Origin of the sequence: Klebsiella sp. GG_Kp146 (assembly GCF_040061975.1) — a bacterium.
Lineage (GTDB): Bacteria > Pseudomonadota > Gammaproteobacteria > Enterobacterales > Enterobacteriaceae > Klebsiella > Klebsiella quasipneumoniae.
Map to the genome: position 1 here is coordinate 1 of NZ_JBEAHA010000020.1, position 57,671 is coordinate 57,671.

46 protein-coding genes, 1 tRNA gene and 1 pseudogene are annotated in these 57,671 nt (G+C 51.0%); 24 read left to right on the plus strand and 24 right to left on the minus strand.

The features are described from left to right. Positions 1–163 precede the first annotated feature (163 nt). Complete coding sequence (locus ABLU95_RS19480) at positions 164–1,021, minus strand: MurR/RpiR family transcriptional regulator (protein ID WP_004206536.1); 858 nt, start codon at positions 1,019–1,021, stop codon at positions 164–166. Between the two features lie 151 nt (positions 1,022–1,172). Then, entirely contained in the window at positions 1,173–3,086 is a 1,914-nt protein-coding gene (gene iolC, locus ABLU95_RS19485; RefSeq protein WP_218810425.1) for a 5-dehydro-2-deoxygluconokinase, read from the minus strand. Positions 3,087–3,591: 505 nt separating this feature from the next. On the opposite strand from iolC, the gene iolD reads away from it, so the two are divergent. From iolD to iolE, 4 genes are read left to right on the plus strand one after another with little or no spacing between them, the layout of a single operon-like run. After that, entirely contained in the window at positions 3,592–5,532 is a 1,941-nt protein-coding gene (gene iolD, locus ABLU95_RS19490) for a 3D-(3,5/4)-trihydroxycyclohexane-1,2-dione acylhydrolase (decyclizing) (protein ID WP_023291779.1), read from the plus strand. Positions 5,533–5,578: 46 nt separating this feature from the next. After that, the gene (locus ABLU95_RS19495; RefSeq protein WP_004152192.1) at positions 5,579–6,592 is read left to right on the plus strand and encodes a Gfo/Idh/MocA family oxidoreductase; all 1,014 of its coding nucleotides are present in this window, start codon (positions 5,579–5,581) and stop codon (positions 6,590–6,592) included. A gap of 41 nt (positions 6,593–6,633) precedes the next feature. Then, positions 6,634–7,518 carry a sugar phosphate isomerase/epimerase gene (locus ABLU95_RS19500; RefSeq protein ID WP_004152193.1) on the plus strand — a complete coding sequence of 295 codons (885 nt, stop codon included), beginning with the start codon at positions 6,634–6,636 and terminating at the stop codon, positions 7,516–7,518. 23 nt (positions 7,519–7,541) lie between these two features. Further along, positions 7,542–8,441 (plus strand): myo-inosose-2 dehydratase, encoded by a 900-nt coding sequence (gene iolE / locus ABLU95_RS19505; RefSeq protein ID WP_002886970.1) that lies wholly within the window; start codon positions 7,542–7,544, stop codon positions 8,439–8,441. A 166-nt stretch (positions 8,442–8,607) separates the two neighbouring features. On the opposite strand, the gene ABLU95_RS19510 is transcribed toward iolE, so the two are convergent. From ABLU95_RS19510 to ABLU95_RS19545, 8 genes are all read right to left on the minus strand, one after another. Then, on the minus strand, positions 8,608–9,918 hold the full coding sequence (locus ABLU95_RS19510) for an ABC transporter substrate-binding protein (RefSeq protein WP_060592102.1): 1,311 nt from the start codon (positions 9,916–9,918) through the stop codon (positions 8,608–8,610). Then, positions 9,911–10,984: an ABC transporter ATP-binding protein gene (locus tag ABLU95_RS19515; protein ID WP_065882694.1), complete on the minus strand. Its 1,074-nt coding sequence runs from the start codon at positions 10,982–10,984 to the stop codon at positions 9,911–9,913. The genes ABLU95_RS19510 and ABLU95_RS19515 overlap by 8 nt, the downstream gene beginning before the upstream one ends. Positions 10,985–10,989: 5 nt before the next feature. Beyond that, the gene (locus ABLU95_RS19520; protein WP_064155463.1) at positions 10,990–11,814 is read right to left on the minus strand and encodes a phosphodiesterase; all 825 of its coding nucleotides are present in this window, start codon (positions 11,812–11,814) and stop codon (positions 10,990–10,992) included. A 10-nt stretch (positions 11,815–11,824) separates the two neighbouring features. After that, positions 11,825–12,712 (minus strand): carbohydrate ABC transporter permease, encoded by an 888-nt coding sequence (locus tag ABLU95_RS19525; RefSeq protein WP_348880228.1) that lies wholly within the window; start codon positions 12,710–12,712, stop codon positions 11,825–11,827. Then, positions 12,702–13,586: a sugar ABC transporter permease gene (locus tag ABLU95_RS19530; RefSeq protein WP_192870654.1), complete on the minus strand. Its 885-nt coding sequence runs from the start codon at positions 13,584–13,586 to the stop codon at positions 12,702–12,704. The genes ABLU95_RS19525 and ABLU95_RS19530 overlap by 11 nt, the downstream gene beginning before the upstream one ends. Before the next feature lie 130 nt (positions 13,587–13,716). Beyond that, entirely contained in the window at positions 13,717–14,736 is a 1,020-nt protein-coding gene (locus tag ABLU95_RS19535) for an NAD(P)-dependent alcohol dehydrogenase (protein ID WP_032454679.1), read from the minus strand. Between the two features lie 111 nt (positions 14,737–14,847). Continuing rightward, positions 14,848–16,317, minus strand: a complete 1,470-nt coding sequence (locus tag ABLU95_RS19540; protein ID WP_218810420.1) for a SulP family inorganic anion transporter — start codon at positions 16,315–16,317, stop codon at positions 14,848–14,850. Continuing rightward, on the minus strand, positions 16,314–16,988 hold the full coding sequence (locus tag ABLU95_RS19545; protein WP_044525229.1) for a carbonic anhydrase: 675 nt from the start codon (positions 16,986–16,988) through the stop codon (positions 16,314–16,316). Before ABLU95_RS19545 ends, ABLU95_RS19540 begins: the two co-directional genes overlap by 4 nt. A 594-nt stretch (positions 16,989–17,582) precedes the next feature. On the opposite strand from ABLU95_RS19545, the gene ABLU95_RS19550 reads away from it, so the two are divergent. The 8 genes from ABLU95_RS19550 to pglZ all read left to right on the plus strand — a co-directional run bounded on the left by ABLU95_RS19550 (position 17,583) and on the right by pglZ (position 31,443). Then, positions 17,583–17,667 (plus strand) — tRNA-Leu (locus ABLU95_RS19550). Between the two features lie 198 nt (positions 17,668–17,865). Continuing rightward, the gene (locus tag ABLU95_RS19555; RefSeq protein ID WP_348880230.1) at positions 17,866–19,125 is read left to right on the plus strand and encodes an integrase arm-type DNA-binding domain-containing protein; all 1,260 of its coding nucleotides are present in this window, start codon (positions 17,866–17,868) and stop codon (positions 19,123–19,125) included. A gap of 125 nt (positions 19,126–19,250) precedes the next feature. Next, on the plus strand, positions 19,251–20,012 hold the full coding sequence (locus ABLU95_RS19560; protein ID WP_317391281.1) for a hypothetical protein: 762 nt from the start codon (positions 19,251–19,253) through the stop codon (positions 20,010–20,012). 4 nt (positions 20,013–20,016) lie between these two features. Beyond that, positions 20,017–20,559 (plus strand): BREX protein BrxB domain-containing protein, encoded by a 543-nt coding sequence (locus tag ABLU95_RS19565; protein WP_045345931.1) that lies wholly within the window; start codon positions 20,017–20,019, stop codon positions 20,557–20,559. Between the two features lie 14 nt (positions 20,560–20,573). Beyond that, positions 20,574–24,047: a BREX system P-loop protein BrxC gene (brxC, locus tag ABLU95_RS19570; protein ID WP_348880232.1), complete on the plus strand. Its 3,474-nt coding sequence runs from the start codon at positions 20,574–20,576 to the stop codon at positions 24,045–24,047. A 95-nt stretch (positions 24,048–24,142) separates the two neighbouring features. Beyond that, positions 24,143–27,607: an N-6 DNA methylase gene (locus ABLU95_RS19575; protein ID WP_117259786.1), complete on the plus strand. Its 3,465-nt coding sequence runs from the start codon at positions 24,143–24,145 to the stop codon at positions 27,605–27,607. Next, positions 27,604–29,403, plus strand: a complete 1,800-nt coding sequence (locus ABLU95_RS19580; RefSeq protein ID WP_117259787.1) for a DUF262 domain-containing protein — start codon at positions 27,604–27,606, stop codon at positions 29,401–29,403. Before ABLU95_RS19575 ends, ABLU95_RS19580 begins: the two co-directional genes overlap by 4 nt. Positions 29,404–29,406: 3 nt before the next feature. Then, on the plus strand, positions 29,407–31,443 hold the full coding sequence (pglZ, locus tag ABLU95_RS19585; RefSeq protein WP_348880234.1) for a BREX-1 system phosphatase PglZ type B: 2,037 nt from the start codon (positions 29,407–29,409) through the stop codon (positions 31,441–31,443). A 67-nt stretch (positions 31,444–31,510) separates the two neighbouring features. On the opposite strand, the gene ABLU95_RS19590 is transcribed toward pglZ, so the two are convergent. From ABLU95_RS19590 to ABLU95_RS19625, 8 genes and pseudogenes are all read right to left on the minus strand, one after another. After that, the gene (locus ABLU95_RS19590; protein WP_207527847.1) at positions 31,511–33,325 is read right to left on the minus strand and encodes a DEAD/DEAH box helicase family protein; all 1,815 of its coding nucleotides are present in this window, start codon (positions 33,323–33,325) and stop codon (positions 31,511–31,513) included. A gap of 81 nt (positions 33,326–33,406) precedes the next feature. Continuing rightward, entirely contained in the window at positions 33,407–35,404 is a 1,998-nt protein-coding gene (locus tag ABLU95_RS19595) for a DEAD/DEAH box helicase family protein (RefSeq protein WP_064489887.1), read from the minus strand. 584 nt (positions 35,405–35,988) lie between these two features. Next, positions 35,989–36,252, minus strand: a complete 264-nt coding sequence (locus ABLU95_RS19600; RefSeq protein WP_348880236.1) for a hypothetical protein — start codon at positions 36,250–36,252, stop codon at positions 35,989–35,991. A gap of 69 nt (positions 36,253–36,321) precedes the next feature. After that, the gene (locus ABLU95_RS19605; protein WP_232675459.1) at positions 36,322–36,546 is read right to left on the minus strand and encodes a hypothetical protein; all 225 of its coding nucleotides are present in this window, start codon (positions 36,544–36,546) and stop codon (positions 36,322–36,324) included. A gap of 250 nt (positions 36,547–36,796) precedes the next feature. Then, complete coding sequence (locus ABLU95_RS19610; protein WP_242696939.1) at positions 36,797–36,919, minus strand: zinc-ribbon domain-containing protein; 123 nt, start codon at positions 36,917–36,919, stop codon at positions 36,797–36,799. Between the two features lie 104 nt (positions 36,920–37,023). Further along, positions 37,024–37,444 (minus strand): annotated as a pseudogene (locus ABLU95_RS19615) (putative zinc ribbon protein). Between the two features lie 192 nt (positions 37,445–37,636). Further along, on the minus strand, positions 37,637–37,846 hold the full coding sequence (locus ABLU95_RS19620; protein ID WP_045345989.1) for an AlpA family transcriptional regulator: 210 nt from the start codon (positions 37,844–37,846) through the stop codon (positions 37,637–37,639). A 107-nt stretch (positions 37,847–37,953) separates the two neighbouring features. Beyond that, positions 37,954–38,532: an inovirus-type Gp2 protein gene (locus tag ABLU95_RS19625; protein ID WP_348880239.1), complete on the minus strand. Its 579-nt coding sequence runs from the start codon at positions 38,530–38,532 to the stop codon at positions 37,954–37,956. A gap of 416 nt (positions 38,533–38,948) precedes the next feature. On the opposite strand from ABLU95_RS19625, the gene ABLU95_RS19630 reads away from it, so the two are divergent. After that, positions 38,949–39,866, plus strand: coding sequence for a hypothetical protein (locus tag ABLU95_RS19630; protein WP_348880241.1), 918 nt, complete (start codon positions 38,949–38,951; stop codon positions 39,864–39,866). A gap of 357 nt (positions 39,867–40,223) precedes the next feature. On the opposite strand, the gene ABLU95_RS19635 is transcribed toward ABLU95_RS19630, so the two are convergent. Beyond that, on the minus strand, positions 40,224–40,898 hold the full coding sequence (locus ABLU95_RS19635; protein ID WP_348880243.1) for an HNH endonuclease: 675 nt from the start codon (positions 40,896–40,898) through the stop codon (positions 40,224–40,226). Continuing rightward, positions 40,891–42,393, minus strand: coding sequence for an AAA family ATPase (locus tag ABLU95_RS19640; protein ID WP_348880244.1), 1,503 nt, complete (start codon positions 42,391–42,393; stop codon positions 40,891–40,893). The genes ABLU95_RS19635 and ABLU95_RS19640 overlap by 8 nt, the downstream gene beginning before the upstream one ends. A 446-nt stretch (positions 42,394–42,839) precedes the next feature. Between ABLU95_RS19640 and ABLU95_RS19645 the strand changes: the two genes are divergently transcribed. The 9 genes from ABLU95_RS19645 (at position 42,840) to ABLU95_RS19685 (ending at position 49,307) form a co-directional block, all read left to right on the plus strand. After that, positions 42,840–43,715 (plus strand): GTPase family protein, encoded by an 876-nt coding sequence (locus tag ABLU95_RS19645; protein WP_348880246.1) that lies wholly within the window; start codon positions 42,840–42,842, stop codon positions 43,713–43,715. A 243-nt stretch (positions 43,716–43,958) separates the two neighbouring features. Beyond that, positions 43,959–44,675, plus strand: a complete 717-nt coding sequence (locus ABLU95_RS19650) for a WYL domain-containing protein (RefSeq protein WP_012543038.1) — start codon at positions 43,959–43,961, stop codon at positions 44,673–44,675. 35 nt (positions 44,676–44,710) lie between these two features. Then, on the plus strand, positions 44,711–45,163 hold the full coding sequence (locus ABLU95_RS19655; protein WP_348880248.1) for a hypothetical protein: 453 nt from the start codon (positions 44,711–44,713) through the stop codon (positions 45,161–45,163). 71 nt (positions 45,164–45,234) lie between these two features. Next, complete coding sequence (locus tag ABLU95_RS19660; protein ID WP_064489890.1) at positions 45,235–45,708, plus strand: hypothetical protein; 474 nt, start codon at positions 45,235–45,237, stop codon at positions 45,706–45,708. Positions 45,709–45,827: 119 nt separating this feature from the next. Continuing rightward, entirely contained in the window at positions 45,828–46,649 is an 822-nt protein-coding gene (locus ABLU95_RS19665; protein WP_023329299.1) for a DUF932 domain-containing protein, read from the plus strand. A gap of 30 nt (positions 46,650–46,679) precedes the next feature. After that, positions 46,680–47,120: an antirestriction protein gene (locus tag ABLU95_RS19670; RefSeq protein ID WP_023329298.1), complete on the plus strand. Its 441-nt coding sequence runs from the start codon at positions 46,680–46,682 to the stop codon at positions 47,118–47,120. Between the two features lie 12 nt (positions 47,121–47,132). After that, positions 47,133–47,675, plus strand: coding sequence for a DNA repair protein RadC (gene radC / locus ABLU95_RS19675; RefSeq protein ID WP_348880250.1), 543 nt, complete (start codon positions 47,133–47,135; stop codon positions 47,673–47,675). A 10-nt stretch (positions 47,676–47,685) separates the two neighbouring features. Next, positions 47,686–48,027 carry a type IV toxin-antitoxin system YeeU family antitoxin gene (locus ABLU95_RS19680; protein ID WP_348880252.1) on the plus strand — a complete coding sequence of 114 codons (342 nt, stop codon included), beginning with the start codon at positions 47,686–47,688 and terminating at the stop codon, positions 48,025–48,027. Positions 48,028–48,521: 494 nt separating this feature from the next. Beyond that, positions 48,522–49,307 (plus strand): hypothetical protein, encoded by a 786-nt coding sequence (locus tag ABLU95_RS19685; protein ID WP_331320413.1) that lies wholly within the window; start codon positions 48,522–48,524, stop codon positions 49,305–49,307. Positions 49,308–49,468: 161 nt separating this feature from the next. On the opposite strand, the gene ABLU95_RS19690 is transcribed toward ABLU95_RS19685, so the two are convergent. Both ABLU95_RS19690 and ABLU95_RS19695 read right to left on the minus strand, forming a co-directional pair. Beyond that, on the minus strand, positions 49,469–49,984 hold the full coding sequence (locus ABLU95_RS19690) for a hypothetical protein (protein ID WP_044865629.1): 516 nt from the start codon (positions 49,982–49,984) through the stop codon (positions 49,469–49,471). 898 nt (positions 49,985–50,882) lie between these two features. Continuing rightward, positions 50,883–51,752: a phosphorothioated DNA-binding restriction endonuclease gene (locus ABLU95_RS19695; protein ID WP_348880254.1), complete on the minus strand. Its 870-nt coding sequence runs from the start codon at positions 51,750–51,752 to the stop codon at positions 50,883–50,885. A gap of 179 nt (positions 51,753–51,931) precedes the next feature. Between ABLU95_RS19695 and ABLU95_RS19700 the strand changes: the two genes are divergently transcribed. Continuing rightward, complete coding sequence (locus tag ABLU95_RS19700) at positions 51,932–52,570, plus strand: HNH endonuclease (RefSeq protein WP_238875431.1); 639 nt, start codon at positions 51,932–51,934, stop codon at positions 52,568–52,570. An 82-nt stretch (positions 52,571–52,652) separates the two neighbouring features. Here the strand turns inward: ABLU95_RS19700 and ABLU95_RS19705 are convergent, their stop codons facing one another. Then, positions 52,653–54,332, minus strand: coding sequence for a glycoside hydrolase family 43 protein (locus ABLU95_RS19705; RefSeq protein WP_004186817.1), 1,680 nt, complete (start codon positions 54,330–54,332; stop codon positions 52,653–52,655). Positions 54,333–54,389: 57 nt separating this feature from the next. Next, complete coding sequence (locus ABLU95_RS19710) at positions 54,390–55,829, minus strand: MFS transporter (RefSeq protein ID WP_072199169.1); 1,440 nt, start codon at positions 55,827–55,829, stop codon at positions 54,390–54,392. A 426-nt stretch (positions 55,830–56,255) separates the two neighbouring features. On the opposite strand from ABLU95_RS19710, the gene xylA reads away from it, so the two are divergent. Then, positions 56,256–57,575: a xylose isomerase gene (gene xylA / locus ABLU95_RS19715; protein WP_017900971.1), complete on the plus strand. Its 1,320-nt coding sequence runs from the start codon at positions 56,256–56,258 to the stop codon at positions 57,573–57,575. The last annotated feature ends 96 nt before the right edge of the window (positions 57,576–57,671 follow it).

The following is a 57,671-nucleotide window of genomic DNA, read 5'->3' on the forward strand; positions in this document are numbered from 1 at the left end:
GCAGGCGCATATATCACACGCCCGGCAAGCGCAGCGCCGCCGGGCAGGACACCTCCGGCGCCATACCCGTCTTGTGCCGGATGGCGCTACGCTTATCCGGCCTACGGGGTCCCCCCGCAGGCTTATCCCGCGCCGCCGCGCAACCGACGCCAGGCGGCCTATCTCACGCCTTCTGCTTGGCCTCGGACTCCTGACTGCTGTTCAGCGCCAGCGAAACCGCCAGCGTCTGGGCCAGGCACAGGGAAGCAACCTGCGAGCGGAAGCCATCCACCTGCGCTTCCCGCACCACAAAGCAGACATCGCTGAAGGCCGCCAGCGGGCTGACCTGGCTGTCGGTAATGGCGATCTGCCGCGCTTTGCGCTGCGCGCCCAGCTCCACCAGCTCGACCACTTCCCGGGCGTACGGCGAGAAGCTCACCGCCACCACCACGTCTTTCGGGCCGACCAGACTCAACTGTTCGGTGAACATGCCGCCGAGGCCGTCGATCAGAAAGGCTTTGCGATCGAGGTGGCGCAGCGCATAGGTCAGATAGGAGGCGACGCTGAACGACCGGCGCAGGCCAATGACGTAGATATTTTCCGCCTCGCCCAGCAGGGCCACCGCGCGCTCCAGCTCATCGCTGGAGGTCTGCATCGCCAGCTGCTGCAGCGCCTGGTTGTTCACCATTGTGAACATATTGAGGATTTCCGTCGGCGTTTCCGGCGGGCTGGACTCATCGCTGGTGGTCTGGCGGAACAGACGGGCACGCTCGGTATAGTTGGCGGTCTCTTCCATCAAATGCTGCTTGAACATCTGTTTCATTTCGTTAAAGCCGCTGAAGCCGAAGGCGTTGGCAAAACGAATCAACGTGGAAGGGGGAACATCCGCCTGTTGCGCAATGGAGGCCACGGTATCGAAAGCCACGCTATTGCTGTTATCAAGGATATAGCGGGCGACCTGTTTCAGACGTTTGCTTAACGTATCGTAGCGACGCCTGATTTCATCCTGCAGGATGGTCAGCTGTGTTGGATTATTGGCCATAGAGTGCGCTCTGAGAAAATGGAAGGAATATGGCTTCCAGTGTACCAAATGAAGCGAATTTTTCATTTATTGCGACGAAATACGCGATTCATTTCACGAAGAAACAGAAAAACGCCCGCTCCGCAAGGTGACGGAGACGGGCGTTGGGGGATCAGCGGCGGGCTTCGCGCCAGTAGCCAATAAGCGTCAGGTAGTTGCGTTTCACTTCCTCTATCAGCGCCTCATCGCTGAGCTCGCCCTGCATCCAGCGCCGCGACGGCTGGCCAAAGATGGTGCGCCCGACGGCGAAACCTTTGATCATCGGGTGTGCGGCCGCCTCGGCGAAACCGGCGCGCAGTTTGTCGGAAGGCGCATCGAGGCCGAGGATCAGGATCCCGCGGCTCCACGGATCTTCGCGCTCGATAAGGGCGGTGATCTGCTGCCAGCTGGCGCTGGAGAGCGGCGGCAGCTTCCACCAGTCCGGCTTGATCCCCAGCTGATAGAAGTGCTCCAGCATGGTGTGGTAATGGCGCTCGTCTTTGTCCGGGCCATTTTCCGGGAGGATCACCTCCAGCAGCAGCTCGTGGCCTGATTTGTTACAGGCCTGCCACACCTCGAGCAGCAGAGCGTCCTGCTCTTCACGCAGCGCCGCCGGGTCGTCCGGGTGATAGAAGACCAGACATTTGACGACATGCTCCAGCGGCCAGTCGATCAGCTGCGAGCCGATGTTGCCATGCTCCAGACGCAGCGGGCGCGAGCTGGGCAGTTCGATAGGTCGCCCGATCCACCAGCCCTTGCCGGTAATGGCGTTCAGCGCACGCTGGCCGTAGGTGCCGTCGGCCAGAATGCCGCTGCGCTGGTCAAGACCCGCCTCCTGCGCCGCCGCTTCGGCCGCGGCCAACAACAGCAGCTTGAGCTGCGGAATGCAGGCTTCATCGCGCCCGGTCTCCCGCGCCAGGTCGGCCAGCTGTTTGCGATGGTCGAAGGCGAAAATGCACAGCTCCGGCCACTGCTGGCGGCGGCTGGTCACCCGGTGCAGATGGTTGAGGCGCTCGTCGACGTCCGGGCGCGGTACCGATTCGGCGCGCTGCAGGTAGTCATCGAGTTCGACTTTGGTCGGCATCGCCGGCGCGCAGCCGTGGCGGGAGACCACCAGCGCCCCGCAGGCGTTGGCGTAACGGCAAGCCTGCTCCCAGCCCTCGTCGTTAAGCCAGCCGCGCAGCAGGCCCGACATAAAGGCATCCCCGGCGCCCAGCACGTTGAGCACTTCCACGCGCACGCCCTGCTGCAGCGGCACCTGGTCCCAGTTGTCCGGGATGTCGCCTTCCAGCACCACGCAGCCCATCGGCCCGCGCTTGCAGACGAGGGTGGCTTTAGTGGCATGGCGCACATTTTTCAACGCGGTCAGGGTATCGGTGCTGCCTCCGGCAATATGAAACTCTTCTTCGGTTCCCACCACCAAATCGAACAGATGCAGCACTTCCTGCAGCTGGCTGGTGACCGGCCCGGACTCAATGAAACGGGTTTCGCCATCGCCGAGCGAGGTGAGCCCCCACAGCACCGGACGGTAATCGATATCCAGCGCGGTACGCAGTCCGTGACGGCGAGCGTACTCCAGCGCCTTCAGCACCGCGGCGCGGGTGTTGGCGTGCGACAGGTGGGTGCCGGTCACCGCCAGCGCCCGGGAGGAGGCAATATACTCCTCGCTGATGTCGTCAGGCGTTAAGGCCATATCGGCGCAGTTATCGCGGTAGAAAATCAGAGGGAAGGTCTCCTGATCCTTGATCCCCAGCATCACCAGCGCGGTCAGGCGGGATTTGTCGGTAATCAGATACTCGGTATCCACCCCGGCGCGGTTGAGCGTTTCACGCAGGAAACGGCCGTTGTGTTCATCGCCAACGCGCGCCAGCATGGCCGATTTCAGCCCCTGAATCGCGGTGCCAAAGGCCACGTTGCCGGAGGAGCCGCCCAGATATTTCGAGAAACTGGCAACGTCTTCTAGCCGCGAACCGATCTGCTGGGCATAGAGGTCGACGGCCACCCGACCTATACAGATGACGTCGAGCCGCTTTACTGCTGCATTCATAGCTAGGATTTCCTTTTTGGTGTCTGCTGCCTGGAAGGGTCGGGATCCCGACGTCGACTCCGTGAACAGCCTGAGGGTTATTGGTTACCCTTAGTTTGAGAAATAAATATTTCATTTGCAAACTCGTTCGAAATTAAAAAACCAAAAGTGTGAGGGATCTACCACTCTGCCGCACTGAGCCTCGCGTTAGCGCGGATCGCCCCCTCTGTCGACCCTGAGGAAAATGAAACGTCAAACGACAGCCATTTACCTATGATTTTTAAGGGGATATTGCCGTCTGGCGCCGCCAAAAAGCGCCTGAAAACGTGTCAGGAATGTAAGTGAAACGTATGAAATGGGTAGAGAGTTTGATCCTTCTCGCAAAATGAAATATTTCTTCTGTATTTGTATTTAATGAAAAAAATGTTTGCCTATAATCCACAGGTATTCCAGTGACGTGAACGACGGCCCCGGCGGCATCGGCGCGACGCCACACACAAATACTGAACAATAAGGATTGTGCAACATGGGCAAACTGAGACTGACAACGGCGCAGGCGCTGGTGAAGTTCCTCGATAACCAGTACCTGGAAGTGGATGGCGAAGAGCTGAAGTTCGTGAAAGGCATTTTTGCGATTTTCGGCCATGGCAACGTCCTGGGGCTGGGGCAGGCGCTGGAGCAGGATAGCGGCGACATGCGCGTCTATCAGGGGCGCAACGAGCAGGGGATGGCCCATGCGGCCACCGGTTTTGCCCGCCAGGCCCTGCGCCGGCAGATTATCGCCTGCACCTCCTCCATCGGCCCGGGGGCGGCCAACATGATCACCGCCGCCGGCACCGCCAGCGCCAACCGCATTCCGCTGCTGCTGCTGCCGGGCGATGTCTTCGCCACCCGCCAGCCGGACCCGGTGCTCCAGCAGATTGAACAGAGCTACGATCTCAGCATCAGCACCAATGACGCCTTCCGCGCGGTCAGCAAATACTGGGACCGCATTACCCGCCCGGAACAGCTGATGAGCGCCTGCATCAACGCCATGCGCGTCCTGACCGACCCGGCGGAAACCGGCGCAGTGACGCTGTGCCTGCCGCAGGATGTGCAGGGCGAAGCCTGGGACTACCCGGAATCCTTCTTTGCGCGTCGCGTACACCGTCTCGATCGCCGCCCGGCCAGCGCCGCGCAGCTGGCGGACGCCGTGGCGGCCATCAAAGCCAGCCGTAAACCGCTGATCGTCTGCGGCGGCGGGGTGAAATACTCCGGCGCGGGCGAAGCGCTGTCCCGTTTCGCCGAGCGCTACGGAGTGCCTTTTGCCGAAACCCAGGCCGGAAAGGGGACGGTGGTCTCTTCTCACCCCCTGAACGTCGGCGGCGTCGGCGAGACGGGCTGTCTGGCGGCGAACCTGCTGGCGAAAGAGGCCGACCTGGTGATCGGCGTCGGCACCCGTTTCAGCGATTTTACCACCGCCTCGAAATGGATTTTCCAGCACCCGGAGGTGCGTTTCCTGAATATTAACGTCAGCAACTTCGACGCCTGGAAGCTGGACGGCATTGCCATGCTGGCGGACGCCCGGGAAGCGATGACCGCCCTCGACGCGGCGCTGGCGGACAGCGGCTGGCAGGCCGGCTGGGGCGCGCAGATCGAGAGCGTACAGAGCCGTCAGTTAAAAGAGACCCAGCGCGTCTACCAGGCGGTGTGGCAGGAGAAATCCTTTGTGCCGGAGATCGACGATCATCTCGATCGCGAATCGGTATATCGCGAGTTCCGCCAGATCACCGACTCCACCCTGACCCAGAGCAGCGTCCTCGGGGTACTGAATGAAACGCTGCCGGCCGAGGCGGTGATCGTCGCGGCGGCGGGCAGCCTGCCCGGCGATCTGCAGCGCGTCTGGCGTAACCGCGCGGAAAACACTTATCACGTGGAGTACGGCTACTCCTGCATGGGATACGAAGTCAACGCGGCGCTGGGGGTGAAGCTGGCGCAGCCGCAGAGCGAAGTCTACTCCCTGGTCGGCGATGGCTCGTTCATGATGCTCCACTCTGAGCTGGTCACCTCCCTGCAGGAGCGGGCGAAGATCAACGTCGTGCTGTTCGACAACATGGCCAACGGCTGCATCAACAACCTGCAGATGGAGCACGGGATGGACAGCTTCGGCACCGAGTTCCGCTACCGCCAGCCGGAAACCGGCCAGCTGCAGGGCGGTCTGGTGCCGGTGGACTTCGCCACCATCGCCGCCGGCTACGGCTGCAAAACCTGGCGCGTCACCACCCTGGACGAACTGCGCCACGCGCTGGACGCCGCCCGTCGCGAAACGGTCAGCACCCTGATTGATATTAAAGTGCTGCCGAAGACCATGGTGCACAAATACGGCAGCTGGTGGAACGTCGGGGTCGCCCAGACGGCGCTCTCAGAGCGGATCCGCAAAGTTGCGCAAATGATTAATGAAAAGCGCGCCCAGGCGCGTGATTACTAAAACGAACATCCACCCTGAATCCTACAGACTTACGGAGAAAACCATTATGTCGCTCAAATTAGGTGTCATCGGCGCTGGCGCTATCGGTAAAGAACACATCCGTCGCTGCACCCAGGTTCTGCAGGGCGCCACCGTTGTGGCGGTGTCTGATATCAATGCCGACAACGCCCGTGCGGCGGTCGCGCTGCCGGGCGTGCAGGCGGAAGTCTACGCCGACGGCCACGACGTGATTAACGCCAGCGATGTCGATGCCATCCTGGTCACCTCCTGGGACCCGACCCACGAAGAGTACACCCTGGCCGCCATCGCCGCCGGTAAGCCGGTGTTCTGCGAAAAACCGCTGGCGATGTCTGCGGAAGGCTGCCGCCGTATCGTCGATGCTGAAATGAAGGCCGGCCGTCGCCTGGTGCAGGTTGGCTTTATGCGCCCATACGACGAAGGCTATCTGGCGCTGAAAAAAGTGATCGACGATGGCGATATCGGCGCGCCGCTGATGCTGCGCTGCGCCCACCGCAACCAGTCGGTTGGCGAGAACTACACCACCGATATGGCGATCACCAACACCCTGATCCACGAGCTGGACGTGCTGCGCTGGCTGCTGAACGATGACTACCGTTCCGTGCAGGTGCGCTTCCCGCGCTCCACCTCGCACACCCATGCGCGCCTGAAAGACCCGCAGATCGTCTCCTTTGAAACCAAAAAAGGCACCCTGATCGACGTCGAGGTGTTCGTGAACTGCCAGTACGGGTATGACATCCAGTGCGAAGTGGTCGGCGAGACCGGGATTGCCCGTCTGCCGGAGCCGTCTGCCGTCCAGATGCGCAAGTCCGCCAGCCTGTCGACCGCCATTCTGACCGACTGGAAAGACCGCTTTATCAAAGCCTACGACGTCGAACTGCAGGCCTTTATCAACGACGTCAAAGCCGGTCAGCTGCACGGCCCGTCGGCCTGGGACGGCTACGCGGCGTCGGTAGCGGCGGACGCCTGCATTAAAGCGCAGGGAACCAGCGAGCCGGTTGAGGTGACGCTGCCTGAGTGCCCGGCATTCTACAAACGTTAAGCACGCTTTGCCGACGGAACTTCTTTGCACAGGTAACGACGATGAAAATTGCCTTTGATGTGGATGTGATTAAGGACCTCGGGATCACCCGCATGGTCCATCAGGTAGCGGAGTGGGGCTACAAGTACATTGAACAGTCGCCGCACCCGCAGATTAACCCGTTCTACAAGCACCCGCGCGCCAGCCGGGAGATCATGGCCGAGTACAAGCAGGCGCTGCGCGATACCGGCCTTGAGCTGTCGTCGTTTATCTGCGTCTACCGCTGGTCCGGCCCGGACGAACTGCGCCGCCAGGCGGCGGTGAAAAACTGGAAACGGCTGGTGGAAATTGCGGTGGAGATGGGCGTTCAGGTGATCAACACCGAGTTCTCCGGCGATCCGAATCAGCCTGAGATCTGCGATGAAATGTTCTATCGCTCGATGGAAGAGCTGTTGCCGATTTTTGAGCGGGAAGGCATCCGCGTGGAGATCCAGGCGCATCCCTGGGATTTCTGCGAAGAGAACAATGAAACCGTCGATATCGTGAAGTCGTTCCGCAGCGATAACGTGAAGTACGTCTACAGCGTGCCGCACACCTTTTTCTACGACAAAGGCGTCGGCGACGTGGCGAGCATGCTGCGCTATGCCGGGAGCGATCTCTCCCATGTCCTGATTGCGGATACCCGCAATCATACGAAACATTGCCGCTATATCGTTAACCCGCCGGGCGTGGATGCCGTAGTGCACCAGCACGTAGGCGTCGGGGAAGGGGATGTGGATTTCGACGCGCTGTTCCGCACCCTGCGCGAAATGAAATTCGCCGAGCAGACCTTCAAGGTCGGCGGGGAGCCGATTGTCGCCACCTCGCTGTTTGGCTACCCGGAAAAAATGAAATACCAGGCAGTGGAAACCCGTGAACTCATTGAACGTGAATTGCTGCGCCGGTAAGGCGCAGCGGCAGGAGCCCTACTATGAACAAAGATAACGTCAAACTGGCTATCGCCCCGATCGGCTGGACTAACGATGATATGCCGGAGCTCGGTAGCGAAAACACTTTCCAGCAGATCGTCAGCGAAATGGCGCTGGCCGGCTTTACCGGCAGCGAAGTCGGCAGCAAATATCCGCGCGATCCGGCGGTTCTCAAGCCGATGCTGGACATCCGCGGCATTCAGATCTGCAACGCCTGGTTCAGCACCTTTTTCGCTAACGGCCAGCGGGAAAAAACCATTGATGAATTCGTCAATCACATGAACTTCCTCCATGCGATGGGCGCGAAGGTCATTGGCTGCTCCGAGCAGAGCGGCAGCATCCAGGGGCTGGATAAACCGATCCTCGGCGATGCGAAGCCGTGCTTCAGCGACGAAGAGTGGCAGCGGGTGGCGGAAGGCTACAACACCCTTGGTCGCCTGGCGGCGGAGAAGGGGATGCAGGTCTGTCTGCACCACCACATGGGCACCGGCATCCAGACCACTGCGGAAATCGACAAGTTTATGTCGCTGGTGGACGAGCGCGTCTTCCTGCTGTTCGACACCGGCCACGCCTGGTACTCCGAAGGCGGCGAAGCGCCGATGCTGGCGATCCTCAAAAAGTATCTGCCGCGCATCAACCACGTCCACCTGAAGGACGTCCGTCCGCCGGTGATCGACCAGGTGCGCCGCGATGGCCTGTCGTTCCTCGACGGCGTGAAAAAAGGCACCTTCACCGTCCCGGGCGACGGGGTGATCGATTTCCGTCCGGTGTTCAAGCTGCTGGACGACTTTGGCTATAAAGGCTGGATGGTGGTGGAAGCCGAGCAGGATCCTGCCCTGGCCAATCCTTTCGAATACGCCGTAAAAGCGCGCAAATATATCCGCGAAACGGCAGGGATCTAATCGTTGTGACATTTTCAGGCCATACCGGGTATGGCCTGCTTTTTTTCCTTTCTCAATCCCTGTTCCCGCTTGCAAACCGCCTGACTGGATCTTAACCCCGGCGCCGGACAGTTCCCTTTCCCTCAGGGAGAGGGCCGGGGTGAGGGGGACAATGACGGGTAACGCGTCACTTCACTTCCGCCAGCGCGGTTTTATCCACATAAGGTTTCATCAGCGCGTCGGCTTCCTTCTGCGCCGCCTGAACCGCCGCTTCCGGCGTCACTTTGGCATCGTTAACCACCGCCGCCAGCTGGTTCTCCATCGCCTTACGCACCGCCACGGTCTCCCAGGTGGAGTACCACGGATGGGCGTACTTCAGCTGCTCAAGCGCGATCGCCGCCCGCGGATCCTGCTGCAGATAGGCCTTCATCTCCGGCGTATCGTATGACGCCTTGCGCGGCGAGAAGTAGCCGGTAAAGCGGCTCCACGCGCCGTTCACGTCGGGGCTCACCAGATAGGTCAGGAACTGATACGCCGCTTTCTTCTGCGCCTCGTTGATGCCTTTAAAGCTCACCAGGCTGGCGCCGCCGATCGGCACCGCGCGCTGCTCTTTGGCCGGCAGCATCGCCACCCCAAGCTCAAAGTCTTTGCTGTTCTCGCGCATAAAGCCCAGCGCGCCGGTGCTGAGCATCGCCATCCCGAGCTTGCCTGAGAAGAACGCAGCGCTGATCTGCTTCGAGTTCAGCACCCCGGACGGCATCACCTTGTCCTTGTAGATCAGATCCTGCCAGAAGCGCAGGGCGCCGATGGCGGTCGGCGAGTTGTAATAGACTTCGCCCGGATAGTCTTCGTTAAAGTATTTCCCGCCGTTGGCGCGCACCAGCGCCGAGAAGATCCAGCCGCCGTAGTCGTCGTTGGTCGACGGCAGCATGATCCCCCACTGGCCGTTGCTCTCGTCGGTCAGCTTTTTGGCATCGGCCAGCAGCTCGGCCCAGGTCTGGGGCGGCTGTTTGATCCCGGCCCGATCGAACATCGTCTTGTTGTAGTAGAGGATCGGCGTCGAGTTATGGAACGGGATCGCATAGGTGGTGCCCATCACCTGGGCGTTCTTATGCATCGCGGGCCAGAATTCCTTTTGCAGAAAATCGCCGGCCTGTTGATCGCCATATTTAAACAGCTCGTCCATCGGCAGGATCTCATCCTTCAGTGCCAGATCGGTGGTGAAGTTGGCGGACATGATCACCAGCGCCGGCGGCTGGCCGGCCTTCTGCGCCGATTCGGCTTTGATCTTGGTGGTGTCGTAGTTGCCGGTGAAGATGCCGCGCACTTCCACATCCTGCTGCGAGTCGTTGAATTGCTTAATGACGCGGGTCATCTCCATGGTCAGCTTGCCGTCTACCGGCGCCGGGAACATGAAGTCTATTTTCTCTTTCGCCAGCGCCGCGCCGCTCAGGGCGAGGCTGAGGCTAACCGCGACTACCGTAAGAGGTTTAAACATGATTACACTCCATCAGTAAATTATGCTGGGTCTCAGCATGAAAAAGATGCACATCGCCAGGCGAGAAGCCGATCGGTAGCGACTCGCCTTTCTCCGGCACCGTGCCGCGGTGGCGGCGGCTAAAGCGCAGGGTGCCGATCGGGGTGCTGACGTGGAGCAGGTAGTCGGCCCCCATCAGTTCTCGTTGCAGAACGGTGGCCGGCAGGCGCAGATGGCCCTCCTCCACGCGGTCGGTAATATGTTCCGGGCGAATGCCCAGCCAGACGCGGGTCTGATCCCGGTGGCGCGGCGGCAGCGGATGACGCTGTTCTCCCAACAGTACTTCACCGTTGGCGCAGGGCAGCGACAGCAGGTTCATCGCCGGCGAACCGATAAATCCGGCGACGAACAGGTTGGCCGGGTTGGCGTAGAGATACTCCGGGCGCCCGACCTGCTGCACGTGGCCGCCGTTCATCACCACGATGCGGTCGGCCATCGACATCGCCTCGGTCTGGTCGTGGGTCACATAGATGGTGCTGGTTTTCAGCTGCTGATGGAGCGCCATAATGCTGTCGCGCACTTCGCTGCGCAGGCGGGCGTCGAGGTTGGAGAGCGGCTCGTCCATCAGGAACAGCCGCGGATTACGCACAATCGCCCGGGCCATCGCCACCCGCTGGCGCTGGCCGCCGGAGAGCTTCGCCGGTTTGCGATCGAGCAGCGCCTCCAGCTGCAGCATCTGCGCCACGTTGTCCACCCGCGGCTGCCAGCTGCTTTTCTCTTCCTTGCGCACCTTCATGCCGAAGGTGATGTTGTCGCGCACCGACAGATGCGGAAACAGGGCATAGTTCTGGAAGATCATCGCGAAGTTGCGCTCGCGCGGCGTGGTGGCGGTGATGTTCTCATCATGCAGCCAGATTTGGCCTTCGCTGACCGGCTCCAGGCCGGCGAGCAGGCGCAGCAGGGTGCTTTTCCCGCAGCCCGACGGGCCGACCAGCACCACGAATTCGCCTTCGTGAATATCCAGCGACAGGGCGCTGAGCGCCGGCTTGCCGTCGAAACGTTTACTGATGTTTTGCAGACTGAGCATGGCGGTTAGCGCTCTTCCGTTGGGCAACTGATGTTTTCGTCGTACAGCCACGGCCCGGCGTAGTGGGCCAGCGAGTGCTGGTAGCTCACCCACTGCTCGCCGACCTGGCGGTGCATCAGACACGAGGCCGGAGAAAGGTCGTAATAGGGCCGGGTGTCTTCGTGGCAGTACGGCACCTGATGGACGGTGCCGGGGATAGTGGAGATCAGCGCCTGGCGATACTGGGTCATGGTCAGGCTGTGGTTGTGGCCGCAGAAGATGCGCGTCAGCGACGGGAAACGCTCCACCAGCGCCAGCAAACGGTGGCCGTTTTCGCAGGCGATCGGGTCCATCTGCGCATTGCCCAGCGGCAGCGGCGGGTGGTGCATAAACACCGTTGCCGGTTTGTCGCCGCCCTCGAACAGCTGGGCTTCCAGCCAGCCGATGGTCTCGTCGGTCAGCCAGCCCTTCGAGGTGCCGGCGCGGCTGGAGTCGATAAACAGCAGGCGGGTGGCGAAGTCATCCACCGCATAGCGCATATTTTGCGCATCGTTGCCCAGCTGCGGGCACAGCGGGTGAAGATGCTCCAGAAAATGGGCTTTGTCGTCGTGGTTGCCGGGGATCAGATACAGCGGATAGTTCAGGCTGCCGAGGATCTGGCGGGCCACCTGATACTCCGCCGGGCGGCCGCAGTTGACGATATCCCCGCTCACCACCACCGCGTCCGGGCGCTCGCGCAGCGCGTTAAGCTGGGAGACCACCTCGGCGTTGGCGGCGTTGACGTCGATAAAGCCGTACAGCTTTTCGCCGCGGCTGCGGAAATGGGTATCGGAAATGTGCGCTAACAGCATGAATCACTCCTTATTTGATCCCGGAGAAGCCGAAGCTCCGCAGGAACTGTTTCTGAAAAAGGATGAACGCCAGCATCAGCGGCAGACAGACCATCAGCGTGCCGGCGCCGATGGTGCCCCACTGGCCGCCGGATTCGGCGCCCATGGCGAAGGAGACCAGCCCGACAGTCAGCACCTGCTTATCGGGATCGTTGAGCATCATCAGCGGCCACAGGTACTCGTTCCAGTGGTAGGTAATGCTGACGGTGGCGAAGGCCAGCACCGACGGCCAGGACATCGGCAGCAGCACGCGGAACAGCACCTGCCACCAGCGGCAGCCCTCCATCAGCGCCGCCTCCTCCAGCTCTTTCGGAATGGCGAGGAACGCCTGACGCATCAGGAACACGCCGAACGCCGAGGTGAAGTAGGGCATCATCACCCCGGTGAGGGTATTAAGCAGGCCGAAGGTTTTCAGGGTCAGCATGTTCGGCACCATCATCACTACCGGCATGATCATCAGCTGCACCAGGAACAGGAGAAACAGCGTCTGCCTGCCGCGAAACTCGTGGCAGGCGAAGACGTACCCGGCGGTGGTGATGGTCAACAGCTGCACGAAGAAGGTGCCGAAGGTGAAGATAAGGGTGTTGGCGTACAGGCTCAGCCAGTCGGCGCTGTTCCAGGCGTCGCGGAAGTTATCGAGGGTCAGCGGCAGGCGCGGCAGCAGCGAGGCCATATCTTCCCCGAAGGTGGTGGCGCTGAACGAGGTGGCCAGCATCCAGATAAACGGGCTGATCCACAGCAGCGCCAGGCAGCACATTAATACTGTCAGGGTAAAGGGCGACGAGCGGCGCAGGCGCAGCCACAGCGGACAGGCGGCGGCGGGCGTGCGGACCAGCAGCGGCGAGATGTCAGCGCTCATAGTGGGCTCCTTTCTCCAGCAGTTTCAGGTTAATCAGCGAGAAGGCGAACAGCCCGGCCAGGGTCAGGAAGGTGGCGGCGGAGGCTTTACCGAGGTCATGGGTATCCCAGGCGAGATTCTGGATGTAATAGAGCAGCACGGTGGTGGCGTTGTCCGGCCCGCCGCGGGTCATCACCGCCACGTGGTCGATCTGGGTGATGGAGTAGATCAGCGCGGTGGTGATCACAAAGCTCAGGGTCGGGCGCAGCAGCGGTAGCGTGACCTTAAAAAAGACCTGCGTGCGGGTAGCCCCCTCCATCAGCGCCGCTTCCCGCGTCGAGGCCGGAATGCTCTGCAGCCCGGCGAGGAAAAACAGCATGTAGTAGCCAGCGAACTTCCATACGCCGATCAGCGCCAGGGCCAGCAGCGCGCTGTTGCTGCGCCCCAGCCAGTTGTTGTTCATCGGCCCGAACAGCTTCGCCAGATAGTGGTCGAGCAGGCCGAGGCCGGGCATAAAGATAAACAGCCACAGCGCGGCGGCGCTGACCATCGGGATAATCATCGGGAAGAAGAAGGCGGTGCGCAGCCAGCGGTTAATGCGATGGTTCTCGCTCAGGGCGACCGCCAGCAGCAGGGCGAGGGTCACCCCAGGCACCACCGTCAGCAGGATATAGAGCAGGTTATTGCCCAGCGACTGCCAGAAGACATTATCGGCAAACAGGCGGGCGAAATTATCCAGCCCGACGTACTGCGCGCCGTCGCTGGCCATGCGGGTATCAAACAGGCTGTCATACACCGAACGCCCCAGCGGGAACCAGGTAAACAGCAGTAAAAACAGCAGGGAAGGCGACAGGATCAGCCAGGGAAGCCAGGTCTTTCTCATGGTGACGCGCATCTCGTTCAGCCATTTATCGAAGCCCGGATTGTGGGAAGCAATGACTACAGAGGCATGGCGGGGAGATGACGGTTTGATGAAGCGACGGGAAAAACGCCGGGCGAGCGGGCCGCCCGGCGGGAGAGAACCATCAGAAGTCGGCTTTCAGCACCGCGCGGTAGCGGGCTTTGCCTTCGCGAACGTGCTTCAGCGCTTCGTTAATCTGCGACATCGGGAACAGCTCGGTGGTCGGGGCCACCTTGCTGCGCCCGGCGAACTTCATCAGCGTGCGCAGTTCGGACGGGTTACCGGTCGCCGAGCCGGAGATGCTGCGGTCGCCGCCGATAAGGGTAAAGGCCGGCACCGGGAACGGCTTCATTACCGCGCCGACGGTGTGGAAGTTGCCGCCGTACGCCAGCGCTTCAAAGTACGGCTGCCAGTCGAGGTCGACGGCGACAGTGTTGATAATCAGGTCGAACTGGCCGGCCAGCGCTTTTAAGGCTTCAGGATCGCGGCTGTTGACCACGCGATCGGCGCCCATCGCCCGCACTTCCTGCTCTTTGGCCGGGTTGGAGCTGAAGGCGGTCACTTCCGCGCCCATCGCCCGCAGCAGCTTAATGGCGATATGGCCGAGGCCGCCGATGCCGATCACCCCGACGCGGCTGGTGGCGGTGACGTGGTGGGTCAGCAGCGGTTTAAAGACGGTGATGCCGCCGCACAGCATCGGGCCGGCGGACGCCAGATCGATGCTCTCCGGCAGGGGGATCACCCACTGCCAGTCGGCGCGCAGCTTATTGGCGAAGCCGCCGCGGTTGAGAATGGTCGGCACCGAGCCTTCCAGACAGTTGATCTGGTTGCCGCTGATGCAGGCATCGCAATGGCCGCAGCTGCGCGCCGTCCAGCCGATGCCGACCTTCTGGCCAATCTTCAGCCCTTTATCCTGCGCCGCGCTGCCCAGCGCCGCCACCCGGCCAATCACCTCGTGACCGGCCACCAGCGGGTAGCTCGACATTCCCCATTCGTTGTCGATCATCGACAGGTCCGAATGGCAGATCCCGCAGTATTCCACCTCAACTTCGACATCTTCCGGCTGCAGCTCGCCGGCATCGTATTCCCACAGCGACAGATCGGCGCCCGCTTCTTTGGCGGCGTAGCTTTTAATGATGCTCATGTTTATTTCCTTGGGGTTGGCGTGATAACCCAGAAAGTGTAGAGCATGGTATTCCCCGGCGCTTGGCAATCGGAGGGGTAGCGAAGCGGGTGGACCAGCCGCCCGTTAAGGTCAGCGGCTGGCCAGCGGCCACTGATTAATGCGGATGCCGCGCTGCGGGGCGTTCTCGGCAAAATCATCCAGCACCGCCTGCACGTCCGGGTCGAGGTAGCCGACGCTGTCGTGCTCGACGATCACCACGCTCTTTTCCGGAATTTTCGCCAGCAGGGCCAGCAGATGCGGATTGTGCATAAAGGTCAGATTCTGCTGGATGCGCAGCACGTAGTGGTCATCGTAGCGCGCCAGCTGCAGCGAGTGGCGATGGCTGCGCCAGAGGCTGAACGCCATCTGGGTGGCAAGACCAATCCCGATCCCCGCCAGCATGCCGAAGGCGATAATCCCGCCGATGGTGGCGAGGAACGGGACGTACTGCGCCGCCCCCTGGCGGAACTGCTCGATGAACAGCCGCGGCGTCGCCAGCTTATAGCCGGTATAGAGCAGCACGGCGGCGAGGCTGGCGAGCGGGATCAGGGTCAGCAGGCCGCTGAACCACAGGCCGCAGATCAACAGCAGCACGCCGTGGATAAAGATCGACAGTTTGCTCTGCGCGCCGTTGCTGACGTTCACCGAGCTGCGGACGATCACCGCGGTGATCGGCATCGCCCCCAGCACGCCGGAGAGCAGGTTGCCGACGCCCTGGGCGACCATTTCGCGGTTCGGCGAAGGGGGCGGATTTTGCGGGCGCAGCTTTTTCAGCGCCTCCTGGCTGAGCAGGGTTTCGAGGCTGGCGACCAGCGCCAGGGTCACCGCCACCATCCACACCGACGGATTGCGCCATGCGCTCCACGCCGGAGACTCCAGCTCGCCCAGCAGGTCGCCGAGGCTGCCGAACGCCGGCAGGGTAATACGCGGCAGAGCGGCCAGCTGCTGCGGCGCAAAATGGGTCAGCAGCAGGGTGGTCACGCAGCCGAGCAGGACGGCGATCAGCGGCCCGGGGATCCAGCGCAGGCTCTTCACCCGGCGGATAAGCGGCGAGCCCCAGAGCCAGAGCACCAGCAGGCCGCCCGCGGCGACGGCAATCGCAGTGACGGAGAAAGCGGCATTGCCCTGAACCACATCGGCAAGCCCGGTCTCTTCCGCCGTGCCGAGCGCGACGGGGATCTGCTGCATAATCAGCAGGATGCCGATCGCCGCCAGCATGCCTTTGATGACGCTGGCGGGAACCAGCGAGATAAAACGCCCGGCCCGCAGAATGCCGAACAGCAGCTGCAGCATGCCGGCCAGCACCAGCGCCATCAGGAAGACGGAGAAGGAACCCAGGGATTCAATGGCGGCGACGACGATGGTGACCAGTCCGGCGGCGGGGCCGCTGACGGCGAAGCGGGAGGGGCTGAGGGCGGTGACGACCAGGCCGCCGATGATGCCGGTCAGCAGGCCAACGAAGGGCGGTAAGCCGCTGGCCTGGGCGATGCCAAGGCACAGCGGCAGGGCGACAAGGAAGACGACGATGCCGGCGAGAGAGTCCTGACGAAGTGTGTTCATGGGGCGTGCTCCTGCGGTGAGAGGTGTTCGACGAGGGTGGTTAAATGGCCGGAAGCCAGATCGTAGACGCAGCCGTGCAGGCTGAGCGGCCGCCCGCTGGCGAGCACCGTCTGCACTGGCTCACTCTCCAGCAGACGGGCGAACTGGGCGCGAACGTTGGCTTCCACCAGGGCGTCCAGCGCATGGCGAGAGCGCTCCGCGTCGGTGCCCGCGCTGGCGCCGGAGGAGGCCGCAACACCACATCCATCGGCGATCTGCGCAATTTCGTGATGCAGGGTGTGGCGCAGCTGGCCGATGCGGCGAGCCAGCGCCGAGGATTCCTGCGCCAGCGGCAGGGTGGGCAGAGAGAGCGCCGCCTGCACGCCGCCGCAGCCGTAGTGGCCGCAGAGCACCACCCGCTCCACCTCAAGGTAGTGGAGGGCATACTGCAGGACGCTCATGACGTTGTCGTCGGCGGGATCGAGCATGTTGGCGATATTACGGTGGACAAAGAGCTCACCGGGCTGGCTGCCGGTGAGCACCTCGGCGGGAACGCGGCTATCGGAGCAGCCGATCCACAGCGAGTGGGGCCGCTGCCCGTCGACCCATTTTTCGAAATAGTCCGGGTCATGCTGACACTTCTGCAGCGCCCAGCTGCGGTTGCGGGCCAGCAAAGGTTTTAACGTCGTCACAAGTATTCTCCTGAGTTAATTCATCGAGTGAATATGTCCATCAAGACTCGTACAGCGACTAGTAAAAATAGTGTTTACCGGAACCCTTCACGCCTGAGGAAAATCCTGGAATAAACGGCAAAAAGAAAACTTTTCATTAATGTAAAGTTATAAAAATATTGATGAAATTAATATTTGGCTGCGGAACGGATGAATAACAAAAAGGCATTGGCTAAAACTTTCTGGAATATACGGGAATGATGGTGGGAGGGGTTGGGAGAATAGTTGGGGAGTGGATGTTGGGGATTTGTTTGGGGAGAGAGGGATTGTGATGGGGATGCGGGTGAGAGTGAGGTGAGAAAAATTTGAGATAAGTTTGAGTGGGGTTGGGGGGTTATTGAGCGGGAAGGGGGAACGGCTGGCTGGTGGGGTTGGGTTTGCGGGAGGGTGAGAGGAGGGTGGCTGGTGGCCGGCGCGCTATGGAACGGCGGCAAAAGGTGACGCCGCGCAGGATAGCGCTGTTTTTTTCAACACTTAGCGCAATGACGACACGCTGTCGCTTGCATGGCCGCCGCCGACAGGTATAATCCAGAACGTTTCCGCATCCCCTTCAGTGCCGAAGTGGCGAAATCGGTAGACGCAGTTGATTCAAAATCAACCGTAGAAATACGTGCCGGTTCGAGTCCGGCCTTCGGCACCATCGGAACATCAATAGACGTCAACGGACGTCTTTTTTTGTGCCTGAAATCCAGTATCCGCAAGGCTTTCCTCGCTTTTTCACTCAACCTAAGTCAACCTGATTCAATCTACATCAACTAACTGATGCGGGTACATCTGCGGGTATATCCCGGTTCGATAATGTTTGTACCCACGCAGAACCCTTGAAAGGATACTCATCATGGCTCTGAGTGATGTGAAGGTTCGTTCGGCTAAGCCTGAAGCAAAAGCTTATAAACTTACTGATGGCGACGGCATGGTATTGCTGGTTCACCCTAACGGCTCCAAATACTGGCGGCTACGTTATCGTTTTGGCGGTAAGGAGAAGATGCTTGCGCTTGGGAAATACCCTGAGGTTTCGCTGGCGGATGCCAGGGCGCGCCGGGACGAAGCCCGTAAGCTGTTAGCTAATGGCGTTGATCCCTGTGAGAACAAGAAAGCCGTTAAGGTAGAGCAGGAGCAAGAGGCGATAACTTTTGAAGTGGTTGCCAGAGACTGGCATGCCAGCAATCAGAAGTGGTCTACATCGCACAGTGCCCGTGTTTTGAAAAGCCTTGAAGATAATCTCTTTGCTGCTATCGGTAAGCGGAACATTGCGGAACTGAAGACACGAGATTTGCTTGTACCCATTAAGGCTGTGGAATCATCCGGACGTCTTGAAGTCGCCGCCCGTTTACAGCAGCGGACTACCGCGATTATGCGCTTTGCCGTACAGAGCGGCTTAATCGACTACAACCCCGCGCAGGAGATTGCTGGTGCGGTTGCTACGGCGAAAAGACAGCATCGTGCTGCTCTGGAACTTAATCGCATTCCTGAATTGCTTCACCGCATCGATCACTATTCCGGAAGACCATTAACCCGACTTGCTGTCGAACTTACCTTGTTAGTTTTTATCCGCTCAAGCGAGCTGCGTTTTGCCCGCTGGTCAGAAGTCGATTTTGAAACGGCTATGTGGACGATCCCCGGTGAGCGTGAACCGTTGGACGGTGTTAAACATTCTCAGCGTGGTTCAAAGATGCGGACGCCTCATCTTGTTCCTTTGTCGCGGCAAGCCTTAGCTATTTTGGAAAAAATCAAAAACATGAATGGAAACCGAGAGCTGATCTTTGTGGGCGATCACGATCCGCGTAAGCCGATGAGTGAGAATACGATTAACAAGGCTCTGCGAGTGATGGGTTATGACACGAAAACGGAAGTATGTGGACATGGCTTCAGGACTATGGCGTGTAGTTCTTTGATTGAATCGGGATTGTGGTCGAGGGATGCTGTAGAGCGGCAGATGAGCCATCAGGAGCGTAGCTCTGTTCGGGCAGCTTACATCCATAAGGCGGAGCATCTTGGGGAGCGTAGGTGGATGTTACAGTGGTGGGCGGATTATCTGGATAGAAATCGTGAAAGTAGGGTTAGCCCATTCGAATTTGGTAACCATTTACTCAGTTAAATCAAGATAGTTGCAGATAATGGCTTTACATGTTTATGAACAATATACTTGAGTGCTAAAGCAGAACGAAAGCAGTTTTTTTATCAAAAATGGCTTTTAGTACTCGGATTTGAGGAGGTATCCTGATGAACCATGAGCAGTTAGTTCAGTATGGATTCAAGTTTGGAAAAAATGGACCTCATGCAGCGCGTTGCATGATGATCGAAGAATTGAAGATATTGCTCCAGGCACGGCCTGACAACACCTTACAAGAAGAATATAGGGTAAGCATTGTGGATGACAATATTCTTCATAAACCCAGTTCTAGTGCCAGGAAACTAACTTATCGGCACATGGTTGGTCTTTATGGGATGTCTCCGCACATACCTTTGTTCAAATTTTTTCGTCAACTTTGGGAGCTATCTGAAGAAGCTCAGCCTCTACTCGCACTGCAATTGGCTATTGCAAGAGATCCACTACTTCGAGAATCTGTTGGGGTCATTACGGCACTTAAGCCTGGGCAAATCTTACCCAGAAGCGTTATGGAAGAACACTTAGCAAAAGACGATCCAGATCGATTTAGTCAGGCATCACTTCAGTCATTTGCTCGAAACATTAGTGGCACATGGACTCAATCAGGTTATCTTTCGGGTAAGGTTAAAAAACAACGTACTGACCCAAAAGTAACGTATGTGAACGTGGTTTTTGCTCTACTTCTTGGGCACTTCCAGGGGCTTTCAGGTAAACGTTTGTTTGATAGCTTTTGGATGAAACTATTACCAGTTGATGAAACAACTTTGTACGAGCTTGCATATAGAGCAACTTTGCGCGGCCTGATTAATTTCAAACAAGCCAGTGAGGTCGTTGAAGTGTCTTTTGCACCTCTGAATCTCCTAGTTAAGGAATAACGTGATGTCTGACAGATTGTCAAAATTACTGAAAAGTTTTTCCAGTCACATCAGTGTGCCATGGGGTAACAATATCTCAGCTGAAGAGAAAGCTATCTTTGTCGTATATGACAAAGAGGATGAGCTTAAGCTTCGTGCTCGCATGACTGAATTTGAGCATGCATGCATCGAAAGCGAGCACCCATGGCTGTTGTTGGACTTGACCAATGAGTTCCCCTACTGGATGGCCAGACAGGACTACAAAGAGGCTTATTTCGAAGATCCAGAGTATCTGGAAGGAAGCTATGACTATTTTGCTGAAGAGCTTGTGTCGAAACTCCATGAGCAGATTAATGCGCACCAAACACCTGAATCTGTAGTGGCTCTTATGGGATGTGGGACCATGTTCGGCTTTGTATCAGTCTCCGCTTTAGTTAAATCTTTAACGACTCAAGTACAGGGACGCTTGGTGGTATTTTTCCCCGGAGAATATCATGAGAATAACTACAAACTGCTCGATGCCAAAGATGGCTGGGGATATCAAGCCACTGCGATCACCATAGCTTAACTAGGTAAAGAAAAATGCTAAACCGCGAAATTTATAAACTTGACCCTCTGGAAAGCAAATTGGCCAACAACGGTGTGGCTGAGGTAAAAGATGATCTCTCCAAAGGGGCTCTTGAAACATTAGATTATGAGCTGCGGACGTTTGTCTGTAGCGGGGCTTATGCCAAAGGCATGGCTGATATTCTTAGCAACTACTTACGAAATGTTAAAAGTTCTGGTGAACAACCTGCAGTTTGGATTTCAGGCTTTTTCGGTTCTGGGAAATCGCATCTAGCTAAAATGCTCAGAACCCTTTGGGTGAATCAGAAAATGGAGAGCGGAGCAGATGCTCGCTCATTGGTTGAGTTACCCGATGATGTACGACAATATTTTGACGAACTTTCAACATTGGGAAGTCGACTGGGAGGACTTCATGCCGCGTCAGGAACTTTGGGGGCGGGAGCAGAAGACAAAGTTCGATTAGCCTTGTTGGCGATCATTTTCAAATCAGCTGGGTTGTCTGAGCAATATCATCTTGCCCAATTTGAACTTTGGTTAAGATCTGAAGGGGTGCTTGAGCAAGTAAAAGCTTACATCCAACAGCATGCCAAAGGTAAAGAAGGCGAAGACCTTTGGAAGAAAGAACTGCGCAATCTCCATGTTTCACCAGTCATGGCGAATGCGCTGTTACATGCTTTACCATCTCTTGGAAGTGATGCTAAAGAAGTACGAGATATGCTGCGTGCGCAATATAAAATTGTTGATGATGTATCAAATACGGAAATGGTTCAGTCGATTGTTGATGCATTGTCAAATGAAGGCGAAATGCCCTTAACTTTGGTTGTTCTTGACGAGGTTCAGCAGTATATCGCTGATGATCCAGATCGTGCTCATCTTGTGCAAGAGACCGTTGAAACATGCTGTAAAGCTGGCGCACTTAAGTCGAAATTGCTTTTCGTCGCCACAGGGCAAAGTGCCTTATCCGGGTTGCAAAACCTGCAACGCCTTATGGGGCGTTTCCAGATTTCTGTTCAGCTTGAGGATACTGATGTCGATGCGGTAATCCGGAAAGTTATTCTCCAGAAGAAAGAAACTGCCAGAGCTGAGATCGAATCCGTGGTACATCATAACCTCGGTGAGATTAATCGTCATATGAGTGGTTCTGTTATTGAAGCTCATAAAGACGATGAAAAATGGATGGTTGCAGACTATCCGTTACTGCCAGTGCGTCGTCGTTTCTGGGAGCGAGTCCTTCCTGCGCTGGATAAAACCGGAACCGGATCCCAACTACGAAATCAGTTACGTGTAGTGCATGAGGCCACAAAATCTACGGCGCTTAAACCGTTGGGTTCAGTTGTCCCTGCCGATTTTATCTATGAACAAATTGCAATCAACCTGCTACAAACGGGTGTTATTGGCAAAGAGATCTACGAAAAGATAGCTCGCTTCAAGGCTGGGGACGAAGATGAAGTCCTCCAGGGTAGAGTGCTTTCGTTGATACTACTCATTAGTAAACTACCAACAGATATCAATCACGGTATTGCCTCAACGGAAGCTTTCCTCGCTGATTTGCTTCTGGAACATTTAAGTGATGGTAAGCATGAACTGAGAGCAAAATTGCCACATTTAATTCAACAACTGGTTGATGACGGCGACTTACTGCCAATGAATACTAGTGCAGGTGTTGAATACAGGTTGCAAACGCTTGAAAGCCAGCAGTGGCATGATACTTTCAAACAACAACAAAATGATCTACGCGGTAACCCACAGCGTTTAGAAACGTTCCGCAGCCTCGAAATAAAAAACCGTGTTAACACTGCCCTAGGGTTTGGTAGCGTGAATCAAGGGGTCAGTAACGAACCCCGTAAGATCAACGTGTGTTTCGATCAGGATCTTCCTGCCGATGCTAAAAAAAATCTCTATGCTCATGTACTTGAATGTAAAGAAAAAGCTTTCGAGGATGCAGTGCGTAGTGCGAACCCTGATGACGCCACTATTTTCATTCATGTTCCATCCATTCGCCGTAATGAGCTACTGAGCGCAATTGTCGATTTTAAAGCGGCGGAAACAACTCTGGAAGTGAGTGGGATACCCTCTACGGATGCGGGTAAAGACGCTCGCGCTGCAATGGAGCACCGGAAGTATGAAGCTGAGCGCACCAAGAAACTGATCCTTAAAGAAATTATTGATGGTATCCAGGTACAAATGGCTGGTGGGAGCGAAGTACTTGGTGACACGCTAGTTGAGCAGTTCCAGAATGCAGGTAAGAAAGCATGTGAACGGCTCTATACAGAGTTTAAGCAAGCAGATCAAAGAGGTTGGGATAAGGTATTTGAGCGTGCAAGTAAATTCGCTGATGCCAATGCTCTGGAAGCTGTAGGCCATAATGATGAAGTGGAAAAGCACCCTGTCTGTGTCGCCATTAAACGCTATATCGGTGTTGCAAAAACTGGGGGAGAGATACGAGAAAACTTTATGTCTGCTCCTTTCGGCTGGCCGAAAGATACCGTTGACGGCGCTCTTTTTACCATGTTGGCTGCTGGTGTATTGAAAGCAAGCGACTCTCAGGAAAAATCAGTCGATGCGAAAAGTTTGGAGCGCAGCAAAGTCTCTCAAACCAACTTTCGGCCTGAAACCGTTAGCTTGACGCCGCGGCAGTTGGCAGGCATTCGAAGTTTGATCCATGCGATTGGTTTGAACTGCACCAATGGTGAAGAGCAATCCAAATTAAGAGATGCGATAGAAACCGCCAAGCAATTGGCTCGTAAAGCGGGAGGCGACGCCCCATTACCATTACCACCAAAAGCAGAATTACTTGTTGAAGTTGAAAGGCTTTCTGGTAATGAACAGCTAATGGCTGCTTTCGAACGACATCGCGATATTATCGATGAAGTGGAGAGTTGGAAAGGGCTTGCTGAAAAAGTGTTCGTCAGACAAGCTCGCTGGGGCGAACTAAAATCGGCGCTTAAGTATTGCCAAAATTTAGTTGGTTTTGACGAGCTCATGAACGAGGTGCATGCGATTGAGCAAAACCGAAGTCTGTTAGCCGATCCTGATCCAGTACAGCCGTTGCTGAAGCAGGTAATTGAAAAAATTCGCGTTGCGATTTTGAAAAAGTACGAAGATTTTCAAACTGAATATAACGAGTGTCTAAAGGAATTGCATGAAGATGCAATCTGGAGCCAGCTTTCTACAGAGCAGCAGGAGCGATTGCTGACAAAGCATCATCTGGATAACCTGGAAATGTCACCGTTATCTGATAACGACAGAGTGCTCGATTGTATTGAAAATACCTCGTTAGAACAGTGGAGTGATAAAACGTCTGCTTTGGCAGGTCGTTTTAGCCGTATGCGGCAGGATGCGGTTGATATGTTAGTGCCTAAAGCAAAAATCGTACTTTTACCAAAATCAGTCATTGAAACAGAGGCTGAGCTCGATTCCTGGTTGGCAAAAGTTAGACAAGAAGTTATGTCCGCTTTAACTGAAAATCGTCCTGCATCGTTGAAATAACCACTCATCACACCTGAAGTTCAGACAACCTTGTCTGGGCTTCAGGTGTGAGTCTATATGCAAAATTAGAAGTAACCTCAATTTAAGAGTACTACATGCGAAAGTCACTGGATAAAACGCTTAGAAATCAACTGGAAAAAGTCGTTGTCAGGGCCCGAGAACTGATAGAAAAAGCTGCATCAGAAGCATTAATACGTTTAGGGGTGGAGACGGCGGAAGCTCCGGCATACCTGAATGATAATGAGCGTAAGCTGCGTAACCGCCTGCGAGCCCATGCCCGTCAGTTGGGAGACAAGCTGCAGTCTAATGGTGTGCAGGGAACTGAACGCCTGCGGGCGGAGGTTAGCTATGAGCACTGGCATCGTATGTTGTTTGCCCGGTTTTTGGAGCAAAACAATCTGCTAATGCTGGATAAATATCTTGCTGTCACGTTGAGCGACTGTCAGGAATATGCTGAAGAAGAAGGTTGTAAAGATGGCTGGGAACTGGCCGGCAAGCTTGCTCAGAGAATGCTGCCTCAGGTATTTAGGGTCGATTCCCCCATATTTGAGCTGCAAATTCCCGTCGACCGCATTCGTGAATTAGAGGATTTGATTCTGACACTTCCTGGTGCGGTGTTTCAGGCCCAGGATAGCCTGGGATGGTGTTACCAGTTCTGGCAAAGCAAACGTAAAGACGAAGTAAATGCGGCGGGTATTCCGATTGGTGCGGATGAGTTAAGCCCGGTCACACAGCTGTTTACCGAACCTTATATGGTGAGTTTCCTGCTGGATAACAGCCTGGGGGCGTGGTGGGCGAAAAAACAGCTGACGGATGCGGATTTACGCTCGGCCAGTGATGAGAAAAGCTTGCGTCAGGCTGCCGCTATCGAGGGTGTGCCGCTGGAGTATCTGCGTTTTGTTAAAACCAGCGATGAGCAGGGTGAGTTGTGGCAAGCCGCCGGCGGCTGGTTTGATGGCTGGCCACAGGAAGTTCGTGCACTGAAAACGCTGGATCCGTGCTGTGGTTCAGGGCATTTTCTGGTTGCATTATTCCTGATGCTGGTGCCAATGCGTATGCAGCTTGAAGGACTTGATGCCAGAAGCGCTGTAGATAAGGTGCTTGCTGATAACCTTCATGGCCTTGAACTTGACAGCCGCTGTGTGGAGATTGCTGCCTTTGCGCTGGCGCTGGAGGCTTGGCGATATCCCAATGCCGGAGGTTACCGTACCCTCCCGGCACTAAATATTGCCTGCTCAGGGCTGGATGTCAGCGCAGCTACCCAAGAATGGCTGGCACTTGCTAAACACAATCCGGATATCAGCGAGGCACTTAATTGGTTTACCCGAACCTTCAAAGATGCTCCGGTGCTGGGCAGCCTGATTGACGTCAATACGGCTTATTACGAAGGAAAAACTGAAGGCAAAGCCTCCCCCTGGCAGGTTCTCCTGGATGCGAAAGTTGCAACAGATGATGAAGCAAAAACAGCCCAAGTAACAGCTCAGGGCTTAGCAATGACAGCAAAACTATTGTCAGAAAGGTATAACCTGGTAGCTACTAACGTGCCTTATCTGGCACGTGGTAAACAGTGCGAGGCGCTTAAAGAGTTTTGTGAGAACTATTTTCCTGAAGCAAAAGCCGACTTGGCTACGGTGTTCTTGGAGCGCTGTACAGGTTTCACCCCAATCGGCGGTACTTCAACAATCGTCTTACCGCAGAACTGGCTTTTCCTGACGAGCTACAAGAGGTTCAGAGAAAAGTTGCTAACAGAAGAGACTTGGAATCTGATAGCTCGTTTGGGGCCAAGGGCGTTTGAAACTATTTCAGGTGAGGTGGTTCAGGCGATTTTGATTATTCTCACTAAGGGAACAGCAATTAATGGAGCTTTGCTGCATAGTGTCGATGTATCCGCACCAAAAACTGTGTCAGAAAAAGCAGGGAAGTTGCTTGAAGAGGTTTTACAAACTGTTGAACAATTAAAGCAATTGGATAATCCGGATTGTGTGATTATTTTAGCGGAATCATCTGCTTCTTCTCTGTTAAGGGACGATGCAAAAGGGTTGGCAGGTATTCTAAATGGGGATTCCCCGCGATTTCAGCGCCAATTTTGGGAGTTTAATTGTAAAGGAGAGGATTTCGTATATCAGCAAAGTACCGTTTCAACGTTCATTCACTTTGGGGGGCTTGATAAGGTTATTGAGTATGATGATACAAATGGCCATATGCGTTTACCTGCTGAATATCGTAGAGACAGGCTTCACGATTCTGATCAAAGAGGGAATTCTGCATGGGGTCGATGGGGGGTGGCAATTAGCCAAATGAGAGAGCTTCCTGCAGCACTCTATATTGGTAACAAGTTTGACTCGAATATTGGAGTTCTGTTACCCAAAAATAATAATGTGCTTGCTGCACTTTGGTGTTACTGCTCTAGCCTTGATTATAATAAAGAAGTACGTTTAATTGATCAGAAATTAAATGTAACTAATGCGACCTTAGTAAAAGTTCCGTTTGAGTTTGAACACTGGTCAATAGTAGCAAAACAGAAATATCCCAATGGTCTTCCTAAACCCTACACCAATGACCCTACTCAGTGGATTTACCACGGCCATCCCTGTGGCTCTGTTATCTGGGATGAAGAAAAAAAATGGACTGCTATCGCTGATAAGCGAACCGACGAGACAGTACTACAAGTTGCGGTTGCTCGCCTTTTGGGTTACCGGTGGCCAGCAGAGCTGGATGACAAAATGGAGCTGGCTGATGAGATGCTTTACTGGCTTGGTAAATCTGATGAACTGCTTAAACTCGTGGATGATGATGGTATAGTCTGCCTGCCAGCACTTCGCGGGGAAAAAGCCGCCGCTTCTCGCCTGGAGGCCATGCTGCAGGCTGCCTACGAAGAGGACTGGTCATCCAGTGTTCTTAGTGATCTGCTTGCCAGTGTTGGTAGTAAGAGCCTTGAAACCTGGCTGCGGGATAAATTCTTTGAACAACATTGCAAACTCTTCCAGCACCGCCCGTTTATCTGGCAAATCTGGGATGGTCTTAAAGATGGATTCTCAGTACTGGTCAACTACCATAAGCTCAATTACCAGGGTTTGGAACGCCTGATTTATACCTATCTTGGGGACTGGATCCGTACTCAGGAGCACGGTTTCAAAGAAGGCATTGATGGTGCAGAAAGTCGTTTGATGGCGGCTAAAAACCTCAAAGACTCGCTGGAAGCCATCCTTAAAGGAGATGCCATCACCGGCAAGAGTGGTCTCGACATTTTTGTGCGCTGGAAACCGTTACACGAACAGCCTATGGGCTGGAACCCGGACTTAAATGATGGTGTGCGCCTTAATATTCGTCCGTTTATGCAGGCACGGGATGTGGATAAGAAGGGGGCCGGTGTTTTACGCACTAAGCCCAATATTAAGTGGGGTAAAGATCGCGGCAACGACGTTGAATCGGCCCCCTGGTATTATCTGGGCCTGCAGTATGGTGAAAAAGAGGGGGCGCGTATCAATGACCACCATATCAGTCTTGCAGATAAACAAGGTGCCAGAGACGAACATGCAAATAAGGAAAATCACGGATGATTAAATCAGTATTTAACTATCCGGTGTCAACCTTGTTGGATATTGAAGCAGGGGTGGTATATGCCATCCCACGTTACCAACGGGAGTACACCTGGGGTAAATGGCAATGGGATGCCTTGTTTGAGGATCTATTAGAAAACGACCTTAATTACTACTTGGGATCGATTATCTGTATCAACCAAAGTACAGATACGCTGGCTCTGCAGCAGTTAGAGTTAGTGGATGGCCAACAGCGAATGACCACATTGTCATTATTGTTAGCTGCCATTTATGCAAGCTACAACCAGTTAGGCATTGAACTTGAGATGGAACAGCAGATAGAGCTGTATAACCTGAAGCATAAATTGGTGCTGAAAAAGAATGCGGACCAGCCCCGATTAGTACCTCAGGTGCAAAATGCCAACCAGCAGGATTACCTGGCGGTGTTGAAAGAGGCAGGCATTCTTAAAGAAGCTGAGTGGGTTTCCAATGCAGGTAATCGTCGGGTATTTCGTGCCTATCGACATTTTTTAATGCGTATTGAACAGTATGTCAGTGAGAGCGAAACCCCATTGCAGGCACTGAATGCGCTACTTGATAAAGTCAATGCATCTACTCTGGTAAAAATAGAGGTGGCAAGTCATTCAGATGCTTACACCCTGTTTGAGTCACTTAACAATCGCGGTGTGCCTCTTACCGCGATTGATTTAATGAAAAACAAGCTACTGGCGAAGATCGAACAGATTGAGCCGGGCAGTATTGATAAGTCTTTTATCAGCTGGACCAAAGTGATGGAAGCCCTGGGGGATGATTATGGGGTACAAGAGCGTTTTTTCCGTCAGTACTACAATGCGTTCAAGCCTGAGTTAAAAGATATCGTCAATGTACCAGTAGCGACGAAATCTAATCTTATACAAATTTTCGAAAAATTGATTGCTCATGATCCGCATCAATTCCTACAAGCTATGCGCAGTCATTCTGACTGGTATGCGCAGATTGTAGGGAATTGCGAAGTTCCGGATGAACCTAAACTAACAAAACTGCTTAAAAGTCTGGATAGAATTCAAGGCGCTCCTTCTTATCTCTTATTGCTAATGTTGTTTGCCAGACGACAGAACTTAGCATTGAGCATTGAGCATATTGAAAAAGTGGTCACTTTGCTGATCAACTTCTTTGTCCGTAGGAACACTACTGATGTGCCTGCTACTCGGGATTTAAACCGCATATTTATGGAGTTAACTGAAATTCTGCAAAGCTGCCACGGTGAGCAGGTTGTCAGTGCGATTGCTAATACCCTAGGGTCTGTCAGTACCTCTGATGAGCATTTCCGCCAAGCGCTTAGTGGCGGTCTATACGAAGAAAATAGCTGGGTCTGCCGCTTTATCCTGTGTGCTCTTGAAGAAAGCATGATGACCAAGGAGAACCAAGTAGACCTATGGGCAGTGGAAGGCAAGCAATATGTGTGGACCATTGAGCATGTTTTCCCACAAGGATTAAACATCCCTGATTCTTGGGTAGATATGATAGCGGATGGCGATAAAACGTTGGCGGAGCAATATCGTCAAAGCCATGTGCATAAACTCGGTAACTTGACTATCTCGGGATACAACAGTTCTTTAGGGAATAAGTGTTTTTTGGAAAAACGCGATCGTACGACCCGGGATAAACGTCCTGTAGGCTACAACAATGGTTTGTATCTAAATCAGGAGCTGGCTATTACTGAGACTTGGTCAATAGTGCAAATTGAGCAAAGAACAACCGCGATGGTAGATAAGGCACTAATTCTGTTTAGTTTACCGGGTGTCGTCGGGAGATAACGAATGCAAGTAATTGATAAATTGATAGAGCAGCTACGGGGTAGTGCACATTTTAATCCTGCGGTGCAGGAGGCCCCAGCAGCGGTGCTATGGACAGATGAAGCCTGTCAATGGCAAAGTGCCATGCCATTGATTAAACAATTTATTCCAGAGCTGCTCGAACTTGGTGATTATCAACCAGAGCAGCGGACTGGTCCGGCTATTTGGTTGAAGTGTGCCATTGCTGGGGTGTTGGAAGATGTTATGTTACCTGAAGGTCGTACACCAATTATCTATCTTCCCAAAATTGGGCGAAAAGCGTTGCGCGCTATCGAAGATTGCCCGGACTATTTACGTCCTTTAGCAGAATTACAATATCGTGGGTGTTGGTGGGCCTATAATACGGCAGGACGTGATTGGAGTATAAATTCTTTTCTGACAAACCCACGAGTTGGGCTTGAATTAGACGTAGCAAAAGATAAAAACACATTAGAAATTATCCCCCAAATCTTGAAGGATCTTTTAGAATCCCGTGTTGAAGACTTACAAGGAAAGCGGTTAGAGGCTAAAGATTTTCAATCATTAGTATTTAATGATCCTATTAAAGATCTACTTGGGTGGCTGAATAATCCCGAAGATAAGCGTAAGCAGTGGGACGACAATAAATGGTCGCTTTTCAGTAATACTTGCTCAAGTCAGTTTGGTTATGAACCAACAGATGCTAATTATTCTCAAATGCTCGCATCCCTTTTATCTGCCCAAGGGGCGTGGCAAGAAGTGTGGCAGCGCTTTGAAGATACCGCACATAACCTATCAGGATTAATCCTTGTCCTTCGTGATGTAACCCCTGATTTAGCTGCTGATTTAAGTCATTATCCTATTGAAAATACTCGCGATGAAAAAAGCCTTGCCGATGCGCTTGCTGGCCTTCCTCAACTTGATGTAAACAAAGTTAGAGGAACTATCTGTTCACTATATCAACAGAATAAAGAGCGCGAAAGCTGGCTTTGGTATCGATTAGGGGAATCTAAATACCTCGAGATTTTGGCCCATCTGGCAAAAGTCGCTGAATTGACCCAGCAAGTGTTCAATCATCAGTCACCGGAAGAGATGGCAGAGCTATATCAGGAGTGCTTCTGGCAAGTCGATGCTGCAGCGTTGCAGGCCATGGCATTGGCAAAAGAACCGGGCCAACAGGAATTAGTCGCAAATGTATTAAAACTAATATATTCCCCTTGGTTGAACGAGGTATCGCTTAACTTCCAACAGTTGGTTAAAAGAAAAGGATATCCTGGGAATACTGAAATTAAGGAAGCGACAGCTACTTACCAGGTTAAAGGGATGGTAGTGTTTTTTGTAGATGGTTTGCGTTTTGATTGCGCTAAAGTATTAGAGCGTAAGCTTACTGCGCGTCATTTGATTGTCGATACCAAAACACAATGGAGTGCTCTGCCATCTTTAACTGATACAGCGAAAGCTGCGGTTACTCCTGTTGCTGCACTTTTGAACGGTGCTTATGACACTCAGGATTTTAAGCCTTCAGTAGTGGCAACGGGTAGTGAGTTTAGTAGCTATCAATTAAAAAAAGCATTGGCACAACAGGGGTGGCAATACCTTGAAGGATTGGATACTGGTGAGCCTAATGGCTTAGCGTGGCTACAAACAGGTGACCTGGATAACCTGGGACATCAGCAGCAAAGAAAATTACCTCTTGGTATTGATGATGTTCTTGAAGAAATAGCTGATAGGGTTAGCTATTTGTTTGAAGCTGGATGGAAGCAAATCCGTATTGTCACGGATCATGGTTGGTTATGGCTTCCAGATCAATTACCTAAAGCAGATCTTGAAAAACCATTGGTTCGTAAGTACTTATCAAGATGTGCTATTCTCAAGGATAATGCCAGTACGAATTTGCCTCAGGTAGAGTGGTATTGGAATTCCTCAGTGTCACTTGCCATGGCTCCAGGCATCAGTGCATTTACTGCGGGAGATTACTACAATCATGGTGGCCTAAGTTTGCAAGAATGCCTGACACCTGTAATTAAAGTTACTAAGGACTAGAATTTTATTACTTAAAATAAGTTTCATCGAATATTTTCTAAAAGCCGCTTATAACAGCGGCTTTTAGCTATTTGAACACGCTGGAATTGCGGATGCGAGATAGCTGTTTTGTAGTTACTTTTTTTTGTTCTGTCACTCCACTAGAGTAGTTTCCGCGCTGATAGAGCACCATAATCGTATCGTCATATTCACAACCTAAGGCTTCACTAATTTCCCGCATATCCTCTCGGTCCATGGCACGTTTGTAAGCATCTTTTTGTTTAGAAAGATTATAAATACTGAATACGCACGCAACTATGAGTTTGTCAGCAGTGGTCTCTCCGCCACCAGGGTTAACAATTAAGTTGAATTCTACATCTTCACCCAGCTCCAGGCGTGAATTAAAATCCAGCACTCTGCTCTTCGCACAGCTCGGCGAGAAGTCATTATAGGTGACTCCATTTACCCACTGAGCTTTTATCCAGTTTCTATCATCACCTCGCATTGCACGACCAGATTTAGGATAGGGCGTTCCTTCATTCAGGAATTCGTCACGAATTAATTTGATTGCCTCAAGCAGCTGTGGATCGTTGGTATAGGCGCTGAAATTAACTTCGGGCTCAGACAATTTTCCAGGAATGACTAGATAGCTTTGAGTTAGAAATGTTTCCGAATCATCACGTTTTTTGGTGATTACAGTTTCAGAAAAAGGGGTGATAAACATTCCTCGGTCAAAGCCTCTGACTTGATATTTCGCACAAATATCTTCAAATGAATACCGTAACCCATCGAAATCATTCAATTCATCGCTGGCCTCAAGATGATCAAGTAGTTCTGAATACGCTCGAACAGCTTCCAGGTTTGTAAAATGTTTCGCCTGAGTATTCTGGTGGTATCCACATGCTCTGCCAACGTTGGCTTGCACCACTGCGGCTATATTGGCAATAGAGCTATCCCATGTGTTTATTAGCGTGTTTTTCATTTCTTGGCCAAAGTTAATACCAGCGCGAAATCCAGCCACAGTTATAGCGATTATCTTTTCATCAAACATTGCTGCTGTTTCGTACGCTCGTTTGAAGTCATCGATAGATGAGAGTTCGTGATCGCCAACGCCAACAAGCTTTTGACCTATGATTAAGATTTGCTCTTCATCTACACCTTGATTAATCAGTACTTGTTTGGCTATGTTTGCTTGACTTGATGGAACCCTAATCAGTGACCAGCCTACGCCCTGATGTTCTTTAAACTGGCGTATAAAGCGCTTTTGTAGCAGTGAATCTTCACAAAAATCGCGTTGATCATCATCAAGTTTGACCAGCTGGTTACTGCGATGCATTTGTCGAATGCCATGATATTCATCACTAGCTTTGTGAAATACCAAAGACGTATTGAAGCTGTGACGTAGAATGGAATCTTCGCTAGCTGAGTAGAGTGAGCTAAATGGAGTTGCGGAAATAAATACAACTTTACAGTCTACATTAACTTGTTCCAGGTAATTAAATACCTTTTCATAGCGAACACTATCAATGCCAGAACCATAGTGACACTCATCGATGATGATGAGCTTAGGTGGTTGGCGCTTAAAATCCGATTTAAGCGCATTATCTATATTTGTGAAGTTACTAACAACGACATTTTTGCAGGGGGCAAGGTCACGCTTTGCTTGCTCTTGAAGTGCCAGATCTGCCATTGTCACAAGATATAAAGTATCTTTTAAGTATTTCCGGTTAGCCAATAATTCATCGGGTAAAGATAGTCTCTGAAGGCAGGCAAGGGCAAGAGCGATACCTGATTTTCCTGACTGCATTTCCGCAGCAAGGATCACTGCTTTTGAACCAGAGTTCAATTTAGTAAATGCTTTCTCAGCAGCGTTGCGTTGGTGTTCAAAAGTATTTTCAGCCATTGAACACTGGACATAGTTGCGATACTTATTTGAGCTATTCATATGTCAATATAAAGTTTAGGGGGCATGCAGCCCCTTGTATTAATAAGTAGATTCTACTTTGTCAGAGAAATGGGATTCATCGCTAAGCTCACCTGACTGCTCAGGAAGTTCGTTGTGCTGTTTCTTAGCAAGAGTACGTTCAAGGTCATACTCACCGCGCTTGTAGATAACAAGTAGAGTGTCATCATGCTCAACACCAAAGTAGTCGCACATCTCCCAAACATCTTCAAGAGTCATAATTTTCTTTGCGACATTTCGGCGAGAAATGTTGTAAACGCTAAAAATGGTAGCTACCACAAACTTATCTTCAGATAACTCTCCGGAACCAGGTGCTACAACGCGGTTAAACTCTAAATATTCCCCATTATCAATTTGTTGGGTGTGGGTTTTAGTTTTTTCTTTTTGAGTTCCGTCAGCGCGTGCCTTCTCGGGGTTATTGTAACTATCCCCATTGACCCAATGTGCCTTGATCCAGTTCTTGCCTTTACCTCGCATAGCTCGATTACCTTTGACGCTTGGCGCACCTTTAATCGTGAACTCTTTGCGAATAATATCGATCGCCTGAAGAAGATACTTATCTTTTGTGTACTCGGTGAACTCTGCATCATCGTCAAGAAGTTTTGCGGGTACAGCAATGTAGCTATCAGTTTTATACGTTTCAACATCACCGATTGGGCGACGACGTTTGTATTTGATAGTTAACCCAACATCCAAACCGTTGACATGGTATTCCTGGCACACATCTTCAAAAAACTCTTTTAACCCTTCGAAATCAGACGCTGCTTGGTCAGAGCAGGTGTTTTCAAGATGGTCAAGGATACAAGCATAAGCCTCAGCTGCATTTAAGTTAGTGAAATGAGTTGAAGAGTTGTTTTCATGGTAACCACACGCCCTGCCAATGTTGGCTTGCACCACTGCTGCAACACTGGCAACTGTACTATCCCACGTCGAGATGAGATTATTTTTCATCATCGCACCGAAGTTGATACCAGCTCGAGCTCCAGCAACAGTAATAGCGATTAGTTTTTCTTCGAACAACTGAGCATCATCAAACTCCTTTTTGAATTGCTCAATGCTGCAATGTTCATCTTCTGGTACCCCTGCTAATGAATTACCAATAATGTAAACAGCATTCTCATCGATGCCTTGCGATATGAGAAACTGCTTAGCTTCCATCGCCAAACCAGCGGGCACCCTTACGAGTGACCATCCCATACCTTTATGACTCAGAAATTGTTGAACAAACTCATCGCGTTGAACGGACTTGCAAAGGAAATTACGACTTTCATCCTCAAGGCCTTTGACCTTACTATTCATTAGCATCTCTCGGACGCCGTAGTATTCATCGCTAGTTTTGTGGAATACCAGGCGGGTGTTAAAGTCTCGACGCAAGATTGAGTCTTTTAAGGCCGCTTCAGCAACATTTCGGGCTTGAGTTAATAGTTCTGCATCATTATCATTCTTAGCTTCTTGTTGAAGTTCTAGAGCTTCTTGATATTCAGTCTCTGCTCCATAGAGAGCACCGAAGGGGGTGGCAGAGATGAAGACGACTTTACAACTATCGTTCTCTTGTTCCAGGTAGTCGAAGATCCTACTGTATCGAACAGCAGTGACATTTGAGCCATAGTGACATTCATCAATAATAATTAGCTTAGGTGGATTGCCTTTAAATTCATTTTCCAATGCCTTTTCGAAGTTCACAAAATTACTGACGACAACATTCTTGGCAAGCTTGAGGTCTTCTTCAGCTTGTTCTTTGAGGGCGGTATCAGGCATTGTAACCAGGTAAAGTGTGTCTTTTAGCTGCTTACGATTGCAAATATCTGTCTCGGAGAGACTTAATCGCTGTAAGCAACACAGGGCTAGCGAAATGCCTGATTTACCTGCTTGCATTTCGGCGGCTGTCACTACTGCTCGCACATTGCCAGTTAAAGCATCAAATACTTTGGTAGCTGCTGTTACTTGGTGCTGATGTAGCGCTTCGCTCTGAAGAATAGAAAGTACTAGTTGTCGATGTTTTTGTGCTTGTGCGTTCAACTTTACATCCTGAATTTGTTTACGTTATTAATATTCGTAAGTGGTGTTTAGTTATCATGCGATAGAGTTCTATGTAACCAAACACTACGCAGATGCAAATGTTGACAGCTCTACACACCGACTTTCCTGAATAAAGTTAGGTCTGGAAGCTTAGGGAACAGGTTTTTTGTTCTTATGGATGCCATTATGAGCGTTTTTTCTAGCTATTAAAGTGTAATATCTTCGTTTTGTTAAGCCTGTTGATGACCCATGCAACAGCGTGATTCTTTGATTCGTCGATTTGCCCCTCCCTCCTAACATGCATAGCTGAGCTTTATGCATAAAGCGATGTGGTGGACGCCCTCCCTAAGGTTGTCACTGGCTGCAAACCCTGCAAGCGCAGGCGGCATCACCAAAGCCCAAATGGGCCGTCATAAAAGTTACAGTAGGGAGTACAAAGTGGTGCTGGAAAATGCTGCTGGCGGCATACTTGCGACCCAGGCGCTACCATACCTGACCGTACTTCTTTGATGCTTGTGCAAATCATTTGAACGTCCTGATTATAGTTCCCAATAGAGTCCCCCACACAAGTTAATGAGAATGTGTTAGCCCGTCCCCGTTTTTGCTATCGCTACGGGTTGACACATCGCCTGAACCTGTTTTTGTAACTGGTTAAATGGCGCAATATAAACGTCTTTACCCGGTCGATTAACGATAATCGGCGTTATGTTCGTGACACCATTGCGATCAGTACCCGTCACAGTCAGCCATGCGTCACGTATGATCTCGCTTGTTGCCTGCTGAGCATTCTCAATATGTTGTACGTTGCTTATAGCCCCCAGTGTAACAAGATTCATCAACAGCAGCATTTTGCATTCTGGTGCACTGACAGACTCCCACAACCAGTGTAGTACTGTGGGAGGCGAATGACGGCGTGCCTACTGACACAGGCGCGAATATTCGCCTGTGCGCAGCCAGAACTCAGTATGAAAACGCAGAATCAATGACCGGTATTCACTCATGACTTCACGATACGGAAATTTCAGCGTAAAGCTGAATGCCGCCAGTCGCGGGTAATGGTCAACAGCCTGTTGCAGAAATGCACGCGTGCTGACGGCATCCGTGCTGATAGCATCAGAAGCCCGTGTGTAAGAATGATTCACAATGCAAACCTCTTCGAGTTAAATCAGGGGGGACACCGCCTCTACGGCAGTATCTTGTTCATAAGAATGAGGAACTATCTGGTACTGCAGCAGTAGTTTCTCTGCCAGTTAGCTTCTTCGATGCTGTAGATACCGGTCTGGCACCGGTAACATTGCTTCCCCCCTGATAATGGTCACCGCACTACACACAGTACGAGAACAGCGTCATTACCGTAGCATCCATTCCGTTGAGCATATTGCGCAGCTTCCTCTACCAGGCCTCAGCCTTCACTTCCGGGGCAAGATGGGCAAAGTTCATCAGCACATCCCAGGCCACGGCCCGCGTATCGTGTTCAAACCACGCCGGGTCGCTAAAAGTGCCGGCATGCAACACCAGACAACATCAGCAGGAGGCAAAACTCCATATCTGCCCCGGTACACTCATGACCTCACCGGCGGTCACAAAGTGACCTTCACGGTCATTTGCTGGGTAACATTTCAGTAGGCGCATACCGTTACCTCAAGAATCTTATGTTGAGCATCAGAGCACACCCGGCTGTACTCACCGGTCCGGTAGGTCAGGCAGTAGCGTTCTCCGTGGCAATCGCTGTCGCAGCCGTAACAGTGCCAAACAGCCACGGAAACCAACGGACATCCTATACATAATGTTGCATTTGCCGGATATGACAGGTCTCTGTCACAACGGGCTTTACATATGGGCAGTACTGCTCGCCGTAGCTCTTCGTGAGATCTTCTGCACCGTATTCAAACCACGGCCGTTTTGTGTCGTATTAAGGATTGAATTGCAGCGCACTGCCACACAGGGACTGCCGTAATGGCCATACTGATACTGCTGTGTCGTTCTTGCACCGGTCAGGCGACAATTACCGTCGAGTACGATAGAAGATTTGGCAAACATATTTGGGCCCCTTACCGCCAGACGATGCGTAGACGTCAGCCGTCCCTGTTCGGGTAGTCTGGCAGGTTTATCAAGTTAGGTCGTTTGAAGGGGAGCTACTGGTAATAGCTGGTGACTTCAGGTGAGCTGTGTCAGGGAAAACTGGTAAGCGAAGGGGCTTACTACAATAAAATTCAGAGAGAGTTGAGCGTATCAACCGCCTCGTGAGTCCGCAATACGTTGCAGTAGCCAGTCTTCGACTTCACTCTGTCGCCAGCGGGAGCTGCGGCCCAGCTTAATTGGCTTCGGGAATAGACCATCTTTAATCAGCTTATAGAACCATTTATCCGTCAGCCCCGTTAGCTTCGTGATGAACCGCATATCCACCAGTTGGTCATCGATTAAAGAAATATGTTTTGTCATGATGCTGTCTTCCATTGTGGGATTATCCTGAGCTGGTGGTTGATCGCTCGTTACCACCAGCCCTTCCACATCAATGGATTGATACGTAAAAAAGTGCAGAACGTAAGTTACAATGTGCGAGGACGCCCCAGTCCACTGGGTGGCGGTACCTCACTGGCTCCATAGTGATAGTGACCGTGCTTTTGCTCTTCTTTGGCAAGGTAGCTGATGATGTAGCGCAGGTTATCGATGGCTTCGGTATCATCGTAGTTCACCGGCTTATCAATACTGACGTCATAAGTAGGTTTGTATTCGCAGCGGTTGTAATACCCTTCTCGTTGCGTGATTTTCCGCCATATTGTTCCGACTCTCTCAGCTATTGGGTAGGTAGCCTGATTAAGGTGCCTGTCGAGATAGAACACGATATGGGCATGGCAGCCGTGGTCTATAGAGTTCTCGAGTACCCAGAAATACCCTGCCAGATTTGTGTGTTGCACGGTGCGTTCAACCAGCATGCGCACCTCTTGCTCGGTTTCATTCCATGAATGACGTTTATAACGCTCTGTACCTTTCTGATAGAACAGGTCGAGTCTGAGTGCCTGTATTCGCGAGTATCGGTTCAGTAGCTGATTCAGGTGGTTATTGATCAGAGACAGTAGAAACCAGTTCATCGTGTATCTAGGGTAAAAAGGGTAAGGTGTGTGCATTGATTTATCCTTTGTCAGATGGAGTGCAAAGGATTGGGATGAGATGTAATTTTTAAGAGAAGCGGGGATACGGCAGATACAAGGAACTGTGTATCAAGGGGATGACAGGCAGGGTTAATGATTGGGGGAAGGAGCTGTGAACAGGGTGGTATAGAAACAGGGAGTACCCCTTAATTATACTAAAAACCCAAATGTTCATATCTGCTGTTGAACGATTCTAATGAGGTGAACAGAGGAGATTCATAGAGTAAAAAACACAGGAATAACGCAGTGAAATGTCAGAGTATTATCACAATAAAATCAGCAGGATATCAGTTAAAAATCAGTCATTCTTCAGGTCTGTGACTCTCCTCCATCTACCAAAAAGATGCTCATGCTAATCTGTGTTCAGGAGCCAGAGTTAGAGGGAAGAGATGATGTTGCATTACGATATGATCCGCTACGAGATAATGTTCCTAAAAACGTTAAATAGGATTTTCAACACAGATCACTCGTTACTGTGCAGTACTTATGATACGCCGGATGATTTTCGACGCTTGATCTCTCAGATTCTTGAACGGCATTTTCATGGCGATCAGGACAGAATCAAAATTGCGCGGAAAACACTTAAAGAATGGGCTGACCTGCAACTGATTGATAAAGATTATTTTGATTGTTTCAAAGGTACACCTAGAGCATCGTGGTTTGCTCACCATTACATTTTTGAATACCCAGTAAAATCTGCAGGGTTGACGCTTGGTGGGTTGGGGAATGACGTCGGTTGTTCTAGTGATTTTAATTCTCTTTTAATGGGCGATAATATCTTCACCAATATTGATTTCTCTAATTTGAATATAGATTTGGACGATATTGATTGGGACTTGATAACAAATCCACAGTCTACTGCTTCGAAAAAACCGAAACGTGTTTTCTCCCGATTTTATCTGAACGCGGGAGCAAGTACCGATGTGTACAATCCCACTCCGGTAACTGAGCGTGAACTGATCAATGGTGTGATGAGGTACATTGATGAAGCTCCATGCTCACTTGGAGATAAGATCTCTTATTTCAGAAAACTGCATGAGCGTTGGCTTGAGCAATATGATTTTTTTCTGACAGATTTTGACTGGATGTCACGAGATGATGAAACTCAGTTAGTATATCTCTGGGATTATCTCAAAGGAAAAGGACGAATAGCGGGCTATCTTCGCCCTTATAATACGTCTATGCGTTATGACATGATTATTGCGGCTATAGATGTGTGGAATGTCCAACCTGAAGAGAAGCTGGAGTTTATTGAGAAGATGAAACATGCCTGGCAAGCGGCGAAATCTTATCGGCGATCTGCTAAATAGCGTTGTGATCTCAGTGGTTTCTTCGTCTGATTTCTCAGTGCTGTTATGAATCTGAATCGACCAGGGTTCTCTAACTACTCCCTCTTGTCCCGTTACGTACAGAGTACATAGCTGAGGTATGAAAATTAGAACGATTACTTCTGGCTCGAAGCGTGCAGGCTAGCTGATCTGAAGGTCCGCAATGAGCGAGGAGCGGAAGTTTGCGGCTTTCTTACTGCCAGATGAAAGCGTCACTAACTTTACTGTATATTAATTAGCGGGAGCATTTTGCTCCCTAAATAGCTAAATAAAATTAGCTTAACACGCCCATTACTACTGTTAACTACACTGTCTGTTATCTTTCCAATTGACTAGGTGTCAACGCAGGCTTATTTTTTGCATCAGAGCCTGTAAGGCGATTTCCGCATCGATAGGATTTAGATCGTCATAATCCGCCAACCATACTTGAACTGACTCACTAAAGCTATTAGTGATACCAATTTCAGTTCCCAACTCAGGAATAAACTCAGAGGTGCCACAAATCACTTCGCTGAACCGAATCAAATTGCACATAAGGAAAGTTTCGCGGCCTTTATCTGTAATTACTTCATGATATGATCGACCTTTTTTATCTTTTCTTAGCGTAATATGTTCATTGTAAGAGTCAAAATGCGGATGTATTATTTTGTAAGACTCAGTATTCTCAGGGTAGGGTGCTCCGCTGTCGAGTGTAATTAGTAGTGGATTTTTTTTGGATTTATGCGTATTACAGTCTTTGCACGTAACAGCAAGATTTCTTGGGGTGTAGAGATATAGTGGGTAAGAAGATTTGGGGATAATATGATCAATATCCCATTGCCCACCATGAAATTCTTCTCTTAATCTCCCACAATAAGGACATGTGAACTCTTGTTCATCGCGATGATAATCTCTAACTTCTTTTCGGAAGGCTTTACGCACTGCGCACGTACCATCCCAATGCGAGGCGTCTCCATTGAATGTATCTACAAATTCCTGAGCTGTTGCGCTGTATACAATAGATCTATTAATCATCAGAGTTCCTTGCATACTCAAAGCTAAGGATCTGCTTGAATATCAGTTGTACAGGGTCTCCTTCCGGTATTCTCTTTTTATCAATGAGTATGCTGATTTCGTCCATAAATTCATTATCATCTTTTGTAAGAGCGATTTTTTTTGATATCTTAGACAGTATTAAGAGTAATTTTTTTATGATAAAGTCATTTTTATACCCAGGGCTTTTAAAAACACCTGTAAGTTGTTTGCCAGCAGACTGCTCTCTATAGGCTTTCAAAGGCTGTAGTTCATAAAAACCACCTTCTTCATATTTGTTTTCTTTTCTTATTATTGAATCAAAATTATCTCTTTTTTCTAGGGACAGCACACAACCATTATCAAACTGCATGCCAGAAATAATTTGAGGTGAATGCGTCGCAATAAGTATATGAGCTTCAAGAGTGTCGGGGCATAAAAGAGAGATGAAACGCATAAAATTAAGTTGCCATTCAGGATGTAAACTATTCTCTGGTTCGTCAATACATATCATGCAGTTTTTTTCTACATATCCACTTAATACAATTGCATTGCCGAATAATGTTCTCTGCCCAGAACTCAGTGAAACTATGTTGACTTCTTTTTTTGAGTTAAGATGCATAACCTGAATATCAGAAACATTAATCACATCCAATACAAATAAAATATTAATTATTTCAGCTTCATTTAGATCATCAAATAGATATTTAGATTCCGTGCTAATTGTTCCTTCTGCAACAGAAAAATATATACTACTAAAATTTCCCTGTGTAAACTTCCCTGCATCTAACATTAGCAACGTGTCGTATAACCCATCCAAATGGTTTTTATATTCACTTTCTCTTAAAATAATCTCAATAGACTTGTCCAACTTGAAGTTTTTATTTTTTAACTCTTCGTTTTTTGAATAATCAATTTTCTTAGTATGCGTAATACCTTCGTCAGACAGTATCACCCCACCATTAACCAGGCTGCTTAATATAGACAAGACATACTTTATGTTTTGTGTATTCAAAGTACACTTAAGGTGCAAATCAGATTGCAACCCAAACATCATAAATGCTTCTTTCACTCTATTAGCGTCTTGCAAACCTCTTATGTTTTTATGACGCAATGAATTTTTAATGCATTGGTCAACAATACCCGATATCCCTCTCCTGGTATTGTCATTTACCTCTGGGTGAATGTAACTCATTGTAATTTGAGTTGCTTCTTTATTATTTAATTTATCATTGAGGATTTTATTGGATGTGAATCTATCAAACTTTGAGTTGCATATGGCAATGATTTTGCTAGGATTCCTCTCTGATAAACATTCAAGTTCAACAGCGGGGTTGCGATCTTTGTTATTTACATTGCTAAACAGAAAGAAATTTATAGCCTTACTTAATAAACTAGATTTGCCGCTTGCATTATCGCCAGTGAGAATTGTGTAATAATTTTTATGTGAGTCTTCACTAAAGTCATGGACTCTTACCTTGTCTCGACTGTCGTTCATGATTGAATTTATTCTAAACATTTTAATCCTTAACATTGAACTTAATTATTATTTACATCAGTTTCCCGGTTCAGCCTCGCGAGTTAGGTACAGAACAGCACAAAGCACCGTCACCCCAGTAATCCTTATGTTGTGGATACCTTGGATTTCATTGGCAAGTTCAAAGCCGATTGTTGTGGCATAGTGAATTTGGCTACCGAACCATAGGTGACATCATATACTTTGCAGTATATCCTCTCTATTGACAAACTGAAGTTGGCCATCTCTTGATAGGCGCGAAAATTCCGCTCCTGGCACTCAGCGGACATCTTTTAGTTCTGCGCTGCACAATTTCCTTTACGTGTTAATCTAAAATTCCAAATAATTTCAGTTAGATATTATCTCCGTGAATCCCTGCCTTCCTGACTGGAAAGCGGGTTTTTTATTTTTCACGCTGAGACTACTGTATGAATAAACCTAACGGCCTTCAGGCCTTTGAACAACCGCTCGCGTCGCTTCCGCATACGCTTCGCCAGCTTATTCTTGAACGTATCCAGAACCTGACCCATTACGAGCCGGTGATTGGCATCATGGGCAAAAGTGGTGCTGGTAAATCCTCTCTCTGCAACGAACTTTTCCGGGGCGAGGTGTCTCCGGTGAGTGACGTGAACGCCTGCACCCGCGACGTACTGCGCTTCCGGTTGCGCAGCGGTCGTCACAGCCTAGTGATTGTTGATTTACCGGGCGTGGGCGAAAACGGGTGGCGGGATCACGAATACCGGGCCCTGTACCGTCGTATGCTGCCAGAGCTGGACCTGGTGCTGTGGGTCATTAAGGCCGATGATCGGGCACTAACCGTGGACGAGCAGTTCTGGCACGGCGTGATGCAACCTTACAGGCAAAAGGTACAGTTTGTAATTAACCAGGCCGACAAAATCGAACCCTGTCATGAATGGGATACTCTCACCAGCAAACCTTCACCGCACCAACTGGGAAATCTTAAAGCGAAGCAGGCTGCGATTATGGCGATGTTCAAATCGCATCATCCGGTCTGTGCGGTGTCCGCCAGCACTGGATGGGGCATTGAGGAGATGGTGGCAACCATGATGCGCTGTCTGCCTGACCGCGCCACCAGCCCGGTGGTGACACAACTGCACGGGAGACTCTGCACAGAGCCGGTAAAGTCGCAGGCCCGTGACAGTTTCGGTGAAGCTGTGGGCCGGGTTTTCGATACGGCTGAATCATCTTCGTTCCTGTCTGCATCGCTGAAAACGGGGATTCGTAGCGTGCGTGATGCGGTGGTGTCGGTCGCACGGGCCATCTGGGACTGGATATTCTTCTGATATCGCAATTTTCTCTGCGAATGATGAACTGGTTGTTAATGATTTGTTGATTGTGGACACGTCCTTTCCACTGCGTTTTATCATCAATTAAATCAGGCGAAGCATCATTGTCTGTCAGACGAGCGCTCACAAGGCCGGGCTGCTCATAAAAAATAGTTCCGATGTTGTCCATACCCTGTCCACTCCTTCCTTTAAAGTAATCAGTATTAATTCAGAGAGTTAACTTCTCAGGAGAAATCTTTCATGACGCTTCAGGAGCGGCGACATGACCGGCTTGCCGTCAGGTTGTCGTTGATTATTAGCCGCCTGGTGTCCGGTGAAACTCTGTTTATTCGCAAACTGGCAACTGAATTCGGGGTGTCAGAGCGCACGCTGCGTCGTGACTTTCGGGAACGTCTGATGTATCTCGACCTGGATTATTACCAGGGGCAGTGCAGTCTGCGCTCGGATATTCACAGTACGCGGCAGGAAATAGATATTCTGACCTTTGCTCACCGCACGGGGCTGGCCGGGGTTTTCCCTGGCTTTGACCGGCGACTGATCAGCAGCCTGCTGGACTGTGATGATCGACCCTGTCTGGTATGGCATCAGGACAGACCTCATCCCCCGGCAGGAAAGCTCTGCTTCTACAGGCTGGTCAGAGCTATTTCGGGATGTCAGCGCATCACCGTTCTGACTGAAGGGGAGCGTCATGAGGCCATCGCACCTTACCGGCTAATCGCTCTTGACGGTTACTGGTATCTTGTCGCTGAACATAACAGGCAATTACGTGTCTTCCGGCTGGATGAGATTCATCTGGTAAGGCCATCGCGGGAAACATTTATTCGCAGTGAGCTTCTCTATCAACTGTCGGAGGACAAACATTTTATCTCTGCCTTACCTCATTTCCGTTTTATTCAGCAGTCGCTGAATTCATTTTCTCCATCAGAAAGTCGGGGGCAATCCGGACAAACTGATTAGAGATGGTCTCCACAATTGAATGTAAGGTTAATCTAATGAAAAAATTGAAATTATTGTCTTTACTGCCAGTCATATTTTTTCCCTTACTTATCGCAGGTAATGCTCACGCAGCACGTCCTTATAGCGGGTTCCTGCCTGCGGCAGTGAATAATAAGAGTGGGAATATATTCTGGTGTGATGCCCACCGACAGGTCAGAAAACTGTGTACAGCGACGGAAGTGGATTCAATGGGATGGTTTATTGTTGTTCGCTCGAAACCTTCCAGAGATTGTCCGGGTGGCATATGGGGGTGGATCACTCCCAGTAAAGACGGTGTAGCAACAGGCTATACGATTACGCCAGGTAAAGAATTCAATCTCACCATGAAGGATATGTGCAGTCCCGATATGAAAGTAACGTTCCGCCCGAATAAAAAGGACCCTCGTTATGACGATCTTGTCGGGATTTATGCCGGAAAAGAAGCGTTTCGCTACAAACAAATAAAATAATCCAACTGTTTTTTCATTACTTTATTGTTTTAAACAACAAAAGCTTTATTACATGATTTGAGGACAACATTATGCGACTGCCTTACGTAATATTTACATTAGCTATGCTGGCTTCTGTATCAACAGCAGAGGCTATTCCCAATATGTGGACGAGTGGTTTTGGGATGGGCGTGACGGAATACATTATCAGTAGCCCCGAGAAGGTCATTTTTAACCTCAACTGCACCGGTAATCCGGATGAGCAAAACATTCTGCAGCATGGCGTATTAGTAACCCTGCCCAATGGTACGATGCTGGATTCTCACGATGACGGGACAGAAATAACGGTGGTCATGGATAACAGCCAGTATCCGTTACCTTCATCCCTCGGCTGGAGGAATGGCGATAACGCCTGGGTGTCATTTATTGACACGTTGGGTCAGTCGTCTAATTTCGATGTTTACGTCAACAATAACAAAGTTGGCTCCTTCAGTCCTGGGCTGAAGAATACGCAGAAAGAATTGTCTGACCTCAGTGGCTGCAGAACCACCCATTACAGCGATTAATCTTTCACATTTCAGTTCTCTACAGCCCGCAACACACCAACACCAGATAGCAACAGGCCATGCTCCTTCGGGAACATGGCCTTTTTGTTTTTATTTCATTATCAGATAAGGAATTAGCCATGCGATTAGCCAGCCGCTTTGGCCGTATAAACCAGATACGCCGTGACAGGCCTCTGACCCATGAAGAGCTGATGAGCCATGTCCCCAGCGTGTTCGGGAGTGACAAGCATGAATCTCGTTCAGACCGTTACACCTACATCCCTACCATTACCATTCTCGAAAGCCTGCAGCGTGAAGGCTTTGAGCCGTTCTTTGCCTGCCAGACGAAGGTCCGTGACCTGGGCAAGCGGGAGCACACCAAGCACATGCTGCGCCTGCGTCGTGCTGGTCAACTGACCGGGCATCAGGTACCGGAAATCATTTTGCTCAACAGTCATGACGGCTCCTCGAGCTACCAGATGCTGCCGGGGTTGTTTCGTGGCGTCTGTACCAATGGTCTGGTCTGCGGCCAGTCATTCGGCGAAGTGCGGGTCCCGCATAAAGGTAATGTCGTCGAGAAGGTGATTGAAGGGGCTTACGAAGTGCTTGGGGTGTTTGACCGGGTGGATGAGAAACGCGATGCAATGCAGTCGCTGGCGCTGCCAGCCCCGGCACGTCACGCGCTGGCAGATGCCGCATTGAGGTATCGCTTTGGTGAAGACCACCAGCCGGTCACGGTATCACAGTTGCTGACTCCGCGTCGTCGGGAGGACTACAGCGATGACCTGTGGACCGTCTACCAGCGCGTGCAGGAGAACCTGATGAAAGGAGGTCTGTCAGGGCGAACCGCTCAGGGGAAAAGCAGTCGCACCCGTGCTGTTACCGGCATTGACGGCGATGTGAAGCTTAATCGCGCCCTGTGGGTGATGGCAGAAAACATGCTCGAGTTTTTCGGGCGTTAAACAACAACACCAGCATAAGGAGATAGTTTAATGGATACACAAAACCTTGAGTTCGCTGAGCAGGCAGCAATTACTGCCTCGGTAGTCCCTGACGAGTTACGTATCGGCTTCTGGCCGAAGCACTTTGGATCTATCCCACAATGGATAACCCTTGAGCCCCAAATATTTGGCTGGATGGATCGTCTGTGCGCTGATTACAGCGGCGGCGTCTGGAGCTTTTACACACTCAGCAACGGCGGCGCATTTATGGCTCCGGAGCCCGACGGTGAGAAGTGGACGTTGTTCAACAGCATGAACGGCAACGGCGCGGAACTTACTGGCGAAGCGGCAGGGATAGTCGTCTGCCTGATGGCATACAGCCACCATGCCTGTCGCACCGAGTGTGACGCGATGACTGAACACTATTATCACTTACGTGACTTCGCGCTACACCATCCAGAGTGCAGCGCCATTATGCATCTCATCGACTGAGGAATGCCTGACATGAATACCGCATTATCCCCGCTGTCATCTCAGCCTGAACTCTTTCCGCTGGCGGTTATGACCCAGCATGGTTGCCTGCTCCCAGCGACATCCGGATTGACACCTTATGCCCAACGGACCATCCACCGGGCTATCAACCTGCTGGATAAATATCTGCGCCAGCCTGGGATAGAATTTACCTCAAGTACTGCTGCCCGTGACTGGCTTTGGTTACATCTGGCAGGACAAGAACGGGAAGTGTTTATGGTGCTCTATCTCGATAACCAGCACCGTTTACTGGAGAGTGAAACGCTATTTGCCGGTTCGATTAACCATGTCCGGGTCCATCCTCGAGAAGTATTGAAGTCAGCGCTTCGCTTCAATGCTGCAGCTGTCGTGCTGGCGCATAACCATCCATCCGGTGATCCGGAGCCCAGCCAGTGCGATCGCAACATTACGGGCAGGCTTAAAGAAGCGCTGGCACTGGTTGATGTGAACACGCTCGATCATCTGGTTATCGGATCAGATGGCATTGTGTCGTTTGCAGAGCGAGGCTGGATATGAGGGTACTTCAATGAAATCTACTGACTCAGAGAACGATACATTTCTCCAGTGGGGACTGAATCGTAATGTAACGCCTTGCTTTGGCGCTCGTCTGGTACAGGAGGGAAACCGACTGCACTATCTGGCTGACCGGGTCAGCTTTACCGGTGAATTCAGTAACGCAGAATCTTTGAAGTTGGATGAAGTATTCCCACGTTTTATCAGCCAGATGGAATCGATGTTGACCACTGGTGAAATGAATCCTCGCTATGCCCACTGCGTCACCCTGTACCACAACGGTTTCACCTGCGAAGCCGATACACTTGGTTCACACGGTTACGTCTATATCGTCATTTATCCTGCACAACGTTAACTAACTCTACAAGAGCAAATATGAAAACTCTACTTGGAATAATCCTGGAGGGCTCCTAGCTAATAAGAAACTGGAAAGTAAGGTTCAATATCTTGGCATTGAAGTCAATGGTTCGTTAGAGATCCCTGAGTTGATTGAAATCTAAGCTCGGCAGGGCTGCTGCAGCCCTGCCGTAAATGGTCGTTGCTGACTTGTCTGGAAACCAGAGATAATAGTGGTATTGGTAGACTCAGGATTGTGTCAATGTGGAAAAAAGGGACTAGGTTAGTTTCAGAGTATTAGCAACAGTTCTGACTATAGCATTACTCCGTTAACCCTCTGATGTATCATGAAAATGATTGTGCTGATATCTAGTAATTTCATTATGAGATGCTTAAAATCAAAAAGGATGAAGATATGAATCAATTCAGTTAATTGGTATATCATGAAATTAATTTCTAGTTGGTCTAAAAGACAGTGCTTGTGGGATAAATTAGAACTAAACAGGGTGTGAGATGATAAAAAAAACTACCGTTAATAAACTTGTAACCTTTAACTCCAAACTTGATACGTCTCAAAAAATAATAAGGAATCTTATTGCTGCAGTCGTCATTTGTTTTCTTCTAAATTTCCTTGGGTTAGACGGTTTGTGGAAGGGGTTCTTTATACTGACTTTGATTTACTGGAGCTTTTCGGTATTCCATAGTCTAATTATTATTTATAAAAAAGCATATGAAACAACATTGGGTAAATGGATCCTAATATTAGGAGGCACGCTATGTGTGAATTTCGCCCTATGTCTTTCAGGTGTGGTGATCAATGATATAACTTCAGTTTCACCAACAAACTTCCCTCACTCTTTGATATTTATTGCGGCTTCGATGATTCCTTTGATCGTGCCTCTTTGTATGATCTTACTGTTCGCGGTTATTTTGGTGTCAGTACCTATATGGTGCTGGTTTTTTGTGTATGACGATAAGCTTAAGAAATTTTTAATGCCAGGATATGAACCTAATCAGCAGAGGTTTTTGCATAAAAGCACTTTAATAATCCAAGTTATATCTTTAATAATTTATTGTGCTTTTATTTTTCAATTTTCACGACTCATAGGTAATGATTATATATCATATATCAATAATAAATCTCAAGGGATGATTTATACACTCGAGATGTTTGATAAAAGTCCATGTGCCAACATTAAGAATGCTAAGGTTTCATTTTTAGGTGATGGCAATGTTCTGGTTGCGTCTAGGAATAATGATAAATACTCCTTCAAAGTCATGAAGTGTGAGATAAAATAGTAAAGAATGCTTTGTTATAGTTATAGCATGTTATTTTAATAGGGAGCTTTGTCATTATCTTAGCTTCCTTTTCACCGTATATTTTATATTTTGGGGTGTGATAGTATTAATTAAAGTATATCTATCATTATTAAACACTTGTTTTTTGCTAAAATAAAAAGCTAAACTTCTCGCGCCCCAAGGCTTACAGACAGCTGCCAGTTCTTAGAATTGGCCCTATTTATAATTTCTGGTATTGTTGTCACCAGTTTATCTCCCGTTATTTTGTTGTGTAGTACAACTATGTGCCTATCGCCGAGAAGTTCTGATGCTATTATTTCGTTCTCAGTAATGGCAAAGAAGAAATTCCTGAAGTCAGGAGTGGTGACCCTTTTTTGATTGCAGGTTTTAAGTTCAATAAATGTTAATGATTTTAATATTCCAGCCAAGGAGCTAACGTCACTAAAGTCAACACTTACATTTTCAGGGATAGAAATAAAATCAAAGCTTGATGCCTTTATTTCAATATCTTCAAATTGCTTCAGCGCAGCTAGCAGATTTTTCATGTCTTTCCCTTTAGGTCTTTTTATCCATAAAGCTTGCGAATCAAGTAGGCTGCGTTCCCCTAATATTCCATTTTCTGAAGAATTTCTGGCGATATGTGCCCTCTTTGATTCAATCAATTCAAGTAGACTCACCGTAATTTCCTTTTAGATTAATGTTGCACACAGAAATTTATCACATTTCATTTTTAAGGCAATGTTAAACTGCTATTACTCTTCCGATTGCGGGAACAAATTGAACTCATGAGGGGCCGATCCTCGCTCATTGAGACAACAAGTTCTTCGATACAGCCCGTCTTGTGCCAAAGGATGTCGATGTTAATATTTGGATGTATCGATAAATGGGCGAAAGTTAGGAGGTATGATGGTAACTAGGGAAAGTATGAAAAAATGGATCATCGAGTGTCTTCAGGAACGGGGTGGTAGCGCTTGGCCACGTGAAGTCTCAAAGTATGTATGGGACAGCTACGAGGCTGAGCTTAGGGATTCCGGCGATATGTTGTATACGTGGCAATATGACATTCGTTGGGCCGCTCAACAATTGAGAAACGAAGGTACTCTAAAACCAGTAAATAGACGCAGAGATTTGCCATGGGAACTAGCATAGCAAAGCGAGGGTTAGCGTTCATTTCGCAGCCAAATCTGACTTTGTTCTGAGTGGATGAGAATTGATATCTCTGAAGAAAACGTTCCTGCCTGCCTGAGTCTTGCTTCAACAGCCATATCAGTATTCTACTGGTATGGATTTATACCCACTCGCGATGTCTATTTTTTGTACGGATTTTAACTTGTGGGTACAAGTGCGGGTATAACTATTTATTCCTGTTTATAAATAATATTGATATCAGTCTATTAGGTGCGAAATTCGAGTCCGGCCTTCGCACCAACTCACAAACATCAATATCAAAACAACCAATAAATAATCCCTTTAATCTAACAACGACCAATCATTGATCAACCACGAAATCCTCTCCGAAACACATTCACAATCCTTAAACCCTACGCTCAACATTAACCCCACACACCATCCCCCTCACCCCCTGAACACCTCCCGCCGGTGCCACGCCACAAACCCTTCCTGGGGATAGCATGCTTTCCCCTGCGGCAAGGTAATCGGCTTACCATTAAAATCCCAGAACAGCCTGCCAACGATGCCCCCGCCGTTCACCGCCGGCGAAACCTGGATGCGCATATCCTCATCCAGACCAATGGATCCTTTATCAAAAGCCTTATGGTGAATCGCGCAGAGCGCCAGGCCGTTAGGGATTTCGCAGGGGCCGCCGTGCTGCTTCCACTTGATATGAGCCGCTTCCAGGGCAACGGAGGTATTATCATGGCGCATATTGAAGCCGCAGATAGCGCACTCATAGTTATAGGCGCGCAGCACCTGCTGGCGAAAATGCGGGTCGCGTTCTTTACGGATCTGCAGCAGATCAAACCCCATCTCTTCAGCCAGCTCTTCCTGAATACTCTCCGGGAAATGCGCCTCGAGGATCTGATGGGCGAGGGTATTGATCAGCTTCTTATTTCTGTTGAGTAGCGCAAAATGCGGCTCATCGAAGCCGCCGGCGACGTGACAGAGCTCCAGCTCTTTGCCGGGCGGCTGTCGGCTGCCCTGGGTTGAACACTGTTCGCTGTTGTACAGCTCCCAGAAGCCGTCGCCTTTCAGGCGCCAGAAGGGCATGTCCGGCCGGTACTGGCGGCGCTGCGGGCCAAAGCGTTCCAGCAGGCTATGCAGCTCATCGCGTATCTCCGAGGCGTAGTCGAACATCCGCGCATGGCCGCGCTGGTATTGCGAGAGGACGTACAGCAGCAATAGTGGTTTATGCGGCGCACGCTGTTCGCCTTTGCGCCAGATGGTGATGTTCTCGATCGCGTGTTGCAGGGGCGTGCTGGAGGGCATAGCGTTACATTGGCAGCTAAATAAATGCGATGATGCTCGCAAAATCCTTGCCGATCAACCTACCAGATGCGGCGATTCTACGTGGATCGCGATTTAATTATCACTGCCAGTTATTTGTTCGAAAAGCCCATAGCTTTCTATTTATACTCAAGCTTCGCGCCATCAGATAGCTATGTCTTATGAAAAAACTACCGGACCATTTATCCAGGGAATGCATCATCGCCGCCATTCGCGCTTACGATGCAGGCGTTGCACATCAGTTTAAAAGCGCGCGTCTGTATGAGATCGAGTTTGAGGGGCGTCGGTATCCTTCAAAAGCCATCGTCGGGTTAGCGGCCACGCTTGCGACAGGAACGGAATTTACCCCGGCGGATTTCAGCGGAGGGATTAAATCCAAATGCGTGCGTCTGTTACTGGAGCAAGGATTTACGATCGCGTCGCAGGGCGCTGGCGATGACGAGGTTGCGCTTTTCCCCGATGAGGGGCAGACGACCATGGAGTACGTGGAAGGGGCGGCGATGCAGGTGGTGGTCAATCGCTATGAGCGCGACCGTCAGGCTCGTCAGGCGGCGCTTCGCCTGCATGGCTGCCGGTGTCAGGTATGCGGTCTGGATATGGCCAGCCGCTATGGCGATATCGGCCAGGGCTTTATCCATATCCACCATCTCATTCCGCTGTCCGGGATAAAGCAGGACTACCGTCTGAACCCAGAAACCGATCTGATCCCGGTATGTCCCAACTGCCATGCAATGCTGCACCGGCGAGATCCGCCGTTTACCCCCGAAGAGCTGAAGGCCCGGCTGCGCCCCACAGACTGACATCCGACAGCGCTCGCTTTACGTTCATCAAACACACCACAAACCCCACGCTACCTTACCGGTAGCGTGGGTCCGCTCTTTCTTACTTATCCCGCGTCTCGCCAGCCTCCCAGCTGTAGCTCCCATCGGCCGCTAACCTATCGCCCAGCTCCTGATACTCGAACTGATAAAACTCAGCCTGGGTACCGTACCCGGCGTAGTCTACCGCCGCCAGGCCGACGAACGCCCCGGTAAAGAACCCGCCGTAGCTCTGCAACACATAGTCATCGGACAGCACCGCGGCATCCAGCTGGACCGGGATCTCGGTGAACGTCACGCCATCGAAGCTGTATTCATAGCTGTAGGTCTGCTTGCGGACTTTGGTCCGGAACCAGACGTATTCCACGCCGTCCGGCACCTTGATGGCGTTATCTTTCAGGTACGACGTGTATTTCCCGCGGTTATTTTCGCCGACTTCGATGACCTTGCCGTTAATTTCATTCCAGGTCAGGAAGACGAAGCTCCAGTGGCGGTCGTTATAGTAATTCGTTAACCCGGCCATCTGCTGATAGCTGAAGGGCTCGAATTTCACCTTCACCGCGGCGTCAAAATAGAAGGCCTGCCAGCGGCGGGCAATCAGCGACAGGTCATGGGTATTGGCTAACGACCCCTGGCCGATTAAGGTTAATTTACCGTTGCCGGTGGTGCCCATTTTGGCCGTAAACGGCACCCGCAGGGTATTCCAGTTCGGGTCGAGCGCTGGCGACGTAAAGTCATCTTGCTGGCTATTATCACTGGCGCTTTCGGTGAAGATGGCGTCTTTCGGCCCTTCGACGAAGGTTTTCCCGCCGTGACCGCCTTCAATACGCGGCCAGCCCTCGTCGTCCCAGTACACTTTCTGGATCGCGGTTTCCCGACCGAGGGTTGACCAACCGCGCGGGTCGTAGATGGATTCCCCCGGGCGATTCCACGGCCTGGCGCAGAGCGAGGCGTAATACCATTCGCCTTCCGGGGTGGAGACCAGCGCGCCATGGCCCTGTTTCTGGATGTAGCTGTCCGGGGTGTCGACGTTGGTTAAGAACACGTCGCCCGGCTCGGTTTCAAAGCTGTCGGCCTCGAGGGTTTTCGACCGCGCCACCACCTCCTGGTGGGTAAACACGGTGCCGCCCTGGGCGGCAAACAGGTAGTAGTAGCCGTTCAGTTTATAGAGGTGCGGCCCCTCGACCAGCGCCACGGCGGTTCCGCGGTAGATGGTGCGTGCGGTTTCCGGCATTAACTTCAGCGTGTTGGTATCCAGCTCCGTTAAGGTAATGCCATCGAAGGGGTGATGGTACTCCCGGTGATCCCAGGTTTGCTGGACGATATATTTCCGGCCATCGTCGTCATGGAACAGCGAGGCGTCAAACCCGACGCCGTTCAGCTTGATCGGGTCGCTCCACGGGCCCCGAATATCCTTCGCGGTGGTCAGGTAGTTGGTCATGTCTTTGAAGGCGCCTTCGGTGACCTTCACATCGGTATACACCAACCAGAATTGCCCGTCGGCCCAGGAGAGCGCCGGCGCCCAAATGCCGCCGGAGGAGGGGTTGCCCTTCATGTCCAGCAGGGTGGTGGTGGAGAGCGGCGAAGGCAGCAGGTTCCAGTTTTTCAGGTCTTTCGACTCATGTAAACGCACGCCCGGGAACCACTCAAACGTCGAGTTGGCAATATAGTACGTATCCTCGACGCGAATAATACTGGGGTCGGCATTAAAGCCGCGTAATATCGGGTTTTGAATAAGTGACATTTCATTACACCTTTTAAAATGGAAAGTGACGAATCGGTCTGATTTATAATTTTTTAACTACACGCGGATCTCATCCAGCTGACGGTTGATGTCGGTAACATGTTTATCGGAGATCGGATAAACCTGGATAATCACCATCGAAATAGCGGCCAGCGCGATCGGGATCCACACCGCGGTCATAATGATCCCGTCGATGGCGCTGGCGCTCTGCACGGCGCCGCTTTCATTAAAGCCATACACCGCCAGCAGCCACAGCGGGATCGCGCCGCCGATGGTGAAGCCGATCTTGAAGAAGAGTCCCATAATGGCATTGATAATGGCGGCATTGCGTTTGCCAGATTTTAATTCGCCGTACGCGATGACTTCCGGTACCAGCGCCCACATAAAGCCGGTGGCGGAGGTTAAGCCCCACTGTTTAATAAAGGTGGCGATGTAGGCCAGCCACAGCGCGTCGTGCATCCCTTCGCGGGACCAGACGTAGGTCAGCAGTTCGCCGACGATGAACATGGCGAGGAACAGATGGAAGAAGCCTTTTTTACCAAAGATTTTTTTCAGTTTCGGCCAGAAAATCGGGAAGGCGATGCCGGGAATAGACGCGACGAGACCCACCGCGCCCATCCATTCGGAGTGGCCGACGACGTACTGGTTGAAGAAGCCGTTAACGGTGTTCATGAAGAACATGAAGGTAAAGGCCAGCATAAAGAACATGCCCAGAATAACCAGCGGGCGGTTATGTCGGAGCTCGTGGAAAAGGTCGGTGGTTTTGACGTTGGCGGTCTGCTCGGCGGTCGCGACAACGCGTTCTTTGGTGAATTTATAACAGATAAACAGAGCCACCGCGCCGATGATCATATAGATGGCGTACACGCCAAACCAGGCGTAATTTGCCGACGGATCGGCATAATTCCCCAGATTCAGCTCAAGGCCAAAAAAGCCGGTGTCTTTTAGGCTGCGATCTTTCGGCGCCGCCATCTGCACAAACATCGGGAACAGGGTATAGACCAGCAGGTTGGCGCTGTTGGCCAGCATCATGCGGGTACTGGTCAGCTTATCGATCGATTCCGGGTCGCGGGTCAGTGACGCATTCAGCGAGCCATAGGGAATATTGACTAAGGAATAAACCAGGTCCAGCGCCAGATAAATAATAAAGGCGAAAGCCACCGAACCTTTCACTCCGGGGATGGGCGCGAACAGTAATGCCGAGAGGATCACCAGCGGCACGCCGGCTCGTAACAGCCACGGACGATATTTCCCTGCTTTCGAGGTTCTTTTATCCACGTAGGTGCCGACCATCGGATCCCAAAACACATTAATGATGCGGACAAAAAGAAAAATAAAGCCTGCCGTTGCCGTGCTGATGGTATTTACCGTCAGCATATGCAAAGCCAGAAAACCCCCAATTGTGCCGAAAACCAGGTTTTGCGCAAAGTCGCCCATGCCATAACCAATTCGTTCTCCGCGGGTTAATTTATGATATTCATCATGCCGACTGTGCATTATGTTTTTACTCATTCTAAGCAGACTCCGGTTTGTTTTGTGTAGGTGAAACACTTTCTGACACAGTTGACATGGAAGAATCTATTACGTTTTTAAATTAAGTAATTATGTTTTTTTACTTCTGTGATCCTCGAAGCAAAGGCCTGTATCACCTGCGTTGAGCCGCCATCCGCCGCTAATTTTTTGGCAGACAGGCAATGTGACAAAACCGGCATTTTAATTCGCTATGTCCACCTGAATTCCCCAGGAAGTGTACGCTATACGCGCGCGAAGCGAGATATTTAAAATAGTTTTATTTGCGAGATGGCTCACATTTGAGCATTTTCTCAATCGCTGAGTGAAATAACGTAATTGAGCAACCGACGATGAGAATACACGATGTGTCACAGTTGTTAATTTTCGGCTTCCTCAATTTCGGAGTTCATCATGCAAACTTATTTTGACCAGCTCGAACGCGTTCTTTTTGCCGGACCTAAAACCGATAATCCTCTGGCGTTTCGCCACTATAATCCGGATGAAATCGTGCTGGGAAAACGCATGGCAGATCATCTGCGTTTTGCCGCCTGTTATTGGCATAACTTCTGCTGGAATGGCGCGGATATGTTTGGCGCCGGCTCGTTTGAGCGTCCCTGGCAGGCCGCGGGCGATGCGCTGGAAATGGCCAAACGCAAAGCGGACGTGGCGTTTGAATTTTTCTACAAGCTCAACGTGCCGTATTACTGCTTCCACGATGTCGACGTCTCGCCAGAAGGCGCGTCGCTGAAAGAATATCTGCACAATTTCGCCGTGATGACCGAGGTGCTGGCGGAGAAACAGCAGCAAACCGGCGTGAAACTGCTGTGGGGCACCGCCAACTGCTTTACCCACCCGCGCTACGGCGCCGGGGCGGCGACCAACCCCGATCCGGAGGTGTTTGCCTGGGCGGCCACGCAGGTGGTGACCGCCATGAACGCCACCCACCAGCTCGGCGGCGAAAACTATGTTCTGTGGGGTGGCCGCGAAGGTTACGAGTCCCTGCTGAATACCGACCTGCGTCAGGAGCGCGAGCAGATTGGCCGCTTCCTGCAGATGGTGGTGGAGCACAAGCATAAGATTGGCTTTGGCGGCACGCTGCTTATCGAGCCGAAACCGCAGGAGCCCACCAAGCATCAGTACGATTACGATGTCGCGACGGTGTATGGCTTCCTGAAGCAGTTTGGTCTGGAAAATGAGATCAAGGTGAACATTGAAGCCAACCACGCCACCCTGGCGGGGCACTCTTTCCACCATGAAATCGCCAGCGCCATCGCGCTGGGGATCTTCGGCTCCGTTGATGCCAACCGCGGCGATGCGCAGCTCGGCTGGGATACCGATCAGTTCCCGAACAGTGTGGAAGAAAATACCCTGGTGATGTACGAGATCCTCAAAGCCGGGGGATTCACCACCGGCGGCCTGAACTTTGACGCCAAAGTTCGCCGGCAGAGCACCGACAAATACGACATGTTCTATGGCCATATTGGCGCCATGGACGTGATGGCGCTGTCCCTCAAGCTGGCCGCGCGGATGATTGAGGATGGCAAGCTCGATCGGGCTCTGGCAAAACGCTATGCCGGCTGGCAGGGCGAACTGGGGCAGCAAATTATGGCCGGCCGTATGTCGCTGGATAATATTGCCCGGTACGCTGAGCAGCATAATCTGAATCCGCAGCATCACAGCGGGCGTCAGGAATTACTCGAAAATCTCGTCAATACCTATATCTTTGGTTAATTTTTGCTGACATGCTCCTGCGGGGGCATGTATTCCGCCGTCTGCCCGCTGCCGGGAAATAGCGTTTATTTGTTCGTGTTGTATTTATGCTGTCTG

What these genes read in the sequence shown, in the direction of transcription:
- ABLU95_RS19480 (WP_004206536.1), bottom strand. Translation starts at nt 1,021, where the DNA reads ATGGCCAATAATCCAACACAGCTGACCATCCTGCAGGATGAAATCAGG.
- iolC (WP_218810425.1), bottom strand. Translation starts at nt 3,086, where the DNA reads ATGAATGCAGCAGTAAAGCGGCTCGACGTCATCTGTATAGGTCGGGTG.
- iolD (WP_023291779.1), top strand. Translation starts at nt 3,592, where the DNA reads ATGGGCAAACTGAGACTGACAACGGCGCAGGCGCTGGTGAAGTTCCTC.
- ABLU95_RS19495 (WP_004152192.1), top strand. Translation starts at nt 5,579, where the DNA reads ATGTCGCTCAAATTAGGTGTCATCGGCGCTGGCGCTATCGGTAAAGAA.
- ABLU95_RS19500 (WP_004152193.1), top strand. Translation starts at nt 6,634, where the DNA reads ATGAAAATTGCCTTTGATGTGGATGTGATTAAGGACCTCGGGATCACC.
- iolE (WP_002886970.1), top strand. Translation starts at nt 7,542, where the DNA reads ATGAACAAAGATAACGTCAAACTGGCTATCGCCCCGATCGGCTGGACT.
- ABLU95_RS19510 (WP_060592102.1), bottom strand. Translation starts at nt 9,918, where the DNA reads ATGTTTAAACCTCTTACGGTAGTCGCGGTTAGCCTCAGCCTCGCCCTG.
- ABLU95_RS19515 (WP_065882694.1), bottom strand. Translation starts at nt 10,984, where the DNA reads ATGCTCAGTCTGCAAAACATCAGTAAACGTTTCGACGGCAAGCCGGCG.
- ABLU95_RS19520 (WP_064155463.1), bottom strand. Translation starts at nt 11,814, where the DNA reads ATGCTGTTAGCGCACATTTCCGATACCCATTTCCGCAGCCGCGGCGAA.
- ABLU95_RS19525 (WP_348880228.1), bottom strand. Translation starts at nt 12,712, where the DNA reads ATGAGCGCTGACATCTCGCCGCTGCTGGTCCGCACGCCCGCCGCCGCC.
- ABLU95_RS19530 (WP_192870654.1), bottom strand. Translation starts at nt 13,586, where the DNA reads ATGCGCGTCACCATGAGAAAGACCTGGCTTCCCTGGCTGATCCTGTCG.
- ABLU95_RS19535 (WP_032454679.1), bottom strand. Translation starts at nt 14,736, where the DNA reads ATGAGCATCATTAAAAGCTACGCCGCCAAAGAAGCGGGCGCCGATCTG.
- ABLU95_RS19540 (WP_218810420.1), bottom strand. Translation starts at nt 16,317, where the DNA reads ATGAACACACTTCGTCAGGACTCTCTCGCCGGCATCGTCGTCTTCCTT.
- ABLU95_RS19555 (WP_348880230.1), top strand. Translation starts at nt 17,866, where the DNA reads ATGGCTCTGAGTGATGTGAAGGTTCGTTCGGCTAAGCCTGAAGCAAAA.
- ABLU95_RS19560 (WP_317391281.1), top strand. Translation starts at nt 19,251, where the DNA reads ATGAACCATGAGCAGTTAGTTCAGTATGGATTCAAGTTTGGAAAAAAT.
- ABLU95_RS19565 (WP_045345931.1), top strand. Translation starts at nt 20,017, where the DNA reads ATGTCTGACAGATTGTCAAAATTACTGAAAAGTTTTTCCAGTCACATC.
- brxC (WP_348880232.1), top strand. Translation starts at nt 20,574, where the DNA reads ATGCTAAACCGCGAAATTTATAAACTTGACCCTCTGGAAAGCAAATTG.
- ABLU95_RS19575 (WP_117259786.1), top strand. Translation starts at nt 24,143, where the DNA reads ATGCGAAAGTCACTGGATAAAACGCTTAGAAATCAACTGGAAAAAGTC.
- ABLU95_RS19580 (WP_117259787.1), top strand. Translation starts at nt 27,604, where the DNA reads ATGATTAAATCAGTATTTAACTATCCGGTGTCAACCTTGTTGGATATT.
- pglZ (WP_348880234.1), top strand. Translation starts at nt 29,407, where the DNA reads ATGCAAGTAATTGATAAATTGATAGAGCAGCTACGGGGTAGTGCACAT.
- ABLU95_RS19590 (WP_207527847.1), bottom strand. Translation starts at nt 33,325, where the DNA reads ATGGCTGAAAATACTTTTGAACACCAACGCAACGCTGCTGAGAAAGCA.
- ABLU95_RS19600 (WP_348880236.1), bottom strand. Translation starts at nt 36,252, where the DNA reads ATGCTGCTGTTGATGAATCTTGTTACACTGGGGGCTATAAGCAACGTA.
- ABLU95_RS19620 (WP_045345989.1), bottom strand. Translation starts at nt 37,846, where the DNA reads ATGACAAAACATATTTCTTTAATCGATGACCAACTGGTGGATATGCGG.
- ABLU95_RS19625 (WP_348880239.1), bottom strand. Translation starts at nt 38,532, where the DNA reads ATGCACACACCTTACCCTTTTTACCCTAGATACACGATGAACTGGTTT.
- ABLU95_RS19630 (WP_348880241.1), top strand. Translation starts at nt 38,949, where the DNA reads ATGTTGCATTACGATATGATCCGCTACGAGATAATGTTCCTAAAAACG.
- ABLU95_RS19635 (WP_348880243.1), bottom strand. Translation starts at nt 40,898, where the DNA reads ATGATTAATAGATCTATTGTATACAGCGCAACAGCTCAGGAATTTGTA.
- ABLU95_RS19640 (WP_348880244.1), bottom strand. Translation starts at nt 42,393, where the DNA reads ATGAACGACAGTCGAGACAAGGTAAGAGTCCATGACTTTAGTGAAGAC.
- ABLU95_RS19645 (WP_348880246.1), top strand. Translation starts at nt 42,840, where the DNA reads ATGAATAAACCTAACGGCCTTCAGGCCTTTGAACAACCGCTCGCGTCG.
- ABLU95_RS19650 (WP_012543038.1), top strand. Translation starts at nt 43,959, where the DNA reads ATGACGCTTCAGGAGCGGCGACATGACCGGCTTGCCGTCAGGTTGTCG.
- ABLU95_RS19655 (WP_348880248.1), top strand. Translation starts at nt 44,711, where the DNA reads ATGAAAAAATTGAAATTATTGTCTTTACTGCCAGTCATATTTTTTCCC.
- ABLU95_RS19660 (WP_064489890.1), top strand. Translation starts at nt 45,235, where the DNA reads ATGCGACTGCCTTACGTAATATTTACATTAGCTATGCTGGCTTCTGTA.
- ABLU95_RS19665 (WP_023329299.1), top strand. Translation starts at nt 45,828, where the DNA reads ATGCGATTAGCCAGCCGCTTTGGCCGTATAAACCAGATACGCCGTGAC.
- ABLU95_RS19670 (WP_023329298.1), top strand. Translation starts at nt 46,680, where the DNA reads ATGGATACACAAAACCTTGAGTTCGCTGAGCAGGCAGCAATTACTGCC.
- radC (WP_348880250.1), top strand. Translation starts at nt 47,133, where the DNA reads ATGAATACCGCATTATCCCCGCTGTCATCTCAGCCTGAACTCTTTCCG.
- ABLU95_RS19680 (WP_348880252.1), top strand. Translation starts at nt 47,686, where the DNA reads ATGAAATCTACTGACTCAGAGAACGATACATTTCTCCAGTGGGGACTG.
- ABLU95_RS19685 (WP_331320413.1), top strand. Translation starts at nt 48,522, where the DNA reads ATGATAAAAAAAACTACCGTTAATAAACTTGTAACCTTTAACTCCAAA.
- ABLU95_RS19695 (WP_348880254.1), bottom strand. Translation starts at nt 51,752, where the DNA reads ATGCCCTCCAGCACGCCCCTGCAACACGCGATCGAGAACATCACCATC.
- ABLU95_RS19700 (WP_238875431.1), top strand. Translation starts at nt 51,932, where the DNA reads ATGAAAAAACTACCGGACCATTTATCCAGGGAATGCATCATCGCCGCC.
- ABLU95_RS19705 (WP_004186817.1), bottom strand. Translation starts at nt 54,332, where the DNA reads ATGTCACTTATTCAAAACCCGATATTACGCGGCTTTAATGCCGACCCC.
- ABLU95_RS19710 (WP_072199169.1), bottom strand. Translation starts at nt 55,829, where the DNA reads ATGCACAGTCGGCATGATGAATATCATAAATTAACCCGCGGAGAACGA.
- xylA (WP_017900971.1), top strand. Translation starts at nt 56,256, where the DNA reads ATGCAAACTTATTTTGACCAGCTCGAACGCGTTCTTTTTGCCGGACCT.